The sequence below is a fragment of the Cupriavidus sp. 2SB genome (genome assembly GCF_005503625.1).
Classification (GTDB): Bacteria; Pseudomonadota; Gammaproteobacteria; order Burkholderiales; family Burkholderiaceae; genus Cupriavidus.
The window spans coordinates 1-57671 of record NZ_SCMX01000036.1 but is presented as its reverse complement, the minus strand read 5'-3'; the positions used below and the strand labels follow the sequence as shown (position 1 = coordinate 57671).

Here is a 57671-nt window from a genome sequence, read left to right as displayed (position 1 = left end):
CCTGCGCCACCTGTTCGGTGAAGCGCGTGCCCACGCGTTCCAGCAGGTCGGCGGTGGTGGTGACGAGTCCGTCAACAACGGTGCGTTGTTCGGTGGAAGCGTGGTTCACGGCGTCGAGCAGGGTGCCGAGAGTCTCCAGCAGGCGACCACGTTCCTCCAGCATGACGTTGTCACGCGCCATGCCGTCAGTGAGTTTCTGGCGCAGTTCGGCGATGACATCGGCGGCGGCCTTCGGCGCCTCGGTGGCAATCTGCGCAAGACGCGCGACCTCGGCAATGGTGCCGCTGGCTTGCTGCTGCGTGTGCGTGGCAATATCGGCGGCGGTCTGGGTGAGGGCGTCGCGGATCTCGCGCTGGTGATCGGCCGATTGCGTGCTGGCCTGCTGCCATTGCTCGCGCATCGTGGCGGCCATGGCAGCGAGCGTTTCGTGCCAGGCGGTGAGGCGTTGTTCGTCGCGCGTGGCGAGGGCCGTCTGGCGTGCAGTTTCCTGCGCGGCCAGTTGCGATTGCAGATTCGCGTGCCCTTGGCTGACCGTATCGGCGATACCTGCCGTGTGTTGCGCGAAGACCGTGGAGGCTTCGGTCATGGCCTCGCGGTTGGCGCTGGCGAGTGCTTCGCCCGTCTGTTCGAGGCGCGACAGGGCGGTGTCCCACGTCTGCGCTGCACGTGTGGTTGCCGCATCAAGACGTGTGCCGATGCCATCGACCAGTGCTGCCGAGCGCTGCGCGAAGGTCTCGGTGTAGCCGTCGAGCGACGTGCGCAGGTCGGAGGTCAGCGCAATGTTCGCTTGCTGTTGATCGGCTAGTGCGCTGCGCAAGGTCTCGGCAACGGTGGTTGTGGTGGTGTCGAAACGCGTGGAGACACCGTCGAGATGCTGCTGAACGGTTTGCATCAACGTCACCTGAATCGACTCATGCAGCGTATCGCGCACGGTGTCGCGCAGTGCGGTGGCTTCGCGCGCAAGGCCCGCCATCGTCGTGTCCACGGCTGGCTGGATCGCTGCGCTGGCCGCACGGGCACTGTCGGCAATGCCTTCCTTCAACGATTGCCCCACGGTATCGGCGAGCTGCGCATAGGCGATGTCGGTACGCGCATGGAAGGCGTCCTGGCTGGCCGACAGGCGCTCGCCGAGTGCTTCGCTCTGTCGGGTCATCGTCGCGGCCATGGTATCGAGCCGATCCACAAGTGCGGGCATCAGTTCGGCCTGTCGTTGCAGCAGCGCGAAGACCGTCTCGTTCTGGTGATGGCGGGAATGCACGCGCAGCGTGGTGGCGATGCGCGCGTCCAGCCGCTGGGCTGCCTGCATGCGTTCGCGGCGGGCAAGTGTCGAGAGCAAGCCCAGCATGGCCGAGGTGGCCACGCCTGCCACCGATGTGCCGAACGCAAAGCCAAGGCTCTTTACCGGTGCCGCCAGCGAGGCGCGGATGGCCTGCAGGTCGGCGGCACTCTCCAGCGCCACGCCGGTGGTGCGCAGCGTGCCCACCATGCCCAGGAAGGTGCCGAGCATGCCCAGCAGCACCAGCAGCCCTACGATATAGGGCGTCATCGACGGCCCGGGCAGCGCAACGCGCTCGCCTTCCACGCGCAGACGCACGGCATTGCGCAGGCTCGGATGCAGACGATCCAGCCACGCGCCAAGGTTGGCCGGTGGCGTAGTGAGATCGGCCAGTGCAGCGGTCAGCGTGGGCGTGGCCTTCCGATAGCGGTGCAGTTCCAGCGCGCCGCCGACGTAGAAGCCGCCGATCAACAGCGTGACGGCCAGCGCCAGCGCATTCGTCCCGGCATAACCGAAGCCGACCCAACCCACGACGGCCAGGCCTGCCAGAAAGACTACGGGTGCGACGAGTGGTGTGAGTTGTCTGTTCATATCTTTCCAATCGTCAATCGATCAGTTCTCGCGCAAGGCAGCGAGCAGTGCATCCACGGGCTGGAAGCGGATCTCCAGCTCGGCCAGCAGCACGCTCTGCATATCCGTGCGAAACACGTTCAGCCACGCGCCTTCCGCGCCGCGCAGCCTGGTGAAATGCGGTTCCAACATGCCGGGCACGGCGGCCAGCACGGCCTGTTCGCGTGCGCCGAGCACCTGTTCCATGACCGAATCCAGCATCGCCAGCCTTGCAGCCTGCGGCGATTTCGATGCCAGCGCCGTGCGCAGTCGCGCGCGCAGGCCAGCAATCTCGCGCTCCATCTGCATTTGCAGCGTGACGTAGCGCTGGCGATGGACGGCGAAATCCACGTCGACCGGATCGGGCGCAATCTGACGCGCCGGCATGCGGCGACGGCTGTCTGACGAGGCGCCTTGTCCGGTAATCGCCACGGTCAGCATGTTGCGCACGTGTGTGCCGGCGGCGTCCAGGTTCACGCTGGCATTTCCGCGCACCGGTGCGCGGGACGGCACATCGGCCGAATGGCTGCCCGGCGGGGTCGACAGGGCGGTTGACAGCGCAATGGCGTCGGTCCAGCCCAGCCACCGGCTCATCACGGCGGACAGCGATGGCGCGGCGCCGGAGGTTCCGGCGTCGGTCAGGCGCGCCAGCAGGCGGAGCAGTTTCGGGCCGCTGAAACCCGTGCGCTGTGGCACTTGCGTCATGTCGGCAGGATGAAAAAAGGGGGGAGTTTACACGGTCGCGGACGCGGGGCACAGCAATGAAAAAAGGGGGGAGCGCGATGCTCTCCCCTTCAGGACTACAGGTGATGCGGGTGAATGCCGGTATTTACGGCTGGAAGAACGACACCGGCGTCATCAACTTGTTCTCCTGGCTGATCAGGTAGCCCGCTTCGGCGCTCATCTTCAGGTAAGTTGCCCAGGCCGGGTCCTTCTGCAGCGCCTGGCGCTTGGCTTCGCGATCGGCGGCGCTGTCATAGACCCAGATGTGCATGTAGCTGTTGACGTTGCCGGTCTCGGTCTGCAGGTAAGCCAGCGGCTTGCCAAGGTGCTGGCTCTGGACCGCGAACCCATGTTCGGCGTACAGCGCCAGGTGTTTCTTGATCGTGCCGGGATGGCAGGTGTAGGTGCGGACGTCGAACAGCATGGGTTACCTCGGATTAAAAGTCATTCAGTAAATTCAGTCGACGGTGGCGCCGGACTGTTTGACAAGCACGGCCCAGCGCGTCACTTCCTGGTTCACGTACTTCTGGAATGCTGCCTGGTCGTCGCCCACGGGGTCGGCGCCAAGACCTTTGAGTCGATCCTTGACGGCGGGGTCCGCCACGCTCTGGACGATGGCGTGGGAGAGTTTCTCCACGGCCGCCGGTGGCGTGCCAGCCGGTGCGAACAGGCCGAACCACGAGCGCGCGGTCATGTTGGGGAACGGCGTCTCCGAGAAGGCTGGTACGTCCGGCAGCGCGGCGTGGCGCTTGTTGCCGGTCACGGCCAGTGCCTTGAGCTTGCCGCCCTGCACCTGCGAGAGCACCTCGGGCAGGTTGGCGAACATGACCTGGACCTGACCGCCCATCACGTCATTGAGCGCCTGCGAGCCGCCCTTGTAGGCGACGTGTGTCATCTTGGCGCCCGCCAGCGTGCTGAACTGCTCGCCGGCCAGGTGGGATGCGGTGCCGGTGCCGCCCGATGCATAGTTGACGCTGCCTGCATTCTTCTTCGCATAGGCGGCGAGTTCGCTGGCGGACTTGACCGGTACCGAGGGGTTGACCACCAGCAGCAGCGGGACCGAGGCCAGGTTGGACAGGCCCACGAAGTCCTTCGTGAGACTGTAGTTGAGCTTTTGATAGAGCGAGGCGTTGATGGCGTGGCTCGACGTGGCCATCAGCAGCGTATAGCCATCGGCATCCGAACGCGCAGCCGCAACGGCGCCGATATTACCGTTGGCGCCGGCCTTGTTTTCCACCACGACTGACTGGCCGAGCCGGGCGGACATGGCCTGTGCCACGGTGCGCGCGATCACATCGGTGGCGCCGCCAGCGGCGAACGGCACGATGATGCGCAAGGGGCGATCCGGATAGTCCGCCATGGCGTTGAAGGTCGTGATCGCCAATGCGGCGGCCACGGCAAGGCCCCGCAACCGGGCGGTTGCTTTGAACATGTCTGTCTCCTGTGCCTCTGGTTTTCTTATGACATGCCGATGCGGGAGTGATCCCCGGCGTTCGGCTGCACCATGAGCACAGACTGTACGCAATCGCGTGGCAGCGGCGTTAGGACGGATCAGACGTTGTATTGGACTTTTTTGCGCGTCAGTCCAGATCACTCCAGCGGGCGGCAATATTTCTTGCGGAAATCGCCCGGTGTCAGGCCGGTCTGCTTCTTGAAGAAGCGGGCGAAATAGGCGGGGTCCTCGATATTCAGGCGGAAGGCAATCTCGGCGATGCCCGTTTCGGTATTGCTGAGCCAGCGCTTGGCTTCCAGCACCACGCGCTCCTGCACCACCTGGCTGGCCGTGCGCGCCACGGTTCGCTTGACCGCATCGTTCAATTGGCGCTCGCTCACGCTGAGCGCCTCGGCGTACTGGCCGATGGTATCGAAGCGCAGGTAGTGCGTTTCCACCAGCACGGTGAAGCGCCGCGTCAATGCCTGGTGCGGTCCGATATCGGTGGCGTGATCGTCGTCGGGAATCAGGCGGCGCAGGCGTGTGAGCAGAATCAGCAGGCAGGCCTGCACCACATCGGTAAAGCCAGCGTGCCGATCGCGCGCCTCGCGGTCCATCTCGTCGAGCAGTGGCAACATGCTGTCATGCTCGGCCTGCGAGAGATACAGGGCGCTATTGCCGCGCGTGGGATGGAAGAACGGAAAGCGGGCCACGTCGTCGGCACGCGGGAACATGCGGGCGAAGAAGTCCGTGCTGAAGTTCAGCACGTAGCCGTAAGGCTTTACCGATGACATCCACGCATGGACCTGCCCCGGGGACAGAAAGAAGACCGAGTGGTCGCGCACATCAAAATGCGCGAAGTCCAGCATGTGCGTACCGCTGGCCCGGGTCATCCAGAGCAGGTGGTAGTAGTTGTGCCGGTGCAGGAAGCCGCGCGGAATATCGTCCCGATCCTCCAGTTTCACGAGATCGAAATAGAACGATCCGTCGCCCGCGAAATCGGAGGTCTCGAAGGTGGGAAACTCGCCGGTGGGGCTGGAGGGTTTGGTGCCCGCCGGAAGCAGCGGCTCGACGGACGGGCGTCGTTGCCCCGCTGTCACGCCGATGTGGACGGTTTGTCGAACGCCGCCGACACGCGGGCCTGGACGCGGTCCATGACTTCCAGCATCGCCGCGTCTGCCTCACCGCTCGCCGTCACGCCGGTGGCGTCCTTCGGCTTGGCGCCAACGGGATGAAACACGAAAGTCGCGCCGAACTCCTTGCCAGCTTCCTCGCGCAGGCTCTGGTTCAGTGCTTTCAGGTACTTCTTCTTGGTGGCCTTTCTCATCGCCTGGTTTCCTGTGATGGGTAATCACCTCGTGGTTGAGGTATCAACGTTGTTGGCAGGAGCCGGATCTGACCCGCGAAGAGATAGTAAACGCCGGTTTGCCCGGGCGGCAACCCGACGTGTAGCTGGTACGCCCAAAGCCCTAGAACTTGTAGTTCACCGACACCTCGAAGCGCCGGCCCGTGCCTTGCAGCCATTGCGTTGGGTTGTAGTAAGCCGTGGTGGCGTACTGGCGGTCGAAGATGTTGAAGCCGCGCAGTGACAGCGTGGTGTCGCGGCGGGGGCGCCATTGCAGCAGCACGTCGGTGGTGGTGTAGCCCGGCATCTCCAGCGTGTTGGCGCGATCCGCGAAGCGGCGGCCCACGTAGCGGATACCGGTGCCGGCCGTCCAGCCCGGCAGGAAGCGCCAGGTCAGCCAGACATTGGCCAGGCGTTCCGGCACGTCGGTAGGCACGTTGCCCGCGCGCGAGACGGGGGTGCCGCCCACCGATTCCGTGAAGTCGTCATAGCGCGCCTGCAGCAGCGCCGCGTTGGCATCGACACGCCAGCCCGGCAGGAATTCCACGCCCACCGTGGCCTCGATGCCCTTGGTGGACTGCTCGCCCACCTGCACGCTGAGCGAGGGGTTCAGCACGTCGCGCGTGACCAGGTTCTTCTTGACGATGTGGTACGCGGCGAACGTCCACTCGCCCTTGTTGTCGAGGAAGTTCTGCTTGACCCCGGCCTCGACCTGCCGGCCCGTGGCCAGCCCGAAGTTGCTGTTGGCCGGCGAGAGCATCAGCAGTGCGCTGACCGGATCGGCCGCTTCGGAATACTGTGCATAGATCGCGAGGTTGCGCGTCAGGTTGTAGACCGTGCCAGCACGCCAGCCTACGTTGGAGAAGCTCTTGTCGTATGCCTGCTGGTTCGTCACCAGGTCATGGCGCCGGATATCGGCATGGTCGTAGCGCAGGCCGGCCAGCACCGACCATTTCGGCGTGATCTCCAGCCGGTCTTCGGCGAAGAACGCATATTGCGTGGCCTCGTTGTTGTACTTCGGCGCCGTGCCCGCCACGTTGATGAACGTGCCGCGGTCGAACGCATAGGGGTCTACCGTGGACGTGCCCGAGTAGGGCGAGTTGTTGGTGTGGCGGAACGATGCGCGGTTGACGTCGAAGCCGGCCGAGATCGTGTTCTTCATGCCGCCCACGTCGTGGCGGTACGTGGCGCTGGTGGTGTTGCCCACCTGCCACTGGTCGTGCAGGATTTCGGTATAGCTGGAGCGCTCGATCAATCCGCTGGCGGGCAGGTAGTTGTAGTACTCGGCGTTGCGCCAGTGTCGTTTGCTGTCGATGTAGTAGAGCCGCGACTGCACGGTGAGGTTGGCGCTGGGCGTCCACTTGGCCGCGAGCTCCGTCCACTGGTCGTCGAACTTGATCTGGCTGTCGGCCACGTTGTAGTTCTTGCGACGCAGGCTGTCGTCCTGCTGGCCGTTGACGAGCGGCACGCCGAAGTACCGCTCGGGTTCCTGCCATCCCTTGGCGTAACTGAGTTTCAGGCTCAGCTCGGGCGTGGGATCCCATTGCAGCGCGCCCGAGAGCGTGAGGTCGCGCGAGTTGCCGAAATCGACCCAGCCGTCCGAGCGGTTGCCGCTGACGTCCAGCCGGTACGACCATTTTTCGTTGATCGCGCCGCCGCTGCCGATGCCCAGCCGCTGCGTGTTGTTGCTGCCCACCGTCGCCTGGATCTCGTTCTCGATGGGGCCGCGCGTAGGCTTCTTCGGCACCACGTTGACCACGCCGCCGATGGCGCCTTCGCCATAGATGACCGAGGCCGGGCCGCGTAGCACTTCAATGCGTTCCACGGACCAGGTATCGAACGGAAAGGTCACGCCGATGCCGCCGTACTGGCGCGTGCCGTCGTACAGGCGCATCACCGACGACGCATCGGTGAAGCCGCGCGCCGAGAGCGCGGAGCCGCCGTTGCCCGGGTGGCCGAGGTTCGACAGGCCGGGCGCGCGGCTGACAGCATCGACCACCGATGCGTCCCCGCGCTCCTCGATCTGTTCGCGCGTGATGACATCCACGCTGGCCGGCGTCTGCATCGGCGTGAGACCGAGGTTGGAGCCGACCGAGGCAGGTTCCTGCAGCACGGTGGGCGCTGTGGCGGCGGTCACCGTGACGGGCGTCAGCTCATGCACCGGGGCTTCCGTGCCTTGAGCATAGGCGGGACTGAAAGCGGGAACGCCGAGCATCGCCACGGCGGCGGCGATAGCAGTTTTTCGGATAACGATCATTGGCCTGCGGCATTGCGTGCCGCGCGTGGTGCGGGCACGTTCATGAGAGAGCAGGCATTGTATGAATGCGCTGACAGGCGGCCTATGTGACACGACGCCGCACTGTGGAACGCGGCGCGCCGCGCATGGTCTTTCAGCGGCGCAGTCTGCGCCAGCCCACCACGACACCGCTGACCGACATCACAAGGCCCACGATCGACAGCAGCCACACCACGATGTCCCATGCCGGACGGTGCTGCGTCAGCGAGACGAAATCCCAGCTATGCGCCGCGTGATGCCACGCGCAGGACCGGAAACTTGCGTGTCTGGTGATGGCTGTTCCGCACGATCGGTGTCGCGCATGATCTCGCCGGGGCGCGGCACGTTGCCGCATGGCCCCCGGCGGCCACTGGCAAATCAGAACAGCACTTCGGCGACGTCGATCGACTCACGCGGGAAGATGTTCTGCCACACGCCGTTCTTCTTTTCGGCGGTCAGCGGCAGGGCGCCTTGCCACGCTTGCGTCAACGGGGCGTTCTCATAGCCCACGCGCAGCTTGTCGATGGCTTCGCGGTATTGCGCGGTGTTCCAGCTGCTCTTCGAGGCGCGCTGCAGGAAACCCGAGATCTTCTCCGGCGGGCTTACCACCTTGCAGTCGAACGCCACGCTGACGGCCAGCATGTTCTTCGGTACGTCTTGGGTGATCGGCTCGGACTTGCCGACCGTGCATACCGAACGCTTCTGCGCATCGCGCACGCTTTGCATCAGCTTTTCCACTGCCGGCACGAGCGCAGCCTTGTCTTTGTCGGAGAGCTTCACCTGCTCCAGCATCACCGGCGCCAGATCCTTGGCGTAGTCCTTGTCGGCCTGCACCGTGTCCGGGATGTTGATGAAGTCGCCATCGGCCTTGTTGGCCTTGCGCACCGGGCGCGTGTAGTCGTTAAGCGACTGCATGGCTGCCGTGTCCGAAAGAACCAGGGTTCGGAGGAACAGGTCCGTGACGGCCTCGGGCGTGGGCTTGGTGGCGGCGTGCGCGGTGCTGGCCACGGCCAGCGCGGCCACGGCGAGGGTGCGGAGGGACTTCGCTTTCATTGCTGCTTCCTGATGTGATGGCGCCTTGTGACGCCTTTGCTACGAGCGGACGGCGGGCCGTCCGGGCAGGGCGTCACGCATTGGCTGGCAACGCACCATGCGTGTGCATCATAGTTATCTTTATGCGCCACGTCTACGCTACAATATGGCGAAAACGCCATATTTATCACGGCTCTTCGGCGCTTTGGTTTTGGCGAATCAGCGTTAGGCTGCGGGGCTTTCCGTGGGCCGGGGCGATTCGCTCGGGCGCCAGGCCGTCTCCTCCGTTATGCCAATCAAGACCTTCACGCTTCCTCTCATTGCCGCCACATTCGCCGTGGCAGCCACGTTCGGCAATGCCGCACCGGCGCAGGCCAACCCGGCCACAGCCGCAGCAGCGGAGTATCTGCCCGCCAAGGCCGATTTCATCGGCAAGTGGAAAATCTACGGCGCAACGGTGCGTCCGCCATCCGATCTCGGTGCTCCCGCCACGCCGGAGCAGACGGCCGCCGCGTACACCGGGCAGCGGATGCTATTGAGTTTCTATCGGGCCTTCGACTACCTGGAGATCGACGCGGATGGCCGTTTCAACTTCCATCAGCCCGGAGACCAGACAGGGGACCGTTGCGTGTGGTGCGGCACGTGGTCGTTCCACAACGATTCGCTGTGGCTGGACCTGCCGAACGCGCCGCGCCTCGATATCTATGCGAAGGGCGGCAAGATGCAGATGACCTATACCTCGGAAATCGGCGAATCGTCGCGGTTCAAGTGGCAGGTCGTGGGCTGGGAGAAGGTCGGTCAGTAATGTTCAGACGCCTTGATAACGCGTATGCACCGCGAGCCGGTTGCTGATGGCCTGCAACCGCTCGCGCAGCGCCGCGTGCAGGTAGCGCACGGCGGGCGAGAACTGCCGCCGGTGCGGGCAGATCAGGTTTAGCGGCACCGGCTCTCCGGGCTGGTCCGGCAGCAGGAGTTCCAGCCGGCCCTGTTCCACGTCGTCGCAGACATCGATCCACGATTTGTAGGCGACGCCCCGTCCATCGATGGCCCAGCGGCGCGCAATTTCCGCGTCGTCGCATAGCAGCACACCTTTGACCGTGATCTGCCGGCGCATGCCGGCGGCCGGAAACGTCCATCGGTCGTAGACGCGGCCACCCAGCACGAATGGCAGGCACTGGTGCATCAGCAAGTCGTCCAGCGCGGCCGGCCGGCCATGCCGCTGCAGGTAGTCGGGCGAGGCCACCAGCACGCGCCGGTTGTGCTCGGCCAGCGGCAGGGCCACATAGGTCGCTCCCTCGTTCACGCCGTAGCGGATGGCGATGTCCACGGGATCGCGGAACACGTCGGTCACCTGGTCGGAGACCGACAACCGCAGCACCAGCTTAGGATGCGCCTCGCGGAACGCCGTGAGCATCGGCAACAGGACATTGCGGCCAAGGTCAGAGGGCGCGGCGATCTTGAGCGTGCCCTGCAGCGCCTTCTGCTCGCCATGCAGGCGGTCGCGGCCTTCTCTCAGCGTGGATAGCACTTCATCGGCATAAGGCAGGTACTGCTCGCCCTCGGCAGTCAGCCGCAGGCTGCGCGTGGAGCGCGCGAACAGCCGGATATCGAGTTCCTTCTCCAGCCGCTGGATGGCTGCACTGACCTGCCCAGGCAGCAGATCAGCCTCGCGCGCCGCATTGGAAAAACTGCCCAGCGCGGCGGTGCGCACGAAAAGCTGCAAGTCTTCGAGTCGGATCATTTTCACGCCAGAAGAGAAAGTCCTGCCCGATTCTCCCAGTTTTTAAATAACTCCGCAGTGGCGAAGATGCTGTCCATGCCTCGCATCCCATCTACCCGGCCCGGAGAATTTCAATGAAAGCCATTGTCTACAGCCAGCACGGCCTGCCCATTGCAGATCCCAAATCGCTTTACGAAGCCGAGATTGCCCGGCCCGAGCCCGGTTTGCGCGACTTGCTCGTGAAGATCCAGGCCATTTCCGTGAACCCGGTGGACACCAAGGTTCGTGCCGGTTCTCCCACCGATACCCCGCGCATCCTCGGCTGGGATGCCGTGGGTATCGTGGAAGCCATCGGTCCGGATGTCACACTGTTCCAGCCCGGCGACACCGTCTACTACGCCGGTTCGATCACGCGCCCCGGAGCCTATGCCGAGTATGGGCTGGTCGATGAGCGGATCGCCGGACGTAAACCGACGACGCTGTCGGATGCCGATGCCGCCGCGCTGCCGCTGACATCGCTTACCGCCTGGGAGCTGTTGTTCGATCGCCTCGGCGTGCCGGAAGGCGGCGGCGAGGGGGCTTCGCTGCTGATCGTCGGTGCGGCCGGTGGCGTGGGATCGATCCTGACGCAGCTTGCGCGCAAGCTGACCAAGTTGCGCGTGATCGGCACGGCCTCGCGTCCGGAGACCGAAGCATGGATCCGCGAACTCGGCGCGCATGACGTGATCGACCACACCCGGCCATTGCTCGAAGGGCTGCGTGCAATGGGCGCGCCGCAAGTGGAATACGTGGCCAGCCTGACCCATACCGACGACCACTATCCCCAGATCGTCGAGGCGCTGGCGCCGCAAGGCCGGCTTGGCGTGATCGATGACCCGAAGACGCTCGATGTGGTGCCGCTCAAGCGCAAGGCCGCCTCGCTGCATTGGGAACTGATGTTCACGCGCTCGCTGTTCGAGACGCCCGACATGGTGCGCCAGCACGAGATCCTGAATCGCGTGGCTGCGCTGGTGGACGAGGGCGTGCTGCGCACCACCATCGGCGAGCACTTCGGCACGATCAACGCCGAGAACCTGCGACGCGCCCATGCGTTGATCGAAAGCAGCCGCGCTCGCGGCAAGATCGTGCTCGAAGGCTTCTGAGCCGCCGCGCCAATCCGGTAATCTCCCGCTTTTTTAGTTTCCATCCAGACAGGACGATCCATGGACTTCAACGACGCCGTACTTTCCCGCCATACCGTCAAGGCTTACGAAGGTGGCCGCAGCCTGCCGCAGGAGCAGGTGGACAAACTGCTGAACTGGCTGCATTTCAGCCCGTCCTCGGTGAATTCGCAGCCGTGGCATTTCGTGGTGGCATCGACGCCGGAAGGCCGCGAGCAGATCGCGAAGGCCACGACGGGTGGCTTTGCCTACAACCATCCGAAGGTCACCGATGCCTCGCACGTGATTGCGCTGTGCATGCGTGCCGACCTCGATGAAGCGCACCTGAATGCGGTACTGGCGCAAGAGGCCGCTGATGGCCGCTTCAAGGACGACGCCGCGCGTGCCGGCCAGGACAAGAGCCGCCGCGGCTATGTGGACCTGCACCGCTACGCGCTGCGCGACGTACCGCAGTGGATGGAGAAGCAGGTCTACCTTGCACTGGGCGGGTTGCTGCTGGGCGCGGGCATGCTCGGCATCGATGCCACGCCGATGGAAGGCTTCGATGCTGCCGCGCTCGACGAGTCGCTGAAGCTGCGCGAACGCGGCCTCACCAGCGTGGTGCTGGTCTCGCTGGGCTATCGCAGCGAGAAGGACTTCAACGCCGGACTGCCGAAATCGCGCCTGCCGAAGGAAGCGGTCTTCACGCATATCTGAGGCGCCAGCCAAAGACGCTTCCCGCACAGAACTTGTGCGGGGCACGCCTCTTGGTAAGCCCACCCTATCCGAAAGGATAGGGGTGGATACGCAGGCGGTTGGGGTGGCTCTTCCTCATGTACAGCAGTCAGGAAGCGGCGCGGCGGATACGATGTTTCCCTGTTGTCGGGGCCGTCTTCGGGCGGTTTCAAGCCCGACTGAAACGTCCATCGATTCCTCGTGAGGAGCAGGCATGAGTCTCTGCGCAACGACCAAGTCCACATTCCTGGAAACCAGCCGCCGCTATCTGCTGACCGGCGCGATTGCCGGCACCATCGGCGGTGCCTTGACCGGCGCCCTGATGCTTGCCACGCCGCTCGGCGATGTGCTGCCTGGCAATATGGTTCAGGACGTGGCGTCGCGCGCCATCGATGCGATGTCCGGAGGCATTCTCGCCCGGCTATGATGGCGGTCTCCCACCCAGGCCGACCAGGAAACCATCGTGGCAAACCGCGAACATCACTACCGTGTCAACGTGCAGTGGACCGGCAACACCGGCTCGGGCACCTCTTCATACCGCAGCTATCGTCGTGACTATGTGATCCGGGCTGGTGCCAAGCCGCCGATCGACGGTTCGTCCGATCCCGCTTTCCTTGGCGATCCCGCGCGCTGGAACCCCGAAGACCTGCTGGTGGCCTCCGCATCGGCCTGCCACAAGCTCTGGTATCTGCATCTCTGCGCGGAAGCCGGCATCGTCGTGCTGTCCTACGAGGACGAGGCGCACGGCACCATGCGCGAAGGCGAACGCGGCGCGTTCACCGGCATCGTGCTTCACCCGCGCGTGGTGATCCGTGCAGGCGACGACGTGGCACTGGCGACGCGCCTGCATCATGATGCGCACGACAAGTGCTACATCGCCAATTCGTTCAACTTCCCGGTCGACTGCGAGCCGACCATCGAGACGGCCTGACGTTCGTAGCCTGCCGCAGGGCGGCCCCGACACGTGCATCGTGCCGGGGCCGCCCTTGCCGTCGCCACGCCGGATCAGCAGCGATAGTCGCCGCCATCCCGGTCCAGCAGCCGCAGCAACGCTGTCCATTCGCGGTCCAGGTGGACCGTGTCGAGATAGGCGTAGTCATCGTGCTGCTTTGCCGCGTGCTCGCAGACTTCGGGTGAAGGGATCGTGACCTTCTGGCCCATGGACAGCGTCTGCACCTGGATCTCGCAGGCACGGTTCAGGTAGAACATGCGCGTGAACGCCTCGGCTACCGAGCGTCCCGTGGTCAGCAGGCCATGGTTGCGCAGGATCAGGTAGTTGGCATCGCGCATCGACGCCACGATGCGCGAGCGCTCGTCGAGATCCAGTGAAATCCCCTCGTAATCGTGATAGTTCACGCGGTTGTAGAACTGCATGCTGATCTGGTTCAGCGGCAGCAGTCCGCATTCCAGCGCGGCAACGGCCATGCCCGCATCGGTGTGCAGGTGGACCACGCACTCCACATCGTGACGGCTCTGGTGCAGGGCGCTATGGATCGTGAAGCCCGCGGCGTTGACCTCGAAGCGGTTGTCGCCGATGGGCCGGCCTTCCGTGTCGATCTTGACCAGGGCCGAGGCCGTGATCTCGTCGAAGAACCAGCCGTGGGGGTTGATCAGGAACTGGTCGGTCGTGCCCGGCACGCGCACCGAGATGTGCGTGTAGATCAGGTCCGTCAACTTGAACTTGGCGGCCAGCCGGTACGCGGCGGCCAGTTGCACGCGTACCGCCCATTCCTCGTCGCCGATATTGAGCGGCTTGCGGTTGCGATGCGGATCGGTCGTGGAAATCATGATTTGGGTCCCTTCGTTATGCCAGCAGGGCAGTGATGACGATCTCGACGCGGTAGGCGGGGTCGGCCAGTTCCACCTTGCCGCAGCAGCGCGTGGGCGTTTCGCCAGGAGCCACCCAGGCGTCCCAGACCGCATTGAATCCGTCGAAATCGGCCATGTCGGCCAGCCAGATCTGCGCAGTCAGCGCGTGGCGTTTGGCCGTACCTGCCTCGGCCAGCAGGGCGTCCACCTTGGCCAGCGCCTGGCGCGCCTGCACGGCGATGTCGCCAGTCTTGTCGTCGGCTACCTGACCGGCCAGGAAGACCATGCCGTTGGCGATCACGGCGCGGCTGCGGCGATGGTTCTGGTCCAGGCGCGTGATGGGTGCGGTCGATGCGGAAGTATGGGTCATGGCGGGTTCAGGCTTGCGTCTTGACGATGCGGCGGCAGTGGTCCAGCGCGGCGCCGATCAGGTTGTTGTTGGCTTCGGGCGTCCGGAATGCCGAATGGGCGGACAGCGTGACATTGGGCAGGGTGGTCAGGACGTGGCCGGCGGGCATCGGTTCCACCGTGAAGACGTCGAGCCCGGCATGGGCAAGCTTGCCGCTTTCCAGCGCCGCGATCATGGCGGCCTCATCCACCAGCGCACCGCGCGCCGTGTTGACGAGGATGGCGCCATCGCGCATCGACGCGATCCGCTCCGCGGTGATCAGGCCACGCGTTTCGTCCGTCAGCAGCAGGTGCAGCGAGACCACATCGCTCTGCGCCAGCAGGGAATCCAGCTCGACAAACTCCACGCCGTCGTGGGTCTTCGGCGTGCGGTTCCATGCGATGACACGCATGCCGATGCCGCGCGCCAGCCGCGCCAGTTCCTGCGCGATACCCCCGAAGCCCACCAGACCCAGCGTCTTGCCCGTCAGTTGCAGGGCGTCCGAGCGCAACCAGTTGCCGGCGCGCATCTCGCGATCCATGCGCCCGAAATTTCGCGCCGCAGCCCACATCAGCCCGAACGCGCACTCGGCCACGGCCGTGTCGCCATAGCCCTTGATCGTATGCACGGTGATGCCGATGTCCGCGAGCTCCTCGGGGTTCATGTAGCTGCGCGGGCCGGTGCCCAGGAACACCACGTGCTTCAGTCCCTCGCACTGCCGGGCAATGTCGGTGGGCAGGTGCGTGTGATCGACGATGGCGATGGGCGCGCCGGCCAGCGCTGCGGGCAGCTCGGCAGGGGTGATGTTGGGCTGGCGGTTGATGGTCAGCGGCAGATCATCGGCCCGGTGCAGGCGTGAAGACACTTCCGCCAGTGTGGGATTGGCGTCGACGAATACGGCGCGCCATGCACCAGTATCGGTCGAGGGATTTTCGGAAACAGTGCGGGAAGCGACGGCGGAAAGGGTGGAAGTCATTGTTTCTGCTCGGCAATGAATGGTTGGCAGGGCGGCGATATCCGGGTGTACCCGGGGTGTGCGATTTTTGCGCTGATTCGGTGCCGATGACCCAGAACAGGGATTCATTCTCGGTGCAACGGTGAAGCGCAGCATAACGCTTTACAGAATACAGATCAATAATTAAAGTCTGTATACAGGACGGAGTGCAGGGCCGGAGCGATTGCCCCGGTCTCCACCGTGCCCCCCACCACCTGCCTTGGAGCGTTACCATGACGTTGCACCGACTTGCCTCGATTCCCGCCTCCCTGCTTGCTTTCCCGCTCATTTTTCCGCTCGGATTGCCACTGATGCTCGGGTCTGCCGCTGCTTCCGCGCAAGACACCGCTGCGTGGCCGCAGAGCACCATCGCCATCGTCAGCGGCTTCCCTGGCGGTGCCGCCACAGACATCTACGCGCGCAAGCTGGGTGCCGAACTGACCCGGGAGTACAACGTGCCGGTGATTTCGGATAATCGACCGGGTGCCGGAGGGAATATCGCCTCCAGCCTGGTCGCGCAAGCAAAGCCGGATGGTTATACCTTCCTGTTGGGAACGGCCGGCACGCACGCCATTAATCCAGCCCTATATTCGAAGTTGCAATTCGATGTGGTGAATGATTTTTCGCGGATTGCATTATTGGGAACGCTGCCCAATATCCTGTTGGTGAATCCGGAAAAGCATCCCGAGATCAAGACCTGCCAGGATCTGCTCAATGCGGCGCGCAAGGAGCCGGGCAAGCTGAACTACGCGTCTACCGGCAACGGCGCTTCGGGCCATCTGGCCGGCACCCAGTTCGCCACAGCCTCCAAGACCAGCTACATGCACATTCCGTACAAGGGGCAGGGGCCGGCGATGACAGCGCTGCTGTCCGGCGAGGTCGATTTCTTCTTCAACCAGAGTTCGCCCAGCCTGGGCGCGATCCAGTCGGGCAAGGTCCGGGCGCTGGCGGTGACGTCGGCCCAGCGCGTCAGCGTGCTGCCGAATGTGCCGACTGTGGCGGAAGCCTGCAACCTGCCGGGCTTCGAGAGCACCACGTGGTACGGGCTGCTGGGGCCGGCCAAACTGCCTGCCGATATCCAGAGCCGCATGTCCAAGTCCGTGTTGCGGATCATCAACGAGGATAGCTTCCGGCAATGGCTGGTCAGCCAGGCAATCCAGCCGATTGCGGACGGCGGCCCCGTCAATTTCAAGCGCGTGCAGGTGGCCGATATGAAATCGTGGGCCCGCATCGTCAAGGATTCCGGCGCCCATGTCGATTAATGGTTGTTGCACCGGCACGATTTGTATTCAGGCCGGTGCACAGCTGCGGATGCAGGGGCGGGATTCAGGTATATTCCAGCCTTTCTCCGGCCGCCCGACGGGCGCCGGAGCGCTGGAAAACCAGATACAGGAATCGATAACGTGGCAACCGTGGCAACCGACAGCATCGTCGAGCAGGTGTATGACAAGCTCAAGCTGATGAGCGTGGGCTATGAGTTCAAGCCCGGCGAGCGCCTCAACGAAGGCGTGCTGGCCAGTGCCCTGGGCGTCAGCCGCACGCCGCTGCGCGAGGCGCTGACCCGCCTGACCATGGAAGGACTGCTGCGGTTCTCGCCCGGCAAGGGGTTCTTCTGCCGCGACCTCGACGCGCAGGAAGTGTTCTCGCTCTACGAGATGCGCAAGATCGTGGAGACCGAGGCGCTCCGGCTGGCCATCGAGCGTGCAAAGGACGAGGAAATCGATGCGCTGCTGGCCTTCCTTGAAAGCACCGGCCCGGAGCCGGGGGATCGCAGCGTGGAAGAACTCGTCAGGCTCGACGAGACCTTCCACGAGGGGCTGATGGCGATGTCAGGCAACCAGGAGATGCTCCGGGTGCTCAAGAATATCAACGCTCGCATCCGCTTCGTGCGTTGGATCGACATGGAACGCTGCGACCGGCGCGTGAGCCAGAACGACCACCGCGACATCCTGCTCGGTCTCAAGGCTCGCGACCCCGAGCGCTGCATCCCGATCCTCACGCGCCATATCAGCCGGCGCTATGACGAAATCTCCGCTGCGCTCAAGGAAGGGCTGGCACAGATCTACATGGGCTGATCTGGCCGGGCGGCTGACGCTTACCCCTGCCGCAGCAGGTCGGCAGCCCGCTCCGCGATCATGATGGTCGGCGCATTGGTGTTGCCGCCGATCAGCGTGGGCATCACCGATGCATCCACCACACGCAGTCCCGCCACGCCGTGCACGCGTAGTTGCGGATCGACCACTGCCATCGCATCGACCCCCATCTTGCAGGTGCCCACCGGGTGATAGATCGTGTCGGCATTCCCGCGCACGAAATCGCGAATCGCCTGGTCGTCGCCTTCTCCGGGGCCGAGCACTGCGTCAAGCGGATCGGCGCCTGATCGATCCCCCAGCGCGGCCTGCGCAAAGATGCGCCGCATCAGCTTCACGCCCGCCACCATGCCGTCGAGGTCCGATGGCGCGGAGAGGAATCGCGGATCGATCAGCGGGGTCTCGCGCATGTCCGCCGATTGCAGCCGCACCGTGCCCCGGCTCTCGGGGCGCAGCACGCAGGCATGGCACGAGTAGCCGTGACCCGGCCGGCCATTGCCCTTGCCGTTACGGAAGACTTCCGAATTGCCGAGCAGCGCTGGCGCGAAGTGAAGCTGCAGGTCGGGCGCGGCAAGCTCCGGACGCGTCTTGACGAACGCGCCAGCCTCTGCCACCGGCGAGGCCAGCATGCCCGTGCGGCGCCAGCGGTAGCGCATCACCTCTCCCGCCATGCGCGCCACGCCGCGCAGCGAATAGCCGTACAGGTGCCACGACGCCACGGGTTTTCCGATGATCACATCGAGGTGGTCCTGCAGGTTCTCGCCCACGCCGGGCAGGTCGTGCACCACGTCGATGCCGAGGCTGCGTAGGTGATCTCCCGGCCCGATGCCCGAGGCCATCAGCAACTGCGGCGAATGGAACGCACCGGCGCTCACGATGACCTCGCGCCGCGCCCGCAGCGTCTGCCGCAGGCCGTCACGCACGATCTCCACGCCCACCGCGCGCTTGCCCTCGAACACGATGCGCAGCGCCTGGGTATCCACCATCACGTCGAGATTCGCGCGCCCCGCGTTGTAGCCGGCGTCGGCACGATTGCCACGATGCAGATAGGCGCGCGCCGCATTCCATCGCTCGCCGTTGTATTGCGTGGCCTGATACAGCCCCACGCCTTCCTGTTCGGCGCCATTGAAATCGTTGTTGAGCGGCAGCCCGGCCTGCGCGGCAGCCTGCACGAAGCGGCGCGAAAATGGATTCGGCGTGCGCAAGTCGCTCACGTGCAGCGGTCCGCTGCCGCCGTGCCAGGCATCGTCGCGCCCCGCGTTGCGCTGGTTGCATTCGCTGCGGCGGAAGTAGGGCAGCACTGCGTCATAGCCCCAGCCTTCCGCCCCCAGTTCGGCCCAGCGGTCGTAGTCGCTGCGATGCCCACGCACGTAGAGCATCGCGTTGATCGAGGAACTACCGCCCAGCCCGCGCCCGCGCGGCTGGTACGAAGGCCGGCCGTTGAGTCCCGCCTGCGGCACGGTGCGCAGGCCATAGTTGCGCGGTCCGGCATTGGGAACGGTGCGGGCAATGGCCAGCGGCGTCCAGACACTGGGATGATGATCGTGCGGCCCGGTTTCGAGCAAGGCCACGGTCTGGCCGGGTTGGTCAGCCAACCGGCCCGCCAGCGCGCAGCCCGCCGAACCGGCGCCGATGACGATGTAGTCGAACGTTGTCTCGCGCATGAGTTCTGTCTCCTCCCGCTGTTCTTATTTCTGATAGCCGTGCGGCGTCACCAGGTTGAAGCTGCTGTCGAACGTGTCGAGCATGCCGAACAAGCCTGCCACGGCCTGCGGGTTGCCGTCGATCCGGATTGCGCCCGACTGGATGGCCTGCGGCAGCGTCAGTTGCTTCAGGCTGATCTGATCGAGCGTGACCTTGGTGAGCGTGACCGTGGCGGTAGGCTGCGTGTGCTGGGCTTCGGACACATAGGTCAGGGCGCTGTTGCGCAGCGTCATCGCATAGCGCTGGCCCAGATCCGTGAATTGCCAGTTCAGCGTCATCGTCTTGCCGGGGGCCTTGTCTGCATTGAGCCGGACGGCGAGGAAATCGAAGAAGTTCTGCACCGTCAGTGCGCGCACCAGATCGGACGAACTTGTGGCACCTTGCGTGGACTTGCGCACGCCGTCGCGCAGTTCCTGCGCGCCGCTCAGATAGATGTTGCGCCACGTGGCGTTCTCGCTCTGGTAGCCGAGCTGTTCGAGCGCATCGGCCTGCAGCGCGCGCGCGGCCTCGTTCGATGGATCGGCAAACACAAGTTCGTTGCCGATCTGCGCCACCCAGCGGTACTCGCCGCGCGCGAAGGCATCGCGCAGCTTGCCCAGCACGGCATCGGCACCGCCCATCCACTCGATGGTCTTCTTCGCGGCGGATTCGGGCGGCAGCGGGTTCAGGTGCGCCGGGTTGCCATCGTAGAAGCCCAGGTAGCGCTGGTACACGGCGCGGACGTTGTGGCTCACCGAGCCGTAGTAGTCCCGCGCATACCACTTGCTGGCGAGCGGCTGCGGCAGGGTCTTCAGTTGATCCGCGATCTCAAGGGGCGAGTAGCCGAGATTCATCAACCGCAATGTCTGATCGTTCAGATACGCGTACATGTCGCGCTGGTCGGACAGCAACTCGACGATATTTGCACGGCCCCAGGTTGGCCAATGGTGCTGGCCGATCAGCACATCGGTGCGGTCGCCGTAGCGCAGCAGCGACTGCGCCAGGAAGTACGACCAGCCCTTGGCGTCGCGCACCTGTGCGCCACGCAGCGTCAGCAGGTTGTGCTGGGTGCGCACGGCGTTCTCGGCGATGCACAGGGTGCGGAACTGCGGCAGGTAGATGTTCATCTCTGCCGGCGCCTCGGTGCCCGGTGTCAGCTGAAACTCGATGTCCACGCCGTCGATGCGGCGCGTCTCGATCGGTTTCTCCACCAGCGACGTGGGCGCCAGCAGCGTCATGGTGCCGCGCGCCAGCGCCTTCCCCAGACCGGTATCCACCTGGCCGGTGGCACGCTTTGGCAGGTTGGTGCCGTACATGTACTGCGCGCGGCGGCTCATGGCCGTACCGGCCAGCACGTTCTCGCTGACCGCTTCATCCATGAAGCCGTGCGGCGCAATGATCGCAACCTTGCCAGATTTGACATCGGCATCGCTGACGATGCCGCGCACGCCGCCGAAGTGATCGGCGTGGCTGTGGGTGTAGATCACCGCGACGATGGGCTTGCGCGGGCGGTGCGCATAGTAGAGATCAAGCGCGGCGCGGGCCGTCTCGGCGGTCAGCAGCGTGTCGATGACGATCAGTCCCGTGTCGCCTTCGATGATGTTCATGTTGGCCAGGTCGTTGCCACGGATCTGATAAACGCGATCGGTGACTTTGAACAGGCCCGCTTCATTGTTCAGTTGTGCCAGTCGCCAGAGGCTGGGATTGACCGTGTCTGGTGCATCGGCGGCGGACTCGAAGGCATAGGCGTCGAAATCCCATGCGACGCTGCCATCTGCGGCCTTGATCGTGCGTTCGGGAAAGCGCGCCACCAGCCCGCGCCTGGCATCTTCATAGTCGGCCCGGTCCGAGAACGGCAGCTTGCGCAGCCATTCGGCATTCGACTGTGCGGTCAGGGGAGTGGCCGGCTTGGGCGCGGCGGAGACACTCATCGCGGTAAGCAAGGCGGTAACCAGCAGGGCGGGGCGAGCGAAGCGCATGGAAAATCAGTCTCGGATTGGACGAAGCGTCTATTGGAAGCGTGTCACACCTATAATTCAATTGCAAAGTTTGTATTGCAGTGATGCATGGAGTGCATACGTGAATCTGAAGAGGCTCGAACATCTGGTGGCGGTGGCCGAGGAGGGCTCACTCGCGGCGGCAGCGCGGCGCGTGCATCTGAGCCAGCCGGCGCTCACCCGCAGCATCCAGGCACTGGAGGAGGAGGCTGGCGCCGTGCTGCTCGACCGCGGCGCGCGCGGGGTCACGCTGACCACGGTGGGACGTATGGTGACCGAACGCGCGCGGCGCATCCTGTTTGAATCGGGCTGCCTGGCCCGTGACCTTGCTTTGGTGCGCCAGCACGAGATCGGCAGCGTGCAAATCGGCCTGGGCGCCTTCCCAGCCGCCATTCTGTTGCCCGAACTGCTCGGTGCCCTGCATCGGCAATGGCCGAAACTGCGTATCGCCACCGAGGTCAGCCACCCGCGTGCGTTGCTGGATGCGCTCTACGCGGAGCAGGTCGATTTCGTCGTGATCGAGCACAGCACGATCCCGACCGCCGCCGAGCTGGAAGTGGTGCGCCTGCCAGCCGGCCCCGGCGGCGTCTTCGTCCGCGCCGGCCATCCGCTGGCCAGCGCGCCTGTGGATCTTGCGACGGTACGCGCCTCGGCGCTCGTCTCCGTCGTCTTTCCGCCGGAAACCCATGAACGCCTGCGCAAGCTACTGCGCTGCAAGCCCGGCGAAGACCTCCCGTTCCAGGTGGAAAGCAACGACTTCCGCGCGCTGACCCACCTCGTGCGCGATGCCGACGCGCTGCTGCTCGCCCCCGCCCGCGCGGTACGTGAAGAACTGGAGGCAGGGCGCCTCGTGCCGCTCGATATTGCCGAACTCCGTGACATCCCGATGCAGTTCGCTGTCGTCTGGCTGACCCAGCGGACGCTGTCGCCAGCGGCGGAAAGGGCGGTGGGGGTGATTTTGGAGGTGGCGGGGGATGGTGTTTCGCAGTGAACGGGTTGACGAGTTCCCAATCTATATTCGGGGTCAACTACTAACCGGAGCCGATTGTGCCCGCAGAGCTAGACCCTGACAGCGACTGGCAAACGTCCTCATTGCTGAGGATTCTCGCCCTTGGACAACTGCAGATCAATCGGCGCCAGTTTTCCGAAATTCAGGACGTGTTCGCAGAATTGGATGAATTGGATCGCCGGGACAAGTCCAATAGTTTGTCGAATACACATCCTGCCAAATGAAGAAGCGCCCAAACGGGGCGCTTCTTCATTCGGCAAACAAACTACCAAACCGCTTACTCTTCCACCGCCGTACCGACGATGTTGTAGCCGCCATCGACATACGTGATCTCGCCGGTCACGCCGCTGGCCAGGTCCGACAGCAGGAAGGCGGCCACGTTGCCGACTTCCTCGATCGTGACGTTACGGCGCATCGGGGCCACGTCTTCGAAGTGCTTCAGCAGCTTGCCGAAATCCTTGATGCCCGAGGCGGCCAGCGTCTTGATCGGGCCGGCCGAGATGCCGTTGGCGCGCATGCCCTTGGGACCCACGGCCGATGCCAGGTAGCGGACGCTGGCTTCCAGCGATGCCTTGGCCAGGCCCATCGTGTTGTAGTTGGGAACCACGCGCTCGGCGCCGAGGTACGTCAGCGTGAGCAGCGATGCCTTGTCGTTCAGCAGCGGCATGGCGGCCTTGGCCATGGCCGGGAAGCTGTAGGCCGAGATGTCATGGGCGATGCGGAAGCCTTCGCGCGACAGGCCGTCGAGGAAGTCGCCGGCGATGGCTTCGCGCGGCGCGAAGCCGATCGAATGCACCAAACCGTCGAATTTATCCCAGCGTTGCCCCAATGCGGCGAACGTGGCGGCGATCTGCTCGTCGCTGCCGACGTCGCAGTCATAGATCATGTCGGAACCGAATTCCTTGGCGAAGTCCGTGATGCGGTCCTTGAACCGTTCGCCCACGTACGTGAAGGCCAGTTCGGCGCCTTCGCGCTTGCATGCCGAGGCGATGCCGTAGGCAATCGAACGGTTGGAAAGCAAGCCCGTGATCAGGATCCGCTTACCTGCCAGAAATCCCATAGAAACTCCATGATTGGTTGTGTGGACGGGCATGTTTTGTGCACCGGGCCGTGGCCTGGTGCATCGGCGGGAATCATTGCCCGCATTTTGTTGCGCCGCGTAGAGGGAATGTCCGGATGGCTGGTCGCCAACCGAACGCATGTAAAATTGTCGCACAACTTCGCCCGGCCACAAGCCGTCGGGCTGTCTCGGGCACTGTGGAGGTCTGCAACCGGATGCTGATTCATGCACGTTGGCCGCGTTGGGCGGCAGGGCGGTGCTTCCGTCGACGCGCGGCGATGCAGTGGGGTCTGGCGCTTTCGATCATGGCTACGGGTTTTCCCGTATCGGTTCATGCCGGTCATGGCTTCGCGCTGCATGGCGACCTCAAGTATCAAGCCGATTTCTCGCATTTCGACTACGTCAACCCGACGGCGCCCCAGGGCGGCACGCTGACGCTTGCCAATCCGGACCGCCGCACCAGTTTCGACAAGTTCAACCCGTTTACACTCAAGGGCACTGCCGCGCCGGGCCTGACCTCGCTGATGTTCGAAACGCTGCTGATCAGCAGCGCGGATGAATCGGCCAGCGCCTATGGCCTGCTGGCCAACGACGTGACGGTGGCGCCAGACCAGCTTTCGGTCACGTTCCAGATCCGTCCCGAGGCGCGCTTCAATAATGGCGATCCCGTGCTGGCCGCCGACGTCAAGTATTCCTACGACATGCTGATGAGCAAGTCCGCCAGCCCGGGCTACCGCAGCATGTGCTCGGACGTGAAAGCCGTGGTGGTAACCGGCGAGCGTTCCGTACGGTTTGACTTCAAGCAGCGGAATGCCGAGTTGCCGCTGATCGTGGGGCAATTGCCGATCTTCTCGAAGAAATGGACGGCCAAGGTACCGTTCGAGAAGGTCACGTTCGAAGAGCCTGTGGCCAGCGGCCCGTACCGGATCGAGCGATTCGACGCCGGGCGCGGCATCATTTTCCAGCGCAATCCGGCCTATTGGGGCGCAAAGCTGGCCGTGCGCAAAGGCACGTTCAACTTCAATCGCGTGGTCTACCGGCTCTACAAGGACGAGACCGCCCGGCTCGAGGCATTCAAGGCCGGCGAGTTCGATGCGATCGTCGAATATCGCTCCAAGAACTGGGCCAAGAGCTATGTCGGCAAGCGGTTCCGTGACGGCAGCCTGATCAAGACCGAGTTTCCGCACCGGAACGGCGCCGGGATGCAGGGCTTCGTCATGAATATGCGCAAGCCGATTTTCCAGGACGTGAACGTACGCCGGGCGCTGATCCTCGCGCTCGACTTCGAATGGCTGAACCGCCAGTTGTTCTATGGCGCCTATCGGCGGCTCGACAGCTGGTTCTCCAACAGCGACCTGGCCGCGAGCATCACGTTCGACGGCAAGCCGGGCCCCGGCGAGCTGAAGCTGCTGGAACCACTGCGTCACGAACTGCCGCCGGAAGTGTTTGGCGTGGATGTGGTGCAGCCCACCACCAACCCGCCACGCTCGTTGCGTGACAACCTTCGCGACGCCCGGCGTCTGCTGGCGCAGGCCGGCTGGACCTACGCCGACGGCGCGCTGCGCAACGCCAAGGGCGAACCACTCGTCTTCGAATTCCTTGACGATGGCGGCGCGATGAGCCGCGTGATTACCGCCTACGTGCGGAACCTGGAAAAGCTCGGCATCCAGGTGCATCAGCGCACCACGGACTTCGCGCTGTACCAGAAGCGGCTGGAAGATTTCGATTTCGACATGGTGTCGATTCGCTTCCCGGACTCCCAAAGCCCGGGCAACGAACTGCGCGACCGCTTTACGGCCGAGGCGGCCGGCACGCCGGGCTCGGACAACCTGTTCGGGCTCAAGTCCCCGGCGGTGGACAAGCTGGTGGACGCCGTGCTGCACGCCGAATCGCGCGATGACCTGATCGTGGCGGGCCGGGCACTCGACCGTGTGCTGATGCATGGGTACTACATCGTGCCGAACTGGTACAGTGCGTCCCACCGTGTGTCGTACCGCAAGGAGCTGTCGTACCCGACGCGCCTGCCGTATTTCTACACCGCGGAGGGCTGGATTCTCTCCAACTGGTGGCGCAGCGACCTCGCGCCCAAGACGCAGTAAGGATACCGAAGGCCAATGCTTGCCTATCTGCTGAAGCGAATCCTGCTGATGATCCCCACGCTGGTAGGGGTCATCACGCTGACGTTCATCGTGATCCAGTTCGTGCCGGGCGGTCCGGTCGAACAGATGATGATGGAGATGAAGGGCCGTGGCGGCGCCGCGGAAGCCAGCGGCGGCGGGGCGGAGTACCGCGGCCGGCGTGGCGTGGACCCCGAGAAGATCAAGGAAATCCAGGCGCTCTACGGCTTCGACAAGCCGCCGCTCGAACGTTATTTCATGATGCTCAAGCGCTTTGCCCAGTTCGACCTGGGCCAGAGCTATTTCCAGCACCGCAGCGTCTGGGAACTGGTGAAGTCGAAAATGCCGGTATCCATCAGCCTGGGGCTGTGGACTTTTTTCCTGACCTACCTGATATCGGTGCCGCTCGGCATCTCGAAAGCGATCCGGGCGGGCACGCGCTTCGATGTCATCAGTACGATGATCGTGCTGGTGGGCTACGCGATTCCCGGCTTCGTGCTGGGTGTGCTGCTGCTGGTGCTGTTCGGTGGCGGCACGTTCCTGCAATGGTTCCCGTTGCGCGGCCTGACCTCGGACAACTGGGAACAGCTTTCGCTGATGGGCAAGGTCATGGACTACCTGTGGCACCTGGTCATGCCGATCACGGCGTCGGTGGTCGGCAGCTTCGCGGTGGTGACGATGCTGACCAAGAACGCGTTTCTCGAGGAAATCCGCAAGCAGTACGTGCTGACGGCACGGGCCAAGGGCCTGTCCGAACGGCGCGTACTGTGGAAGCACGTGTTCCGCAATGCACTGATTCCGCTGGTCACCGGATTTCCTGCGGCGTTCATTGGCGCCTTTTTCACGGGTTCGCTGCTGATCGAGACGCTGTTCTCGCTCGATGGCCTGGGCCTGCTCTCCTATGAAGCCGTGCTGCGCCGCGATTATCCGGTGGTACTCGGCACGTTGTACCTGTTCACGCTGATCGGCCTGGTGACGCGCCTGATTTCCGATGTCTGCTACGTGATGGTGGACCCCCGCATTCATTTCGAGGGGATGCACCGATGAGATTCCGCGCCAAAGCCGCGGCAGGTGTCCCGAACCTGCCGCACTCGCTCTCGCCACGCCAGCGCGCCTGGCAGCGGTTTCGCCGTAACCGGCTGGGGTACTGGAGTTTGGTGCTATTCGTGATCCTGTTCGTTCTGAGCATGGGCGCCGAACTGCTGTCGAGCGATCGTCCGCTGATGGTTCGCTACAAGGGCGAGTACTACTTTCCGATCGTCAAGGTCTACTCCGAAACCACGTTCGACGGTGACTTTCCCACGCCCGCCGACTACCTCGATCCGTTCATCCGCGACCGGATCACGAGCAACGGCAACTTCGCGATCTTCCCGCCGAACCGGTATTCCTACGACTCGCTGAACTACTTCGCCAAGGAGCCAAACCCGGCGCCCCCGTCGGCAGAGAACTGGCTCGGCACCGACGACCGGGGCCGGGACGTGCTGGCCCGGCTGCTGTATGGCTTCCGCGTCTCGGTACTGTTCGGGCTGGCATTGACGGTCATCGGCGTGCTGGTCGGCACGCTCACGGGCGCCTTGATGGGTTTCTTCGGGGGCCGCTTCGACCTGGTTTCCCAGCGTGCCATCGAGATCTGGAGCTCCATGCCGGAGCTCTACCTGCTGATCATCTTCGCCTCGATTTTCGAACCAAGCCTGGCGCTGCTGGTCATCCTGCTTTCGCTGTTCGGATGGATGGGCCTGTCGGATTACGTGCGTGCCGAGTTCTACCGCAACCGCTCGCTGGACTACGTCAAGGCGGCCCGCGCGCTGGGACTCTCCAACGTACAGATCATGTGGCGCCATATCCTGCCCAACAGCCTGACGCCCGTGATCACGTTCCTGCCGTTCCGCATGAGCGCGGCCATCCTGGCGCTGACCAGTCTCGACTTCCTCGGCCTGGGCGTGCCGCCAACCACGCCGAGCCTGGGCGAACTCCTGGCGCAGGGCAAGGCCAATCTCGATGCGTGGTGGATCTCGCTGTCGACCTTCGCAGTGCTGGTCGTGACGCTGCTGCTGCTGACCTTCATGGGAGATGCCCTGCGCGATGCGTTCGACACCCGCCTGGGCCTGGCGCAATTGCGGGGTCGCGTGGATCCCAAGGTGCCGGCCGGCAGTCCCGCTGCGGAGGCCACGCCATGAGTGCCGTGACGCCGCTGTTCGATGAATCCGTGGCGCCCCCGGCGCCCGGTACGCAACTGATGTGCGTGGATCGCCTGTCCGTGACGTTCGGCGAAGGTGAGCACGCCACGCGCGCCGTGCGCGAGGTGAGTTTCGATCTGCGCGCCGGCGAGCGCTATGCACTGGTTGGCGAATCGGGCTCGGGCAAGACCGTGACCGCGCTGGCCATGCTGCGGCTGGTTGGCGATGCGCAGTACCACGGAGCGATCCGCTTCGAAGGCAAGGACCTGCTCCAGGTGTCCGATCGCGAGATGCGCGGCATCCGTGGGTCGGAAATCGCGATGATCTTCCAGGAGCCGATGACGGCGCTAAACCCGCTCTATACGATCGGCAACCAGATCGTGGAAACGCTGGCGCTGCATGAGGGGCTGGACCGGCGTGCTGCGCGTGCCCGGGCCATCGCGTTGCTGGAGCGCACAGGCATCAGCGACGCTGCGAATCGCTTCAACAGTTTTCCGCACCAGCTTTCGGGCGGGCAGCGGCAGCGCGCGATGATTGCCATGGCACTGGCCTGCCGCCCCAAGCTGCTGCTGGCCGATGAGCCGACGACCGCGCTCGACGTGACCATCCGCGCCCAGATCCTCGACCTGCTGCGCAGCCTGCAGGCGGAGTTCGGCATGGCCGTGATGTTGATCACCCATGACCTCAACATGGTGCGGGCATTTGCCCAGCGCGTGGGCGTGATGGAGAAAGGCGTGCTTGTGGAAACTGGCGAAACCGCCGAGGTCTTCGCCAATCCACGCCATCCGTACACACGCAAGCTGATCGATAGCCGGCCGAAGCGCGAAGTCTTGCCGCTCGTGCCGCTCGCTCCCGTGCTGCTGGAAACCGACGCGCTGTGTGTCAACTACCAGAAGAAGAAGCCCGGATTTGCCGGCTGGTTCGGCAAGGAAGCCTTTGCGGCGGTCAAAGACGTCACGCTGCAACTGCGTGAAGGCGAGACTGTGGGCATCGTCGGCGAATCGGGTTCGGGAAAGACCACGCTGGCCCATGCGGTGCTGGCGTTGCAGCGCAAGAGCGGCGGGGCGATCCAGTTTCTGGGGCGCAGCTTCGACGCCTGCTCCACGAAGGAGCGCAGCGCGTTGCGTTCGCGCATGCAGGTGGTCTTTCAAGATCCGTTCGGATCGCTCTCGCCGCGCATGACGATCGAGCAGATCGTGGGCGAGGGCCTGGCCCTGCATCAGCCGGGACTGTCGCCGGAAGCCACGCGAGAACGTGTGATCGAAGCGTTGCGCGAAGTCGGTCTCGACCGAACGGCGCTGGGACGCTACCCGCATGAGTTCTCGGGCGGCCAGCGCCAGCGCATCGCCATCGCACGTGTGCTGATTCTGAAACCGCAGGTTCTGGTGCTCGATGAGCCGACTTCGGCACTGGACGTATCGATCCAGCAGCAGGTGCTGGCGCTGCTTTCTCAACTCCAGCACAAGTACAACCTCAGCTATCTGTTCATCAGCCACGACCTGGCCGTGATTCGTGCGATGGCGCACCGAGTCATCGTGATGAAAAACGGTGAAGTGGTGGAATCCGGTGAAACGGATACGGTGCTTGGTGCGCCGCAGCATCCGTATACGCGCAAGCTGATGGCTGCAGCACAACTTGGCGCACCGGGATGATGTGATCGCAGGGTCTTGTTTAACGGTCGTGTCACATGGATTCTTTATAGCGAATCCGAGAAACAAGATGACTTTTTTGCGCTAGTTCGTTGATTTGCTAGTCTTTTGCGGGGAATTTGTAACCAACTTTGACACGTCAAGGTGGGTACTTTAGTATCCTGCGATAAGTTTTGTCGGGGGTGGTTCGTCCGCCGCATGCAGGCCTTGGGGAAGGCCGGAGTTGCACGCGGCTGGTGCAGTCCAGTTGGCGTACTTCTTGCGTACGTTCCGCCCTGATGTTTTCACGCTGTCCGGCTATGTCTGACAAGCCGGTCAGATTTGTCCGATCATCAGGAGAGCCAATGCAAACGGTACTTCATTCGCTGGCGCGTGCCGCTATCGGAATTGCCATTGCCTGCGGCGCGACTGTGTCGAATGGAGTGCTGGCGGATACGGTCTTCAAGGACCCCGACTCCCGGATCGAAGCGCGTGCCGACCAGGCCGCCGATCATCCGGAACACAAGCGTGGCTTGTTGTCGTCGGTCATGAATTCCACCAGCAACGTTGCCAGCAAGGCTGGCGACCTGGTTGTGAACGCGCTGGGCCTGATTGGTGTGCGTTACCGCTTCGGCGGCAACAGCCCCGAATCGGGCCTGGATTGCAGCGGCTTCGTCCGCTACGTGTTCAACGACACCTTCGGCTTCATGTTGCCGCGCCGATCCGTTGAAATGAGCCAGGTGGGCACCACCGTGGTGGCCAACGAACTGCGTCCGGGCGATCTCGTGTTCTTCAACACGATGCGCCACACCTTCTCGCACGTCGGCATCTATATTGGCGACAACAAGTTCGTGCATGCGCCGTCCACCGGCAGCAAGATCCGCGTGGATGACATGCGGGCCTCGTACTGGGTGACGCGTTACAACGGCGCCCGCCGCATCGACGATTCGGCACGTGGCTCGGTGGACAACACGGGCAGCATGATCGAGACGCTCAAACGTTTCGATCCAAATGCCCAGGGCCGCTCGATGCTTGTGGGTGGCTGACCGGATCCCCGATCTGGTTCCAACAAAAAGGACTGCCTTGGCAGTCCTTTTTGTTTGTCGCGCTAACTGCTGCCCGCCGCTACCGTCAGGAGGGTGACACTGGCTGTCGGCTCGGTTGACGCTTTTTGTCGGCGTTGTGGTCGAGGTGACAACAATCGCGAGACGTCCCAGGCAGTCAGGGGGCGGCGCCGATTGTCGCCACGGGGCGGTTGCGCGCCTGTGCGAGCTTGTCTTTCAGCGTGGCCAGCACTGCTGCCGTGGCCTGTTCGCCAGCAAGGATCGCCCGGTTGCGCGATGCAAAGTCGCTGCCACCCATATCGGGCAGGTCGGGGCGGATCACCACGTCAGCGCGTGCCAAAGACATCTTGTTGATCGAGTTGCCCATGATGGCGGTGGTCTGCAGCAGCACGCCGCTCTGACCATTGTTCTTCTGGCTCGACGGATCGGCCGAGATGTTGACGGCGATAATGAAGTCAGCGCCCATCTCGCGGGCCGAATCTACCGGCACGGGCTCCACCAGGCCGCCATCGACATAGTCCTGACCACCAATGGAAACCGGCTGGAATACACCGGGGACGCTGCTCGATGCGCGCACGGCCTGCCCGGTATTGCCGCGCCGGAACAGGATGCGCTCGCCGGTCTTGAGGTTGGTTGCCACGATGCCCAGCGGCAACTTCATCGACTCGATCGGCCGATTCTTGACCAGCCGGTTGACGTAGTTCTGCAGCGCCTCTCCCTTGAGCCAGCCGCCGAACTTGGTGCCAAACGGCAGCGCCCAGTCGGCAATCGCCGCCTCGTCCATCGTCAGCGCCAGCTTGTTGAGTTCGAAGCCATTCATGCCCGTGGCATACAGGGCGGCGACCACGGACCCGGCACTCGTGCCCGTGACGATCTCGGGATGGATGCCCTGGGCCTCCAGCGCCTTGATGACACCGATATGGGCAAAGCCGCGCGCGGCGCCGCCGCCCAGTGCCAGGCCGATGCGAATCGGGCGCGGCGGGGCGACGGGCGGTACTGTTGCGATAGGCGGGACCGTCGGTGCGGGTTTGGGGCCGAACGAGCAGGCCGCCAGTAGCAAGGCCGCCGAGGCGCCCAGGAAGTTTCGTCGTTGCATCTGGAATGGGAGGCTGGGAAGTGACGCGTCGGGCATTGCGGATGCCGACGAGTCTGAGACCGGTGGCAGGATAAATGATTCCAGGGCCGATGGGTGGGTGCGCTGCGCGCGGATGGCGGTAGGGGAGGCGTATAATGCGGCATCCAGCGAAATCCGGCCTGCGCGCACCCGTGCGCGGGCCTTTTTGTTTCTCCCCGACCATGACACAACGCGTCCGCACCCGCTTTGCGCCGAGCCCGACCGGCTTCATCCACCTCGGCAATATCCGCTCCGCGCTCTATCCGTGGGCTTTCGCCCGCCGCATGAAAGGCGACTTCATCCTGCGCATCGAAGACACCGATGTGGAGCGCTCCTCCGAGGAAGCGGTTGACGTGATCCTGGAAGGCATGGCCTGGCTCGACCTCGATATCGATGAAGGCCCGTTCTACCAGATGCAGCGCATGGATCGGTACCGCGCCGTCGTGCAGCAGATGGTGGACAGCGACATGGCCTACCGCTGCTACATGAGTACCGAGGAACTCGACGCCCTGCGCGAAGCCCAGCGTGCCGCGGGCGAGAAGCCGCGCTACAACGGTTTCTGGCGTCCGGAACCAGGCAAGACGCTGCCCGAGCCGCCCGCCGGCGTGCAGCCCGTGATCCGCTTCAAGAACCCGATCGGTGGCAGCGTGGTGTGGGACGACGCCGTGAAGGGCCGCATCGAGATTTCGAACGACGAACTCGATGACCTGGTGATCGCGCGCCCGGATGGCACGCCCACCTACAACTTCTGTGTCGTCGTCGATGACCTCGATATGAAGATCACGCACGTGATCCGGGGCGACGACCACGTCAATAACACGCCGCGCCAGATCAACATCATCCGTGCGCTCGGCGGCGAGGTGCCCGTCTATGCCCACCTGCCTACGGTGCTGAACGAGCAGGGCGAGAAGATGAGCAAGCGTCATGGCGCGATGCCGGTGACCGGTTACCGTGATGAAGGGTTTTTGCCCGAGGCCGTGCTGAACTACCTGGCACGCTTGGGCTGGGCACACGGCGATGCCGAGATTTTCTCGCGCGAGCAATTCGTCGAGTGGTTCGACCTGGAGCATCTCGGCAAGTCGCCAGCGCAGTACAACCCGGAAAAGCTCGCCTGGTTGAACAACCACTACATCAAGACGGGCGACAACGCGCGTCTGGCGGACCTGACGCGCCCGTTTATCGAGGCCGAGGGTGGCAAGGTGGAAGGCGCCGATCTGGTCGGTGTGATCGCACTGGTCAAGGACCGCGCCAATACGCTCAAGGAGGTGGCTCAGGCCGCGATGCTGTTCTATCGTGGCGAGCCCCAACCCGACGCCGCTCTTAAGGCCGAGCACCTCGCAGACGAGATCCGGCCCGCGGTGCAGGCACTGGCGACGCAGTTGGGTGCGCTGACCGAGTGGAAGCGCGAGGCCATCAGCGCCACGTTCAAGGCCGTACTCGCGGAGTTCGGTCTCAAGATGCCCAAGCTTGCAATGCCTGTGCGTCTGCTGGTGGTGGGGCAGTTGCAGACCCCGGCCATTGATGCTGTGCTGGAACTGATCGGTCGCGATACGGTGCTGCGCCGGCTGGCCGCTGGATAAAAAGTGCGGAAAAGTCTCGGCGGGGGCTTGCGCTCAGGCCGGGACTTCAGCATAATCTCGTTCTCCCTGCTGCACGGCGCAAGTCAAGCAGCCCGGTTGAAAAACAGGAAAAAGGGACTTGCAAAATGCGGTGACTGATTTATAATCGCCGCTTCGCTGAAACGCAGTTAGTAAGTAACAAAGCGGTCGGCGGCAAGCAGTAGCAAGGCAGTAACTATTGGGGCTATAGCTCAGCTGGGAGAGCGCTTGCATGGCATGCAAGAGGTCAGCGGTTCGATCCCGCTTAGCTCCACCAAAGTTTCTGTCCCCTTCGTCTAGAGGCCTAGGACATCACCCTTTCACGGTGAGTACAGGGGTTCGAATCCCCTAGGGGACGCCAAACATTGGACGTAATCACTCGTCCAGTTGGCTGTCCGGAGCGAAGCTCCAGATAGCAACCAACAACGGAGCGGTAGTTCAGTTGGTTAGAATACCGGCCTGTCACGCCGGGGGTCGCGGGTTCGAGCCCCGTCCGCTCCGCCAGACTGAGCCCGCTTGGGTGAAACCAAGCGGGTTTTTATTTGGGTGAGAAGTGAGTATTTGATAATCACTTTTCGATTTACCCTGGACTGGTTTTGAAGTCCTGAAAAATCAAAAACATAATCATGACGTTCGCAAGAAATCGTGATTATGTATTCCAGCAGTATATGGGGCTATAGCTCAGCTGGGAGAGCGCTTGCATGGCATGCAAGAGGTCAGCGGTTCGATCCCGCTTAGCTCCACCAGGATTAAACAGGCGCTGAAGTAGTAAAAAAAGTTGCCTGAAATTGTGAAAGTTCTGCTAGAATAGCGGACTTCGCAGCAGTAGACGGAAACGTTGCTTGCAATCGATTTCTGTCCCCTTCGTCTAGAGGCCTAGGACATCACCCTTTCACGGTGAGTACAGGGGTTCGAATCCCCTAGGGGACGCCAAACATTGGACGTAATCATTCGTCCAGTTGGCTGTCCGGAGCGAAGCTCCAGATAGCAACCAACAACGGAGCGGTAGTTCAGTTGGTTAGAATACCGGCCTGTCACGCCGGGGGTCGCGGGTTCGAGCCCCGTCCGCTCCGCCAACTTTTAAAAAAGCCTGCGCAAGCAGGCTTTTTTTTCGTCTGTAGGAAATACAAGCAAGCCCCGACGGTCTGCGCCCCTCTCCGGGAGAGGGGCGGGGGAGAGGGGAACTGAAACGGTAGGGGTCCCTCAACCCACTCGACTCACCCTCATGAAATACCTCACCAACAACGTTCCTGCGATTGCCAGGCTCACGCTGTTGGCAATCCAGAATCCGGACGCGCCGCGCGTGAAGGCTGGCATCCAGTCGATCAGACCGAATCCCAGGACGTAGCCGCCGCCGAGACCGACGCCCCATAGTGAGCCGGCGTAGATCAGCGTGGGAATCAACGCAATCTTGTAGGCACGCAGGATGAAGCCGGTCATGACCTGCACGGCATCGAACGCCTGGTAGAACGCCACGAACAGCACCAGCGGCAGAGCCTTCGCAATCACGGCAGGGTCTTTCACGTAAGCGTGTAGCAGTGGTTCGCGCAGCAGCCAGAGCAGAACCCCGACGACAACGGCCATGCCTGCGCCAAAGCGGATGCCTCGCCAGCCCAGGCGACGCGCACCGGCCATGTCGCGAGCGCCGATGAGCTGAGCCACCAACGTGGAAGTGGCAATCGATAGCGACAGCGGCATCATGTACGCCACGGCGCCAAGATTGGCGATGATCTGGTGACCGGCCAGCGTCTCGGTACCAAGCCGCGTGATGAAGATCGACATCAGCGTGAACGACGTAATCTCTATCAGATAGGTCAGGCCCATTGGCACGCCCAGCCGTAAAAGCGGCATGATCCGGTCCCGACGTGGCCATTCCCATCGTGTGAAAATACCCAGCGGATGGTAGGCGCTGCCGAGCCGCAGGATGCACAGGCCCACGATGCACCAGACCCAGCTGATGATCGTCGATGCCAGGGCGCAGCCCGGGCCGCCCATGGCCTCGATGCCATAGCCGCCGTGGATGAACCACGCGTTGAGAGGCACTTTCAGAACCAGCCCGCCGATCTGCAGCACGGTGACCATGATCGGCCGGGACAGCGCATTGTTGAGCGCCATGTAGATACGAAAGCCCAGTGCAGCCGGCAGCCCGAAAGCAACGATGTGGAGGTATCGTGCCGCCTTGTCGACAAGTTCGGGGGGTGCCTTGGCGAAGGCCAGTAGCGGCTCCGGAAACAGCAGCACCAGCATGCCCGGAACGGCCAGGGCCACGCCGAGCCATGCCGCTTGTCGGACTTCGACGCCGATTTCTGCAGTGCGTCCCGCGCCGTAGAGCTGCCCGGCAATCGGCGAGAGGGCCTGCAATACGCCCATCAGGCTGATATAGACGGTGACATAGATCGAGCCACCCAGGCCAACGGCTGCGAGGTCGGCCGCGGAAGCGCGACCGGCCATGATGGTATCGATGACACCGAAAGCGATCACGGCGAGCTGGCCGACCAGTACCGGCGCGGCCAGATGGATGATGCGACGAAGGTCCTGCAGCGCGCTGCTCATTGTTATTGTCGATTGGAGGATGTCAACGCGTGATGCCTGCACGGCCAGGAAGACCATGCAGGTTGCGTCAGGGGCGCCGAACTGCCGCCTACCGCATTACTGCGGTGGGAGGCGTCGCTGCGACGAGGGGCGGGCCGGCTTGACGGTCGACAGATCGACCAGTCGATACATGCGGAACCGCTCATCGCGGTCGGCGGGGCGTCGGCCTTCCCAGATCAGGCGCCATTCAAAATGCGAGAGGTTGCCCGGGGCGCCATAGTCGACGGCATCGTGCCGCAACAGGATGTCACAACCGTCCTCGGGACCGCCGAAGCGGATATGCCCGAAGTAGGCGAACGAGGCCAGTTGCGCATTGCCCATCCGGATCGGCTGCACGCAGCGGTAGGTCGACGGCAGCGCCAGGGAAGCGGCCTGGGCCACATCCCGATACGTCTTGCCGTAGTTGATCGAAGGGAGCCACAGCGTCATGGCGATCACCCACATCAGCGTGGTGCCAGCGGCCGAAATGACCACGGGGCGCCAGATCTGCTTGGGTGCGCGCGACAGGCGCCAGCGCACGACCAATACCCACGCGAGCGTGACAATCAACGCGATAACCACGGCCGTGGCCGTGAACGTGTGCTGGAAACCGGGAATCTGGCGGAACACGTTGGCCGCAATCTTGGGTGGCCAGCCAGTGGTCTTGGCGATCCACATGAACCAGACGGTGCCGCCGAAGATCGTGAAGAAGAGCAGGGCGAACCAGTCGATCGCATTGATTGCCGCGCGCGGTAACGTGGGCAGTGCGAACGCCGCCAGGATGGCCATGGGCGGCAGCAGAAGAATGAACTGTACGTCGCCGGGGCTGCGCTGCAGCACGAGCAGCAGGAACAGCATCGCCAGTACCGTCAGCGGTAGCGCCACGTGAGCGGCCCGGCGCATGCCGCGCCATGACAGCCACGCGAAGGCCGTGATCGGCCAGACCGGCCAGGTGTAGAGGAAGAAATTCCGGGCGATAAAGCCGCCGGTTTGCCAACTGGGCGCGCCGTATGTACGGCGGTCGTAGCGTGCCCATTCGCGGATAAAGGTTACGGCGTCATCGGTGACCGTGGCGCCGAAATAGGTCGCGGCCATCCACGCCAGCACCATCGCCAGCGCTATGCCCACGCCGATAGGCAGCAGACGTCGCAGCGGCAACGGCTGACACACCACGCCCGCAATGATTGTGGCCGCCAGCAGCGAAGTCGCCAGCAACGGTCCGCTGGCCAGGCAGAGCGCGCCCAGGCCCACGCCGAACCAAAGGCTGCCCTGGATCGGCATGTCGAGGCTGCGCACCATGCCATACAGCATGAACGCGATAAAGCAGACCTGACCGACCTGCGCCGTGGTTTCATGGCCGCGCATGGCCAGGCCCACGCAGGCCAGGAAGATCAGCAACGCACCGTCGGCCAGCGCCCGGCCGTAAGAGCGGGCATCGGGCTGGCCACCGAACGCGAACGCGAACGGCTGCACTTCGTCGCGCCGGCCCAGTAGATAGGTGGAATACCAGATGAAAGCGCAGGTGCCGAAATAGAACAGCGCCGTGGACAGGCGCGCGGCATCGGGCGCACCAAGCCAGCCGCCGAACAGCCGGATCATCAGGCCGCCGATCCAGAACACCAGCGGGCCATCCTCACTGTAGGGACGCCCGACGATGTTCGGCATCAGCCAGTCCTGCAGGCCGCCCGTGCCCAGTTGCCACATCACGCCGAAGCCAGCTGCGTCCTCGTTCTTCCATGGATCGCGACCGAACAGGCCGGTCAATCCATAGATGATGCAGATCGCCAGCAGCAGGTAGCGCGGCAGGGCCCCTGTGGCGGCGGCGGTCAGATGGACGGGAGTGGTCTTGGCTTGAGACATCGGCAGAGGTTCGTGGCGGCTACCCACAGCTATGCACAAGCCGCTATTGTGGGCCACAAATGCAAAGAGGCAGCTGATGCTGCCTCTTTGTCAGGTCGCGCGCTGCAGGAGCATCTGTCCCGGCAGGCGCGGCATTCGCTCGGTAGAGCGGCGCGCTTACTTCTTGGCGGCCAGCTTCGAACCGAACTTCTGGCGGAACTTCTCGACGCGGCCAGCCGTGTCCATGATCTTCTGTTGACCGGTGTAGAACGGATGCGATTCCGACGACACTTCGATCTTGGCCAGCGGGTAGGTCTTGCCTTCGAACTCGATCGTGTCCTTGGTCTGGATCGTCGAACGGGTCACGAACTTGAAGTCGCAGGACATGTCCTGGAACACGACTTCGCGATAATTCGGGTGAATGCCTTCTTTCATGGTGCTTCCTTTCTGGTTGGGTAGCCAGCCCGCTCTACGATGCACAACCTGTTGGGTTGCGCGAGCGAACCACTTGCCTGTAACGGGCAAACCGGGATTATGGCAGAAAAACAAGCACTTGGGCAATCTCCTTGGACATTGGCAACACGACTATGGGGTCGGTGCTAAAGCGCCTCAAGCCGCATATTTTGCGGGATCTTGTCGATAGAACCTTGCCAGCGTGTCGTAAAGGACTGGCCAATGCTTCTGCAATCCGCCTGGCTCGACAAAAAATGTCTCTGACGCCACCGCGAAAAACTCGCTGGCAGCCTCGCATCCGTAGGGGTCGATGACGAGGAGTGCTGGTGGGAGGCGTTCGGGGTGGTCCCAGTCGGCGTCGGGCACCTGTTCGCAGGCATCCGCAAAGCGATCGTACTCGGCGAGTAGCGATTCCGCCCACGCTTCGGCGTCGATGCCGGGGTGAAGCACGCGCGAAAAGGGCGGCACCCCGTCGGGTTCGCCGTCCAGCATGTCGAGTTTGTGGGCGAACTCGTGGATGACCACGTTGTAGGTGTCGGCAGGTAGCGCGTGGTCGCCGTCGAGTCCGGCGCCCGGCGAATGGACATCGGGCCATGACAGGATGACCGGGCCATGCTCCCAGGCCTCGCCGCTCGCTTCTTCCTCCACCCCATGCACGAGGCCGATGTCGTCCTCCACGGTCTTGCGGATCAGGAATTCCCCTGGATACAGCACGATCCCGTGCCAGCCGCGATACCACTCGATACCCAGCTTGAGGATGGGCACGCAGGCTTGCACGGCCACGCTGACCACCATCTCGTCGGTCAGTTCGAGTTCGTGCGTCGTCGAGTATTCCTTGCTGGCGATGAACAGCGTGGCCAGCTCGCGCAGCGCGGTCAGATCCTCTGCCACATAGCGTTGCACGAACGGTAGCGCCGCCACTGTCTGCGCCCAAAGTTCGTCGGGGATGGCATAGTGGGCGAGCTTGCGTTCGCGGGAGCGGGTCCGCAGAAAGCTGGACAGTTTGCCGAGCATCGTTTTCCGGAAGGGTTGGCGAGCGCCGAAAATGAAAAAGGCGCACCCGAAGGGTACGCCTTTCCGCATGCATCGCAAGGGACAGCTACGGCATCAGCCGCAATCAGCCGCCACGACGCATCATGTCGAAGAACTCTGCGTTGTTCTTCGTCGGCTTCATCTTGTCGAGGATGAATTCCATGGCCTGGACTTCGTCCATGTCCGAAATGAACTTGCGCAGGATCCAGATCTTCTGGAGGATTTCCGGCTTGATCAGCAGTTCCTCGCGGCGCGTGCCCGACTTGTTCAGGTTGATGGCCGGATAGACACGCTTTTCCGCCAGACGGCGTTCCAGGTGCACTTCCATGTTGCCCGTGCCCTTGAACTCTTCGTAGATCACGTCGTCCATGCGGCTGCCGGTTTCGATCAGCGCCGTGGCGATGATCGTCAGCGAACCGCCTTCTTCCAGGTTACGCGCGGCACCGAAGAAACGCTTCGGACGTTGCAGCGCGTTGGCGTCCACACCACCCGTCAGCACCTTGCCCGATGCCGGGACCACGGTGTTGTAGGCGCGGGCCAGACGCGTGATCGAGTCCAGCAGGATCACCACGTCGCGCTTCAGTTCCACCAGACGCTTGGCTTTCTCGATGACCATTTCTGCCACCTGTACGTGGCGGATGGCAGGTTCGTCGAAGGTCGACGCCACGACTTCGCCGCGCACCGAGCGCATCATCTCGGTCACTTCTTCCGGACGCTCGTCGATCAGCAGCACGAACAGATCCGCTTCGGGATGGTTGTTCGCGATCGCGTGGGCAATGTGCTGCAGCATCACGGTCTTGCCGGATTTCGGCGATGCCACCAGCAGGGCGCGCTGACCACGGCCGATCGGGGCGATCATGTCGACGATACGGCCGGTGATGTTTTCTTCGGCGCGGATATCGCGTTCGAGCTGGAGCGGCCGGTTCGGATGCAGCGGCGTCAGGTTCTCGAACATGATGCGGTTTTTCACCGCTTCGGGCGGCTGCCCGTTGACCTTGTCCACCTTGACCAGCGCGAAATATCGCTCGCCGTCCTTGGGCGTGCGCACTTCGCCTTCGATCGAATCGCCGGTATGCAGGTTGAAGCGGCGGATCTGGGAGGGACTGATGTAGATATCGTCCGTGCTCGCGAGGTACGAGGTTTCCGGCGAGCGCAGGAAACCGAAGCCATCGGGCAGTACTTCCAGCGTGCCGTCTCCGTAGATGGTTTCGCCCATCTTGGCGCGCTTCTTGAGGATCGCAAACATCAGTTCTTGTTTGCGCATCCGTTGTGCGTTGTCGATCTCGAGCGTAGCCGCCATTTCGAGAAGCGCAGACACGTGAAGCGATTTGAGTTCTGTCAGGTGCATAGACAAAGGGTACAGGGGGTACAGAAGGGCCCGAACGGGCAAGACCTTGGAGAAGGGGGAGGAATGAGCGAACGCTCGGGGAAGTTGTTGGGTGGCATCTTAGCACAATCCGGCCGGCGCGCCAGGGCAGGCGCACGCGAAGCCGGATCATGCATGGCGAGGGCGCGGACGCCCCGGCCGGTTTGTGGATTAGACCTGTGCGTCCAGGAACGCGGTCAGTTGCGACTTCGACAGTGCGCCAACCTTCTGGGCGGCCACTTCGCCGTTCTTGAACAGGATCAGCGTCGGGATGCCGCGGATGCCGAACTTGGCCGGCACCTGCTGGTTTTCATCGACATTGATCTTGGCGATCTGGACCTTGCCGGCGTAGTCGCGGGCGACTTCGTCCAGGATCGGGGCAATCATCTTGCAGGGGCCGCACCATTCCGCCCAGAAGTCGAGCAGGACGGGCTTGTCGGACTTGAGAACGTCGTCTTCGAACGATGCGTCGCTCACATACTTGATTTGATCGCTCATGGCGGGAAACCTCTGGGTTTGCTTTTACGCTGTATTGGTGATGGCGGAATTGCGCAAGACCTGACCGCTACCTTACACGACATCGGACTGCTCCGCCGGTGAGGCTCGGCGTGCATGCACGCGGCCCTTGGCGCCGATATGTTACCAGCTTGCCGGAATTCAAGCGCACTGCAGCGCTCCCTGCCGATAATAGTTTCAATGGGCCCGAGAGATGCACGCTATCGGCATCCCCTATTGGAGTTATTGTGTGCTGCGCAGCAGCAGGGCGGGTTCGCTGGCATGATCTAGAATGCACCTCAGGGGGCATTCCGGCACGCGTAGAATGACTGACGCGGACTTTCCACACACTCCGACCAAGGCCATCATCATGACGCCCGAACCCAGCAAGCCCGAAACACCAGACACCCAGGCCAGCCCGCAGCAGGCTCCGGACGCTGATCAGTTGAGCGACGCGCTGGCGCATCTTTCCACCGCCGTCGAATCCGACAGCATCGCCACCGGCGCCGCCAAGGGGCTGGTCTACAGCGTAATGGAAACGCTCGGCACGCTGATCGGCGACCCCGACCTGCCCGAACATGCCCGCTCGGGCTACGAGGGGTTGTTGGAGACCGCTCGCGAGCTCCGTGCCCGCCTGGAGCACGGCGGAGACGACAACTAATATTCGCTGCATGGCCGTGGGGCGCCGGGTCGCCCCGCGGTCGCGCAGCCGCGCCCCCTTCATCCATGACCCGGCTTTCGTTTCCCCCCGGCCCTTCGTTCCTGGAACAGGCCGCCACGGCTGCGTGGTATTTCCTTGACCGCTGCGGGCCGTCCGCGGCGGATGGGCACGTGGTCGTACCCACCGCCGCCCAGATTCCCGGCGTGCGCCAGGCCCTGGACGCCGCCGCGCGCGCCGCCGGGCAGCCCCGGCTGCTACCGCGCGTGCTGACGCTTGGCCATTGGCTCCTCGACCTGCCTCCCGATCTCGAAAGCGAACCGGTGCCGGCACGCAGCCACGCAGCCAGGCTGCTGGCCGTGCAGCAGGCCATCCGCGCGCAAGATTGGTTGCGCGAAGCGTTCGGCGCGCAGACCGAGGGTGCGGCCTGGGGGTTGGCGCAGACGCTGCTGTCGATCAGCGACGAATTGAGCGCACGCTGGCTGGAGGACGCCGCGATTCGCGAGGATGACGATATCGACGGCGATGACCGTGCAGCTCTGCTGCAAGGCGCGCTGCAACGTACCTACGCGCACCTGACCGAGCGGTTTCTCGGCCAGGAAGCACAGATCGTGCTGGCGTTCTGGCAGATGCTGTCCGGTCCGGAGGATCCACTGCCTGCACGCCGTCGCGCGCTGCAGCGTCTTGCGATGATGGTGCCCGGGCCGGTACTGTGGATCGGTCCGACGCCACCGGAGCCTATCGAAGCCGCGTTCCTGCGTCAGGCGGGCGAACTCGTGCCGACCATCGAGATCGGCTATGACTGGACCGGTGCGGCGACTGAGGTCGACGACCCGGATAGCGAAGACGATGGGGCCTGGTATCGCACGCTGCTGGCGCTGTGGCCCGAGGCATGCCGCACGCTTGATTCCCACGAGGATAGGGAGGCCGACGAGGAGGCCAGCGCCGCGCCGCCCCCCGTCTTGCCGCAAAGCCTGCCTGCGAAGCGACCGCGCGTGCGCGTCATCGGCAGCGCACGGTTCGAGGACGAGGCGGCGGCGGCGGCCGACCAGCTCGTTCAATGGCTCAACGAAGGCCGCAAGCACGTGGCGCTGGTGGCGCACGACCGGGTCGTGGCGCGGCGCACGCGCGCGCTGCTGACGCGTGCCGGCGCGCCTGTGCGCGACGAGACCGGCTGGAAACTCTCGACCACGCGTGCGGCGGCTGCGCTGATGCGCTGGTTCGACGTGCTTGTACGCGATGGCGACACGGCCGCGCTGCTCGATCTGCTCAAAAGCCCGTTTTGCCTGCCGGATGCTGCCCACCGTGGCGCCGCTATCGCGCTGCTGGAGCGCCAGATTCGCCGGGATGTGATCACTGGCGGCTGGTCACGTCTGCGGCATCTGTTTGCGGAGCGCCAGCGCACCGAGGAGTCCGGTTCCCAGACCGTTGTCGATATCGAGACCATGGAGGCCAGCGACGCCATGCTCGACATTCGCGCCGCCGCCAGAGCGCTGATCGCCACGCTGGCGGACGAAGCCTCGCAGTGGCCGAGCGGCCACGCCCAGCAGCCGTTGTCGGTCTGGCTGGAACGGCTCGATGCGATGCTCGACACGCTCGGCATGCGTGCGGCCTTGTCCGCCGATGATGCGGGGCAGCAGTTGCTCGACGCGCTGGCCCGGCTCGGTGAACTGGGAGAGGACGAGACCAGCGGCCACGCTACCCTGAACCAGCAGGAGTTCCGCGCGATGCTGTCGGCGCTGCTCGAATCGGTGGCCTACAAGGAGCCCGGCGCGCAGAGCCAGGCGCGCATCACGATCCTGCCGCTGAACGGCGCACGTATGCGGCGCTTCGAGGGCGTGGTAGTGGTGGGCTGCGACGATGCGCAACTGCCCTCGCGTGCCGCCGAGCTGATGTTCTTTTCGAACCAGATGCGTCGCGAACTCGGCCTGGAAGACCGCGAGGCGCGCTTCGCGCAGCAGGCGCGGGATCTGGCCGAGGTGCTGCTCAACAACGATGACGTGGTGCTGACGTGGCAGCGTTTCGGCGGCCGGGGCGAGCCGCACCACGTTTCGGGCTGGATCGAGCGGTTGTCGGCCTGCTGTGCGCGGGCCGGGGCGCCGATCGAAGCCAGTGCCGTGCCGCAGTGGCTCGACACCTTCGCGCAGCCGGGCTACATGCCAGCGCCATCGGCCCCCGAGCGCGTGCCTGCACGCTGGAGCGCGGCCGCGTACAACATGCTGCGGCGCTGTCCGTACCAGTTCTTCGCCGGCCGCATGCTGGGGCTGGCTGGGCTGGACACGCTCAATGATGATCTTGAGAAGCGCGACATCGGCAACCTGTTGCACCGCGTGCTGCTGCAGTACCACGAGGAAGTCCACGCCAGCGGTGAACGCGACGATGCGCGCCGGCTGACGCGGTTGCGCGAGATCTCGGATACCGTGTTCGGCAAGCAAATGGCCGAGGACGGCAACGCCATCAGCTATTACCGTCGCTGGTGCGAGGTGCTGCCTTCCTATGTCGCGTGGCAGTCTGCTCGCGAGGAAATGGGCTGGTACTGGCGCGCTGGCGAACTCGATGCCGGCGTGGACATGGCGATGCCCGATGGCATGCCGCTGCGGCTCGGCGGACGGATCGACCGTGTGGACAAGGGGCCGGACGGCGCCCATGCCGTGCTCGACTACAAGACACAGCCGGCCAGCCGCCTGCGGCGCAAGGTGGGCGATGCCGAGGAAGACTGCCAGCTCGCGTTCTATGGGCTGTTGCGTGCGGATGCCGTGGCCGGCAGTTGGGTGTCGCTCGAAGGCGTGAAGCAGGGCGGTAGGGATAGCACGCCGGGCGCGCAACGCGAAATCGACCTGCCCGAGTTCCAGGCCGCCGTGACCTGGCTCGAACGCCAGTTGCGGCAGGACGTGGGCCGTCTGCGGCAGGGCGCCAAACTACCCGCCTTCGGCGATGCCGCCGCCTGTACGCATTGCGAAGCCCGCGGCCTGTGCCGCAAGGGCTTCTGGGAATCCACCGCCTTGCCGGACCTGCAGTCATGACCGCCAGCCCATCGATCCATGCCTATCTGCGCGACGGTGAACCCGTTGGCGAGGCCGATTTCACGCGCGCGGCCTGCGATCCGGCGCGATCCGTCGTGGTCGAAGCCTGCGCGGGCAGCGGCAAGACCTGGCTGCTGGTGGCGCGACTCGTGCGCCTGCTGCTGGCCGGCGCCGCGCCGCACGAGATCCTGGCGATCACGTTCACGCGCAAGGCTGCCGAGGAAATGCGTGAGCGTCTGCTGGAGGTGCTGTCGCAACTCGCCAGCGGCACCGACGAGGCTGTGCTGGGCCAACTTGAAATGCGGGGACTGACCGCCGACGCCGCGCGTGCTGCCTTGCCACGCGCGCGTCAACTGCATGCGCAGGTGCTGGCATCGCCGGGCCGCATGGCCATTGACACGTTCCACGGATGGTTTGGCACGCTGCTGCGTGGCGCGCCGCTCTCGTCGGGCATCGTGCCCGGAGCGTCGCTGCGCGAGGATGCGCTGCGCATGAAGCGCGAGGCGTGGGCGCCGTTCTGGCGCGCGCTGGCGCATCCGCAGCATGCCGAACTGCGCGAAGCGTACGAGCAACTGGTCGATGCCATCGGCGATTTCCAGGCGCGTGGGCTGCTCGACCGCATGTTCCACGCCCGCAACGAGTGGATGGCGTTCCGCGAGGCTGGCGATCCCGCACGGCTTCTGGCGGACGATCTGGGTGAGGATGCCACGTCCGATGTCCTGGTCGAGGCATTGGCCGACGACGAATGGCTCGACGAATGTGCGCAGTTGGCGCAGACGCTGGGGCGGGGCGGCAAAACCGAGCAGGGCCATGCCGGCCGGCTCGCGGAGGGCATTGCAGCCATCCGCGCGTGGCGCGAGGCAGGCGCCGGAGCCGGTGACGCGGCCACGCAAGCCTTCAACGTGCTGCGCAGCGCCTTTTTCACCGATGCCGGCAAGCCGCGTTCGATGAAACGTACGAGTGCGCTGGTCAAGGCGTGCGGCAGCGAGGGCAGCGCCGATGAACTGGTGGCCTGCATGACGGTGCACTGCGAGCGGCTCGAGGAGATCGCGGCGCGACGCTGCGAGGCGGCAGTGCTCGCCATCAACCTCGCGTTGTACCGGCTTGGCGACGCGCTGCTGGATCGCTACCAGCGCTATAAGGGCGAGCAGCGGGCGATGGATTTCGCGGACCTCGAATGGCTGGCCGCAAAGCTGATGGCCAGCGAGGAAACCGCCACCTATCTGCAGGTGCGGCTCGATGCGCGCTATCGGCACCTGTTGCTCGACGAATTCCAGGACACCAATCCGCTGCAGTGGCGCATCCTGCAGGGGTGGCTGGTGGGCTATCAGGGACTGGGCGACAAGCCGACCGTGTTTCTCGTCGGCGATCCCAAGCAGTCGATCTATCGCTTCCGTCGTGCCGACGCGCGCCTGTTCGACGCGGCGCGCGACATGCTGCAAGCGGAGTTTCACGCGGGCGTGCTGCGCACGAACCGTACGCGCCGCAATCGGCCCGAGGTGCTGGATTGGGTCAACGCCGTGTTCGACCACGCCCGCAACGAGGGCCGCTATCCGCTCTACGAGACGCAGACCACGGCGCTGACGCAGCCGGGCGGACCGGTGTGGCTGTTGCCATTGGTCGAGGCTGGTGACGCTGCGGAAGACGATGCTGACAAGGAAGATGCTGCCGAAGACGGCCATCGCGATACGCTGACGCAGCCGCGTCGCCAGCAGGGGGATTCGCTGCGTCTGGAGGAAGGCCGCCGCGTGGCTGCGTGGCTGCATTACCTGCGTGATCAAGTGCCCGTGCGCGAGGGCGACAAGGAGCGTCGCGCCGGCTGGTGTGACATGCATCTGCTGGTGCGCCGCAAGACCTATCTGCCCGACTATGAAAGGGCGCTGCGCGAGGCCGGCATCCCGTGCCTGAGCCCTCGGCGCGGCGGGCTGCTGACCACGCTGGAAGCGCTCGACATCTCGGCCTTGCTGGCATTCCTGATGACGCCGGAGTCAGATCTCGATCTCGCTCACGTGCTCAAGAGTCCGATTGTCGGCGCTACCGACGACGACCTGATGATGCTGGCCGCGCAGGAAGGCGAGGGCGGCTGGTGGGCGCGCATCGAGGCGCTGGGGCTGCCCGCGTTGGTGTCGGATGCACTGCGCGATGGGGTAGAGCGGTTGCGCGCCTGGCTAGCGCTGGCGCCGCACAAGCCGGTCCATGACCTGATCGACCGGATCTATCACCAGGGCGAGGTGCGCCGCCGCTATGCGGAAGCCGCGCCGTCGGCCATCCGCGAGCAGGTGCTGGCCAATCTCGACGCGTTCCTGAAGCTGTCGCTCGACCTCGACGGCGGCCGATATCCGAGCCTGCCGAAGTTCATCGACGAATTGCAGGAAATTCGCCGGGGAGAGGAAGACGAGAGCCCCGACGAGGGCGGGATGGGCGAAGGCACCGAAGACACCGACGCCGAACCCGACGATAGCGGGGACAGCCAGCTCGATGCCGTGCATATCCTCACCGTCCACGCGGCCAAGGGGCTCGAAGCGCCGTTCGTGGTGCTGCTCGACGCCAATCACAGTAATCCGGCCGCGGATCGGGGCGGCATCCTCGTCGACTGGCCGCCAGCCTCGGCCGTGCCCCAGCATTTTTCGGCCTACGGCAAGCGCAGCGAACGCGGGCTGGCGCGCGCGCCGATGTTCGAAGCGGAAGCCGCATTGGCCGAGCGCGAGAACTGGAATTTGCTCTACGTGGCGATGACTCGCGCGCAACAGGGGCTGCTGGTCAGCGGCGTGAAAGGGCGCGTGAGCAAGGCTGCACAGGAGGAGGCGGGCGCCGAAATCGCGGGCAGTTGGTATGTGCGGCTCGCGGCGGCAGGGGTGGGCGCTGAGGTGGGCGCCTGGCCCGAGGCCGATATCGCTGCCGTGGATACACTCGCCCCGGTCAGCGAACGCATTCGCTATGCGGACTTCCGGCTGCGGTATCGCGGTGCGGGAGAGGAGGTTCTCGACGATGCCCTCGAGGAGGATGCCGAAGAGACCGTATTCGATGCCGCTGCCGCAGCGCATGGCGAACTCGTCCACGCTTTGCTGGAGCGCCTGACGCGCTATCCGGACGCCCACGCGGCAGTGCCTGATGTAGAAACGATCATGCGCTGGTTCCCGCTGGCCGGTGCCGGTGCGCCGAAGGCGCGCGAGCGCTGGCAGCAACAGGCAGAGGCGGCGCTGGCGGACCTGCGCACGATGCTGGCGGCGCCGGGCTTGCGGCCGTTGCTGTTCCCGAGTGACGCGGTGTCGGCGCGCAACGAAGTGGAGCTGTACGACGGCCGTGGCCGCTTGCTGCGTATCGACCGGCTCGTGGAATTCAACGACCGCGTAGTGATCATCGACTACAAGCTGCGGCTCTTGCCCCAGGAGCACGCTGCCTACGGCGCCCAGTTGGCCCGCTACGTGGCCGCTGTGCAGCCAATGTTCCCGGACAGGCGGATCGAGGCAGGCGTGGCAACCGCTGCCGGCGAGTGGATCGATGCCGGGCAACTACGCATGGCACCGCGTTCTCCGGCCCCGATTTCCACGTCGCAGCAAGGGAGTTTGTTCTGAGGGGGATTGGGCGCAGAATAGGTTCAACTGTCCTGCTGCTGGTTTTCTCCCCTCTCCCGCGAGCGGGAGAGGGGCTGGGGGAGAGGGCCAGCAGTTCAAATTGCGACAAGTTGGCAAGCAGAACCGCATTGCCCTCTCCCCCGACCCCTCTCCCACGTAGTGGGAGAGGGGAGCAAACAGCGGGAGAAAAGAAGGGCTCGCGCTTCATCAATGCGATGGCGCGAAGATTCTGAATGAGCAGGAAGGCGCGGAGAAGTCCGCAAGAACAACAAGAAAAACAAGAAGGGGGACGAGCCTGACCCTCGGCACTGGTGGAAAACGGCTGTGGCTGCTTCGTTCCCGACCTGACCAGGTTGACCGCGCCACCATGCGAGGAGGCCCGTCCGACCGGCATTCTAACTCAATCTGAAGCGGCGGTCTGAATTTCGTTGTTATGCGATGTTTTCTTGAGCGGCTTTTGATCTGACACCGGGGTGGTGTGTGGCCATGCTGGCAGCATGGCGGACGGCGAATTTCAGCCGGTACATTCTCATCGACACAGGTTGGGCATGAACGCAAACGACCAGATCCTCCGCGGCGCACTCGTGCCGCAAGAAATCTCCATCGAAGTGCTGCAGGAAAAGTACGCCAAGGGCGAGGAGCGGACGATCGACGATGTCCGTCGACGCGTGGCGCGGGCGCTGGCCGAGGTGGAACCTGCCGATCGCCGCGAAGCGTGGGCAGCGCGATTCCTTTGGGCGCAAGACAACGGCTTCGTACCTGCGGGGCGAATCAACTCGGCGGCCGGCACCGGCATTCAGGCCACGCTGATCAACTGCTTTGTACAGCCCGTGGGCGATTCGGTTTCCGAATCCAGGGGCGGCAAGCCCAGCATCTATACGGCCGTGGCCCAGGCGGCCGAGACAATGCGACGCGGAGGCGGTGTCGGTTATGACTTCTCCTCGATCCGGCCGGGTGGCGCGCTGGTGCGTGCCACGCATTCGCGTGCATCGGGTCCGGTCTCGTTCATGAAAGTCTTTGACGCGTCTTGCGCCACGGTGGAGTCCGCCGGCGCGCGGCGCGGTGCACAGATGGGCGTGCTGCGCTGCGACCACCCGGACATCGAGAGCTTCATCCATGCCAAGGACCGTGGGGACCTGAGCAACTTCAATATCTCGATTGGTGTGACGGACGCATTCATGCAGGCGGTGGAAGCCGACGCGGAAGTGGAGCTCGTGCATGAAGCCGAACCAGGCATGGACGCCATCGACGCCGGCGCATACCGGCGCGACGATGGCATGTGGGTGTATCGTCGCGTGCCGGCCCGCCGGCTGTGGGATCAGGTCATGCAGGCCACCTACGATCATGCCGAGCCGGGCATCTTGTTTCTGTCGCGCATCAATGCCGACAACAACCTCTATTACTGCGAACAGATCGAGGCCACCAATCCGTGCGCCGAACAGCCGCTGCCGTCGTATGGCTGCTGCTGTCTGGGATCGATCAATCTGACGCGCTTCGTTCGCCAGCCGCTCACGGGCGAAGCACATTTCGATTTCGAGGCGTTTGCCGAGGTGGTGCGGGTATCGACGCGCATGCTCGACAACGTGCTCGACATCACGTACTGGCCGTTGGCCGAGCAAGAGGCGGAGGCGCAGGCCAAACGCCGCATCGGGCTCGGTTTCCTGGGGCTGGGCAGCGCCCTGGTCATGCTGGGCCTGCGCTACGACACCAATGCCGCGCGCGACATGGCAGGGCGGATCTCGGAGACGATGCGCGACAACGCCTACCTTGCCTCGGCGGAACTGGCCGACGAGAAGGGGCGATTCCCCCTGTTCGATGCAAACCAGTACCTGCGCGGAGGCTTCGTCAGCCGGTTGCCCGAAGCGGTGCGCGATGCCATCGGTGAACACGGGTTGCGCAACTCGCATCTGTTGTCGATTGCGCCGACGGGCACGATCACGCTGGCGTTCGCGGACAACGCGTCGAATGGCATCGAACCGGCGTTTTCGTGGACCTACAACCGCCGCAAGCGCATGCCCGATGACAGCTTCCGGACGTTCGAAGTGGCCGATCACGCATGGCGGCTGTATCGGCACATGGGCGGCGATGTCGAGCAACTGCCGGAGAGCTTCGTCACAGCGCTGCAGATGTCGGCACTCGATCATATGCGTATGCTGGAGGCCGTGCAGCCTTATATCGATACGAGTATCAGCAAGACGGTGAACGTGCCGGAAGACTATCCCTACGAGGCTTTCCGCAATCTGTACCTCGAAGCATGGAAGGCAGGTCTCAAGGGGCTGGCCACGTACCGGCCGAACCAGGTGCTGGGTGCCGTGCTCTCGGTGACGCCCGTTGCGCCGGTCACGCCAGCCGCTCCGGCCACGGACGATGACCCGCTGTTGCGGCCGTTCGGCAGTCGTCCGCTGGGTGACCTTGAAGGCGTGACATCCAAGGTCGAATACCTCACATACGAAGGGCACAAGACCGTCTATCTGACTGTGAACTTCATGCGCGTCGCGGGCATCGTCGATGGACAGGCCGTGACGATCGAGCGGCCGATCGAGTTCTTCATGCCGGCGGGACAGCGGTCCGAAGGCCAGCAGTGGATTACCTCGACGATGCGCCTGCTCTCGATGGTAGCCCGTTCGGGTGGCCCGATTGCCAAGGCATTGGCCGATATGCGAAACGTGGTGTGGGACAAGGGCACGGTTCGCTACGGGTCGCTTGTGCGCCAGGACGGCACCGAGGTGCCGCGCTTCCACGATTCCGAAGTGGCTGCCTTGAGCTACGCGCTGCAGCGCATCCTGATCAAGCGTGGATTCCTGGACGATGAAGGCGGTCAGGTGCCGGCTCAGGCGCTGGCCGCAAGGCTGGCGCGGCGTGACGGTGGGGAGACTGCCGTGACCTTGGCGCGGCCAACGCAATCATCTCCCGCCACATCCGCTACGGGACTGGGTACCGGCAAGCGTTGCCCGGAGTGTGGTGCGCATGCATTGCACAAGGTGGATGGCTGCGCGAAGTGCGCGAATTGTGGGTATGTGGGGGAGTGTGGGTAAGCGGAGCCGCGTAACTTCGCCGTCGCTTTTCTCCCCTCTCCCGCTCGCGGAAGAGGGGAGCAAGCAGCATCCTTCCGCGCCTCGAACACCCGTTTGAAGGAGTACCCTCCCGCGATGGTTGTAAGGAGGTACTTAAGCCTGCTCCCAGCAAAAACCCTGATCCCTGAATCCGATTCATCACTTTGGTGACTGAATTTAGGGATCGTTGCCGGGAACCTCGTACTTACAATCTCCTTTCTGTTGTCTGCGTGCGGCGTTTGCGTCGCCTGCAGGGCAGTATCGGCCGCCAAGCCCGTCAGAGGCGTATGGCCGTTTCAACCAGAGGAGGATTCAATCGTGTGGAGTCAAGTCTACGACCCGCTCGGCAGTATGGCGCTGTCCACTATTGCCGCGGGTGTGCCGGTTGCTGTGTTGCTTGCAGCGCTGGCGTTTTTCCATATGCAGGCGCACCTGGCGGCCGGGCTGGCGCTGGTGGTCGGCGTCGTGGTCGCGTCGTTCGTGTTCGGCATGCCGGCCGCGATGGCGGGCAAGGCGGCCGGGTTCGGCATCGTGTCCGGTCTGTTCCCCATCGGTTGGATCGTTCTCAATATTATTTTCCTGCACCGGCTGACCACGTTGAACGGGTCATTCAAGGTCTTGCAGAACTCGATCTCCGGTGTGACCGAGGATCGCCGCCTGCAACTGCTGCTGGTGGCGTTCAGCTTCGGCGCGTTCTTCGAGGGCGCGGCGGGCTTCGGTACGCCGGTGGCCGTGACCGGTGCCATCCTGATCGGCCTCGGCTTCTCGCCGCTGGCGGCGTCGGGTCTGGCGCTGATCGCCAATACGGCGCCCGTGGCCTTTGGCGCGCTGGGTGCGCCGATCATCGGGCTGTCGTCGGTGACCGGTATCGATCAGGTGCAGTTGTCCGCAATGATCGGTCGCCAACTGCCGTTCTTCTCCGTGCTGGTGCCGTTCTGGCTGATCTGGGCGTTCGCGGGCTTCCGCGGCATGCTCGCGATCTGGCCCGCGATTCTCGTGGCGGGCGTCAGCTTCGCAGTGCCGCAGTTCCTGGTGTCGAACTTCCACGGCCCGTGGCTGGTGGACGTCATCTCGGCGCTGATCTCGATGGGCTGCCTGACGATGTTCCTGAAGGTATGGCGCCCGAAGGAAATCTGGACCTCGACGCGGATCCTGGGTCGCCATGACGACTCCAAGATCGACCATCCCGAAGCGCTCGAAGCGGACGCCAAGGCCAACGCGGCATCGGCCAGCATCTCGGTGGTCAAGGCATGGGTGCCGTGGGTAATTCTGACGGTCTTCGTGTTTGTCTGGGGCGTGCCGGAATTCAAGAAGCTGATGGATGGGATCTGGCTCTGGAAGTATCCGATTCCGGGTCTGGACAAGGCCATTCTCAAGGGCCCGCCCGTGGTGCCGAAGGAAATCGCCGAAGGTGCGGTCTTCAACTTCAATGTGCTGTCGATGGCTGGCACCGGCATTCTGGTGTCGGCGGTGGTTGGCGGGCTGCTGATGGGCTATTCCATCCCTCGCCTGTTCAAGGAGTATTGGGAGACCATCAAGCTGGTGCGTTACTCGCTGCTGACGATCTGCGCGATGTTCGGTATCGGCTACCTGACCCGCTATTCGGGCCTGGACGCCACGTTGGGGCTGGCGTTTGCACAGACCGGCGTGTTCTATCCGCTATTCGGTACGATGCTGGGCTGGCTGGGTGTGGCGCTGACAGGTTCCGACACGGCGTCGAACGTGCTGTTCGGCGGATTGCAGAAGACCACAGCCGAGCAATTGGGCCTGTCTCCCACGCTGATGGCAGCGGCCAACAGTTCGGGTGGCGTGATGGGCAAGATGATCGATGCGCAGTCCATCGTGGTGGCATCCACCGCGACCAAGTGGTACGGGCACGAGGGCGAGATCCTGCGCTACGTGTTCTTCCACTCGGTTGTGCTGGCGATCATGGTGGGCCTGTTCGTGACGCTGCAGGCGTATGTGTATCCGTTCACGCTGATGGTGATCCACTGATCGCCGGATCGCTGCAGCAGCCTGAAGCCCCGCCCGTATGGCGGGGCTTTTTCGTTGGGGCGCGCCCGGTCGCCCGGGTCTGCGTTTTGCTACAATCGCCGCCATGAGTTATCAAGTTCTAGCGCGCAAATGGCGCCCACGGGATTTCACCACGCTGGTCGGCCAGGAGCACGTGGTCCGCGCGCTCACGCACGCGCTGGAACAGCAACGGCTGCATCACGCCTACCTGTTTACCGGTACGCGCGGGGTGGGCAAGACCACTTTGTCCCGGATTCTGGCCAAGGCGCTCAACTGTACCGGCCCTGACGGCAACGGCGGCATCACCGCCCAGCCGTGCGGCCAGTGCCAGGCGTGTACGGAAATCGACAGCGGGCGGTTCGTCGATTACATCGAGATGGACGCGGCTTCGAACCGCGGCGTCGATGAAATGGCGCAACTGCTGGACAAGGCGGTCTATGCGCCGTCGGTCGGCCGTTTCAAGGTCTACATGATCGACGAAGTCCACATGCTGACCAACCACGCCTTCAACGCCATGCTGAAGACGCTGGAAGAGCCGCCCGGACACGTCAAGTTCATCCTGGCCACGACCGATCCGCAGAAGATCCCGGTTACCGTTCTGTCGCGCTGCCTGCAGTTCAACCTCAAGCAGATGCCGCCAGGGCATATCGTCTCGCACCTCGACCACATCCTGGGGCAGGAAGGCATCCAGCACGATGGCAGCGCACTGCGGCTGCTGGCGCAGGCTGCCCATGGTTCGATGCGCGATGCATTGTCGCTGACCGATCAGGCCATCGCCTACAGTGCCGGCCAGGTATCCGAGGATGCCGTGCGTGGCATGCTCGGCGCCATCGACCAGAGCTACCTCGTGCAACTGCTCGATGCGCTGGCCGCAGAGGATGGCGCCGCGATGATCGGAATTGCCGATGCGATGGCGGATCGCAGTCTGTCGTTTGCCGGCGCGCTGCAGGACCTGGGTTCGCTGCTGCACAAGATCGCGCTGGCGCAGGCGGTGCCGGCATCGGTACAGGACGAATGGCCCGAGGCCGAGGACGTGCGTCGGCTGGCTGGTCAGTTCGACTCACAGGAAATCCAGCTTTTCTATCAGATTGCCAACCTGGGCCGAAGCGAGCTTGCGCTGGCGCCGGACGAATACGCCGGCTTCACGATGACGCTGTTGCGCATGCTGGCATTCCGTCCCTCGGCTGCGCCGGCCACGCCGGCAGGCGGGCAGGGCGGCGGCCAGCAGGTGGCGCGTCCGCGTCCGGCCAGCGCGCCGGGCGGTGCTGCGCCGCGTGCGATGGCGGTGGCGCCGGTTGCTGCAGTGGCAGCGCCAATGCCATCGGCCCCGCCGAAGATCGAAGCTGCCCCGGTGCGAGCCGTGCCACCGCAGCCGATGGTGCAGGAAGCCCGGCCGGTGGCGGCACCGGCTGCTGCTGTCCCGCCAGCCCCTGCCGCCCCGAACACGGCATCCGCGCCTGCTGCGCCATCCGCCAGCCGCGCGCCGATGTCTCCGGCCCGTGCAGCACTCGACGCGGCGCGTCAGGCATCGGCAGGCAAGGGTGGTGCGCGTCCGGCAGGGATGGGCGCACCGCCGATGGCGGGTGCGACGGCCGCCGCCGCGCAGCGCCAGTCCGCCCAGCCGCTGCGTCCGCCTTCGGCTTCGCGTCCGGCCACCGCTGCTACGGCGGCGCCTGACGCGCCCGTCGCGCCAGCGCCTTCCGTTGCACCGGCTGTGCGTCCTGCAGTAATGCCTGAATCCGCTGCACGGCCCGCCCCGGCGGCACCCGCTGCGCGGACCAGCGACGTGCCGCCGTGGGAAGAGATGCCGCCCGACTTGCCGATGATCGGCCCGTACGACGCTGACCCCGGTGTGTCGCAGGATTACGATCCGGGCTTCGATCCGAACTTCGGCGGTTTCGACAACGGTTTCGAAGCGGAAACCGTAGACCGCGCGCCGCGCGGCCATCGTGCCCCGACCTCCCCATCCGCCCCGCCGATGCAGGCCAGCAAGCCGGCACCCGAGCCGGAACCCGCTGTGGCGCTGGCACCGGCCGTGCCGCCGGTGGCCCCAAGTGCTGCCGACGATGGCACGCCGCCCGTGCTCACCAGCGACTGGCCGGAACTTGCCGCTCGTCTGCCGCTCAAGGGTCTGGCACAGCAACTGGCGTTGCAGAGCGAGATGCACCGTGTGGTGGGCCGCGCGCTGCATCTGCGCGTCCCCGTGGCGGCGCTGGCGGAAGCGAATGTTGCCGAACGCCTTCAGGCCGCCCTGAGCGAAGAATTCGGCGTGGAAGTGCGGCTGCAATGCGAGGTTGGCGCGGTCACGCACACCGCAGCGGCGGTGGATGCCGCTGCGCGCGCCGAACGGCAGCGCGAAGCCGAGGCCGAGATCGACCGCGATCCGTTTGTGCAGGGTTTGCTGCGCGAGTTTGGCGGACAGATCGTGCCGGGCTCGGTGCAGCCGCGCGCCGCCTGATATTCCAGAGGCGGCCGCCTGGAGCCAGGGAGCGCCGCCCGTATATAACTACCTATTTCGCATATTTCCAAGGAGTGATCCCATGATGAAAGGTCAACTGGCGGGGCTGATGAAGCAAGCCCAGCAGATGCAGGAAAACATGAAGAAGATGCAGGACCAGTTGGCACAGATCGAGGTCGAGGGCCAGTCCGGCGCCGGTCTCGTCAAAGTGCTGATGACCTGCAAGAACGACGTGAAGCGCGTCACCATCGATCCGAGCCTGCTGGCTGATGACAAGGACCTGCTCGAAGACCTCGTGGCTGCCGCGTTCAACGACGCCGTGCGCAAGGCCGAGGCCACCACGCAGGAAAAGATGGGCTCGATGACGTCGGGCCTGCCGCTGCCCCCGGGCTTCAAGCTGCCGTTCTGATCGATATATCGATGCCAGTATTTCCGCAGGCGGCGCCGCGATGAAAGCGGCTCCGCCCACCTCGCTGCAGGCGCTGGTCGAGGCCCTGAAAGTGCTACCCGGCGTGGGGCCGAAATCGGCCCAGCGCATGGCGTATCACCTGCTCCAGCACGACCGCGACGGCGCGCGCAAGCTCGGTGACGCCTTGCGCGGTGCGGCCGACGGCATTCGCCATTGCGAGCGCTGCAATACGTTCACCGAGCAGGACATCTGCGAGACCTGCCGCGATGCGGAGCGCGACGCGTCGCTGCTGTGCGTGGTGGAGACACCAGCCGATCAGATCATGATCGAGCAGACGCTGACATACCGGGGCCAGTACTTCGTGCTGATGGGGCGGTTGTCGCCGCTCGATGGTATTGGCCCGAAGGAAATCCACCTTGACCGCTTGCTGGCGCGGGCCACGGACCCCGAGTTTGGCGGGCCGGCCACCGAGGTGATCGTGGCCACCAATTTCACGAGCGAGGGCGAGGCCACTGCGCACTACATCGGCGAGATGCTGAAGGCGCGTGGCCTCAAGGTGTCGCGGTTGGCCCGTGGCGTGCCCGTGGGCGGCGAACTCGAATACGTGGATGCGGGCACCATCGCCCGCGCCGTGATGGACCGGCGCACGCTGTAACGGCATGAATCTCGCGCGCTTCGATCTCGTCACGCTCGGTCTGTTCGTGGCCGTGGCCCGGCAGGGCAGTATCTCGGCCGGAGCGCGGCAATCGCACCTGGCCGTGGCGGCTGCCAGCAAGCGGATCTCGGATCTGGAGACCGCGGTTGGCGCACCGCTGTTCTTTCGACATGCTGCCGGCGTGCAACTGACCGAGGCCGGCCAGGCGTGCTTTCACCATGCGCTGACCATCCTGCAGGACGTGGAACGCATGGCCGGCGTGATGTCGGACTATGCGTCAGGCGTGCGCGGACAGGTGCGCGTCTGCGCCAATACCTCGGCGATCACGCAGTTCCTGCCCGACGATCTGGCGCAGTTCATGCGCCAGCATCCCACCATCCGCATCGAACTCGAGGAACACAACAGCAGCGACATCGTGGCCGCGCTGATGGAGAATCGTGCCGATGTCGGTATCTTTGCCGATCGCACACCCTGCACGGGGCTGGTGACGGTGGAGTACCGGCAGGACGAACTGGTCATCATCACGCCGCCGGGCCATCCGCTGGCTCAGCAGGGCGCCGTCCACTATGCCGATGCGCTCGAATACGATTTCGTCAGCCTGCCGCAGGTGACATCGCTGGCGGCACGCCTGCTCGAAGAGAGTAGCCGGCTGGAGCGCCAGTTCCGGTTGCGCATCCAGGTGCGCAGCTTTGACGCCATGTGCCGCATGGTCATGGCCGGACTGGGCGTTGGCGTGCTGCCAAGAATCGCGGCGGAACCGCACGTCAAGTCGATGGGCCTGGCGCTGGTGGGGCTGCAGGACGCGTGGGCGCGACGATCGCTACTGATTGGCATGCGCGACCCGGCGGGGCTGACGGTGTCGGCCAGGTTGTTGATTACGCATTTGTGCGGGGATCGGGCGCCGTTTTGAGGCTGTATCTGCCGTGGTTTGCTCCCCTCTCCCACTTGTATAGCCCGGACACATAGGTAACACCTGTTCGGAGACATGGGTAACACATCTAGACTGGCTGGCAGTGTCTTTTGGGAGACCTGCCATGCCGTGGAAGGAAGTGTCACT

Annotated in this window: 46 protein-coding genes, 6 tRNA genes and 1 other RNA gene (1 of these 53 running past the window's edge); 30 read left to right on the top strand and 23 right to left on the bottom strand. The window is 64.2% G+C overall.

Annotated features, from left to right (window positions below; translation table 11 throughout):
- The 7 genes from FFS21_RS17710 to FFS21_RS17680 all read right to left on the bottom strand — a co-directional run.
- A protein-coding gene (locus FFS21_RS17710) for a DUF802 domain-containing protein (RefSeq protein ID WP_137926083.1) crosses the window boundary here: on the bottom strand, positions 1–1867 show its 5' portion. The gene continues 302 nt to the left of window position 1, outside the view; only the first 1867 of its 2169 coding nucleotides appear in the window; it begins with the start codon at positions 1865–1867; its stop codon lies off the left edge, out of view.
- Between the two features lie 21 nt (positions 1868–1888).
- Positions 1889–2590, bottom strand: a complete 702-nt coding sequence (locus FFS21_RS17705; RefSeq protein ID WP_137926082.1) for a DUF3348 domain-containing protein — start codon at positions 2588–2590, stop codon at positions 1889–1891.
- A 124-nt stretch (positions 2591–2714) separates the two neighbouring features.
- Positions 2715–3032: an NIPSNAP family protein gene (locus FFS21_RS17700; RefSeq protein WP_137926081.1), complete on the bottom strand. Its 318-nt coding sequence runs from the start codon at positions 3030–3032 to the stop codon at positions 2715–2717.
- Between the two features lie 33 nt (positions 3033–3065).
- Positions 3066–4040, bottom strand: a complete 975-nt coding sequence (locus tag FFS21_RS17695) for a Bug family tripartite tricarboxylate transporter substrate binding protein (protein WP_137926080.1) — start codon at positions 4038–4040, stop codon at positions 3066–3068.
- Positions 4041–4198: 158 nt separating this feature from the next.
- A complete protein-coding gene (locus tag FFS21_RS17690; RefSeq protein WP_249359472.1) occupies positions 4199–5140 on the bottom strand; it encodes a helix-turn-helix domain-containing protein in 942 nt (313 codons plus the stop codon).
- Positions 5137–5367: a hypothetical protein gene (locus FFS21_RS17685; protein WP_137926079.1), complete on the bottom strand. Its 231-nt coding sequence runs from the start codon at positions 5365–5367 to the stop codon at positions 5137–5139. The genes FFS21_RS17690 and FFS21_RS17685 overlap by 4 nt, the downstream gene beginning before the upstream one ends.
- Before the next feature lie 142 nt (positions 5368–5509).
- Positions 5510–7642 (bottom strand): TonB-dependent receptor, encoded by a 2133-nt coding sequence (locus tag FFS21_RS17680; protein ID WP_249359470.1) that lies wholly within the window; start codon positions 7640–7642, stop codon positions 5510–5512.
- Between the two features lie 86 nt (positions 7643–7728).
- Between FFS21_RS17680 and FFS21_RS32050 the strand changes: the two genes are divergently transcribed.
- The gene (locus FFS21_RS32050) at positions 7729–7917 is read left to right on the top strand and encodes a hypothetical protein (protein ID WP_160472631.1); all 189 of its coding nucleotides are present in this window, start codon (positions 7729–7731) and stop codon (positions 7915–7917) included.
- Between the two features lie 121 nt (positions 7918–8038).
- Here FFS21_RS32050 and FFS21_RS17670 read toward each other — a convergent pair whose 3' ends face one another.
- On the bottom strand, positions 8039–8713 hold the full coding sequence (locus tag FFS21_RS17670) for a hypothetical protein (RefSeq protein ID WP_137926077.1): 675 nt from the start codon (positions 8711–8713) through the stop codon (positions 8039–8041).
- A 268-nt stretch (positions 8714–8981) separates the two neighbouring features.
- Between FFS21_RS17670 and FFS21_RS17665 the strand changes: the two genes are divergently transcribed.
- Positions 8982–9497, top strand: coding sequence for a hypothetical protein (locus FFS21_RS17665; RefSeq protein WP_137926076.1), 516 nt, complete (start codon positions 8982–8984; stop codon positions 9495–9497).
- Between the two features lie 3 nt (positions 9498–9500).
- On the opposite strand, the gene FFS21_RS17660 is transcribed toward FFS21_RS17665, so the two are convergent.
- Positions 9501–10433, bottom strand: coding sequence for a LysR family transcriptional regulator (locus FFS21_RS17660; RefSeq protein WP_137926075.1), 933 nt, complete (start codon positions 10431–10433; stop codon positions 9501–9503).
- A gap of 113 nt (positions 10434–10546) precedes the next feature.
- Between FFS21_RS17660 and FFS21_RS17655 the strand changes: the two genes are divergently transcribed.
- The 4 genes from FFS21_RS17655 to FFS21_RS17640 all read left to right on the top strand — a co-directional run bounded on the left by FFS21_RS17655 (position 10547) and on the right by FFS21_RS17640 (position 13217).
- Positions 10547–11554: a zinc-binding alcohol dehydrogenase family protein gene (locus FFS21_RS17655; protein ID WP_137926074.1), complete on the top strand. Its 1008-nt coding sequence runs from the start codon at positions 10547–10549 to the stop codon at positions 11552–11554.
- 60 nt (positions 11555–11614) lie between these two features.
- Positions 11615–12268, top strand: coding sequence for an oxygen-insensitive NAD(P)H nitroreductase (gene nfsB / locus FFS21_RS17650; protein WP_137926073.1), 654 nt, complete (start codon positions 11615–11617; stop codon positions 12266–12268).
- A 232-nt stretch (positions 12269–12500) separates the two neighbouring features.
- Positions 12501–12713 (top strand): hypothetical protein, encoded by a 213-nt coding sequence (locus tag FFS21_RS17645; RefSeq protein ID WP_137926072.1) that lies wholly within the window; start codon positions 12501–12503, stop codon positions 12711–12713.
- Positions 12714–12749: 36 nt separating this feature from the next.
- Entirely contained in the window at positions 12750–13217 is a 468-nt protein-coding gene (locus FFS21_RS17640) for an OsmC family protein (RefSeq protein WP_137926071.1), read from the top strand.
- A gap of 74 nt (positions 13218–13291) precedes the next feature.
- Here the strand turns inward: FFS21_RS17640 and FFS21_RS17635 are convergent, their stop codons facing one another.
- Genes FFS21_RS17635 through FFS21_RS17625 form a run of 3 tightly spaced genes read right to left on the bottom strand, consistent with a single transcriptional unit; the run spans position 13292 to position 15459 of the window.
- The gene (locus tag FFS21_RS17635; RefSeq protein ID WP_137926070.1) at positions 13292–14074 is read right to left on the bottom strand and encodes a class II aldolase/adducin family protein; all 783 of its coding nucleotides are present in this window, start codon (positions 14072–14074) and stop codon (positions 13292–13294) included.
- Between the two features lie 16 nt (positions 14075–14090).
- Positions 14091–14465, bottom strand: coding sequence for a RidA family protein (locus tag FFS21_RS17630; protein ID WP_137926069.1), 375 nt, complete (start codon positions 14463–14465; stop codon positions 14091–14093).
- A gap of 7 nt (positions 14466–14472) precedes the next feature.
- Complete coding sequence (locus FFS21_RS17625; protein WP_137926068.1) at positions 14473–15459, bottom strand: NAD(P)-dependent oxidoreductase; 987 nt, start codon at positions 15457–15459, stop codon at positions 14473–14475.
- Between the two features lie 251 nt (positions 15460–15710).
- On the opposite strand from FFS21_RS17625, the gene FFS21_RS17620 reads away from it, so the two are divergent.
- Positions 15711–16739 carry a Bug family tripartite tricarboxylate transporter substrate binding protein gene (locus FFS21_RS17620; protein WP_249359469.1) on the top strand — a complete coding sequence of 343 codons (1029 nt, stop codon included), beginning with the start codon at positions 15711–15713 and terminating at the stop codon, positions 16737–16739.
- 141 nt (positions 16740–16880) lie between these two features.
- Positions 16881–17552 carry a GntR family transcriptional regulator gene (locus FFS21_RS17615; protein ID WP_137926067.1) on the top strand — a complete coding sequence of 224 codons (672 nt, stop codon included), beginning with the start codon at positions 16881–16883 and terminating at the stop codon, positions 17550–17552.
- Positions 17553–17572: 20 nt separating this feature from the next.
- Here the strand turns inward: FFS21_RS17615 and FFS21_RS17610 are convergent, their stop codons facing one another.
- Both FFS21_RS17610 and FFS21_RS17605 read right to left on the bottom strand, forming a co-directional pair.
- Positions 17573–19231, bottom strand: a complete 1659-nt coding sequence (locus tag FFS21_RS17610) for a GMC family oxidoreductase (protein WP_137926066.1) — start codon at positions 19229–19231, stop codon at positions 17573–17575.
- A gap of 24 nt (positions 19232–19255) precedes the next feature.
- Entirely contained in the window at positions 19256–21229 is a 1974-nt protein-coding gene (locus FFS21_RS17605) for an alkyl/aryl-sulfatase (RefSeq protein ID WP_137926065.1), read from the bottom strand.
- 100 nt (positions 21230–21329) lie between these two features.
- On the opposite strand from FFS21_RS17605, the gene FFS21_RS17600 reads away from it, so the two are divergent.
- Positions 21330–22238 carry a LysR family transcriptional regulator gene (locus tag FFS21_RS17600; RefSeq protein ID WP_160472621.1) on the top strand — a complete coding sequence of 303 codons (909 nt, stop codon included), beginning with the start codon at positions 21330–21332 and terminating at the stop codon, positions 22236–22238.
- A gap of 295 nt (positions 22239–22533) precedes the next feature.
- On the opposite strand, the gene fabI is transcribed toward FFS21_RS17600, so the two are convergent.
- The gene (gene fabI, locus FFS21_RS17595) at positions 22534–23316 is read right to left on the bottom strand and encodes an enoyl-ACP reductase FabI (protein WP_137926063.1); all 783 of its coding nucleotides are present in this window, start codon (positions 23314–23316) and stop codon (positions 22534–22536) included.
- A gap of 215 nt (positions 23317–23531) precedes the next feature.
- Here fabI and FFS21_RS17590 point away from each other — a divergent pair, with 215 nt between their 5' ends.
- The 5 genes from FFS21_RS17590 to FFS21_RS17570 all read left to right on the top strand — a co-directional run bounded on the left by FFS21_RS17590 (position 23532) and on the right by FFS21_RS17570 (position 30284).
- Positions 23532–25415, top strand: a complete 1884-nt coding sequence (locus FFS21_RS17590; protein WP_137926062.1) for an extracellular solute-binding protein — start codon at positions 23532–23534, stop codon at positions 25413–25415.
- A 15-nt stretch (positions 25416–25430) separates the two neighbouring features.
- Positions 25431–26480, top strand: a complete 1050-nt coding sequence (locus FFS21_RS17585; RefSeq protein WP_137926061.1) for a microcin C ABC transporter permease YejB — start codon at positions 25431–25433, stop codon at positions 26478–26480.
- Positions 26477–27610, top strand: coding sequence for an ABC transporter permease (locus FFS21_RS17580; protein ID WP_137926060.1), 1134 nt, complete (start codon positions 26477–26479; stop codon positions 27608–27610). The genes FFS21_RS17585 and FFS21_RS17580 overlap by 4 nt, the downstream gene beginning before the upstream one ends.
- Positions 27607–29262 carry an ABC transporter ATP-binding protein gene (locus tag FFS21_RS17575; RefSeq protein ID WP_137926059.1) on the top strand — a complete coding sequence of 552 codons (1656 nt, stop codon included), beginning with the start codon at positions 27607–27609 and terminating at the stop codon, positions 29260–29262. The genes FFS21_RS17580 and FFS21_RS17575 overlap by 4 nt, the downstream gene beginning before the upstream one ends.
- Positions 29263–29603: 341 nt before the next feature.
- Entirely contained in the window at positions 29604–30284 is a 681-nt protein-coding gene (locus tag FFS21_RS17570) for a C40 family peptidase (protein WP_137926058.1), read from the top strand.
- Positions 30285–30459: 175 nt separating this feature from the next.
- Here FFS21_RS17570 and FFS21_RS17565 read toward each other — a convergent pair whose 3' ends face one another.
- Positions 30460–31398 carry a patatin-like phospholipase family protein gene (locus tag FFS21_RS17565; protein WP_137926057.1) on the bottom strand — a complete coding sequence of 313 codons (939 nt, stop codon included), beginning with the start codon at positions 31396–31398 and terminating at the stop codon, positions 30460–30462.
- A gap of 200 nt (positions 31399–31598) precedes the next feature.
- On the opposite strand from FFS21_RS17565, the gene gltX reads away from it, so the two are divergent.
- From gltX to FFS21_RS17530, 7 genes are all read left to right on the top strand, one after another.
- Positions 31599–32996 (top strand): glutamate--tRNA ligase, encoded by a 1398-nt coding sequence (gene gltX, locus FFS21_RS17560; RefSeq protein ID WP_137926056.1) that lies wholly within the window; start codon positions 31599–31601, stop codon positions 32994–32996.
- 219 nt (positions 32997–33215) lie between these two features.
- Positions 33216–33291 (top strand) — tRNA-Ala (locus FFS21_RS17555).
- An 8-nt stretch (positions 33292–33299) separates the two neighbouring features.
- Positions 33300–33375: transfer RNA gene (locus FFS21_RS17550), tRNA-Glu, on the top strand.
- A 66-nt stretch (positions 33376–33441) separates the two neighbouring features.
- Positions 33442–33518 (top strand) — tRNA-Asp (locus FFS21_RS17545).
- 166 nt (positions 33519–33684) lie between these two features.
- Positions 33685–33760 (top strand) — tRNA-Ala (locus FFS21_RS17540).
- A gap of 111 nt (positions 33761–33871) precedes the next feature.
- A tRNA-Glu gene (locus FFS21_RS17535) sits at positions 33872–33947 on the top strand.
- Between the two features lie 66 nt (positions 33948–34013).
- A tRNA-Asp gene (locus FFS21_RS17530) sits at positions 34014–34090 on the top strand.
- Between the two features lie 127 nt (positions 34091–34217).
- Here FFS21_RS17530 and FFS21_RS17525 read toward each other — a convergent pair.
- The 6 genes from FFS21_RS17525 to trxA form a co-directional block, all read right to left on the bottom strand.
- Positions 34218–35567 (bottom strand): MATE family efflux transporter, encoded by a 1350-nt coding sequence (locus tag FFS21_RS17525; protein WP_137926055.1) that lies wholly within the window; start codon positions 35565–35567, stop codon positions 34218–34220.
- 96 nt (positions 35568–35663) lie between these two features.
- Positions 35664–37445, bottom strand: coding sequence for an ArnT family glycosyltransferase (locus FFS21_RS17520; RefSeq protein WP_137926054.1), 1782 nt, complete (start codon positions 37443–37445; stop codon positions 35664–35666).
- Between the two features lie 156 nt (positions 37446–37601).
- Positions 37602–37859, bottom strand: coding sequence for a type B 50S ribosomal protein L31 (locus tag FFS21_RS17515; protein ID WP_137926053.1), 258 nt, complete (start codon positions 37857–37859; stop codon positions 37602–37604).
- A gap of 174 nt (positions 37860–38033) precedes the next feature.
- The gene (locus tag FFS21_RS17510; protein ID WP_137926052.1) at positions 38034–38891 is read right to left on the bottom strand and encodes a M90 family metallopeptidase; all 858 of its coding nucleotides are present in this window, start codon (positions 38889–38891) and stop codon (positions 38034–38036) included.
- 103 nt (positions 38892–38994) lie between these two features.
- The gene (gene rho, locus FFS21_RS17505; RefSeq protein WP_137926051.1) at positions 38995–40257 is read right to left on the bottom strand and encodes a transcription termination factor Rho; all 1263 of its coding nucleotides are present in this window, start codon (positions 40255–40257) and stop codon (positions 38995–38997) included.
- Between the two features lie 189 nt (positions 40258–40446).
- The gene (gene trxA / locus FFS21_RS17500; RefSeq protein ID WP_137926050.1) at positions 40447–40773 is read right to left on the bottom strand and encodes a thioredoxin TrxA; all 327 of its coding nucleotides are present in this window, start codon (positions 40771–40773) and stop codon (positions 40447–40449) included.
- 367 nt (positions 40774–41140) lie between these two features.
- Here trxA and FFS21_RS17495 point away from each other — a divergent pair, with 367 nt between their 5' ends.
- From FFS21_RS17495 to FFS21_RS17485, 3 genes are all read left to right on the top strand, one after another.
- On the top strand, positions 41141–41431 hold the full coding sequence (locus tag FFS21_RS17495; RefSeq protein ID WP_171020436.1) for a hypothetical protein: 291 nt from the start codon (positions 41141–41143) through the stop codon (positions 41429–41431).
- A 65-nt stretch (positions 41432–41496) separates the two neighbouring features.
- Complete coding sequence (locus FFS21_RS17490) at positions 41497–44451, top strand: PD-(D/E)XK nuclease family protein (protein ID WP_137926049.1); 2955 nt, start codon at positions 41497–41499, stop codon at positions 44449–44451.
- On the top strand, positions 44448–48026 hold the full coding sequence (locus FFS21_RS17485; RefSeq protein WP_137926048.1) for a UvrD-helicase domain-containing protein: 3579 nt from the start codon (positions 44448–44450) through the stop codon (positions 48024–48026). The genes FFS21_RS17490 and FFS21_RS17485 overlap by 4 nt, the downstream gene beginning before the upstream one ends.
- Positions 48027–48311: 285 nt before the next feature.
- Here FFS21_RS17485 and ffs read toward each other — a convergent pair.
- Positions 48312–48410: signal recognition particle sRNA small type (gene ffs, locus FFS21_RS17480), an RNA gene on the bottom strand.
- Positions 48411–48574: 164 nt separating this feature from the next.
- Between ffs and FFS21_RS17475 the strand changes: the two genes are divergently transcribed.
- From FFS21_RS17475 to FFS21_RS17450, 6 genes are all read left to right on the top strand, one after another.
- Complete coding sequence (locus tag FFS21_RS17475; RefSeq protein ID WP_137926047.1) at positions 48575–51061, top strand: adenosylcobalamin-dependent ribonucleoside-diphosphate reductase; 2487 nt, start codon at positions 48575–48577, stop codon at positions 51059–51061.
- Between the two features lie 336 nt (positions 51062–51397).
- Positions 51398–53074, top strand: a complete 1677-nt coding sequence (locus FFS21_RS17470; RefSeq protein WP_137926046.1) for an L-lactate permease — start codon at positions 51398–51400, stop codon at positions 53072–53074.
- A gap of 103 nt (positions 53075–53177) precedes the next feature.
- A complete protein-coding gene (locus tag FFS21_RS17465; RefSeq protein ID WP_137926045.1) occupies positions 53178–55550 on the top strand; it encodes a DNA polymerase III subunit gamma/tau in 2373 nt (790 codons plus the stop codon).
- 82 nt (positions 55551–55632) lie between these two features.
- Complete coding sequence (locus FFS21_RS17460; RefSeq protein WP_137926044.1) at positions 55633–55959, top strand: YbaB/EbfC family nucleoid-associated protein; 327 nt, start codon at positions 55633–55635, stop codon at positions 55957–55959.
- A gap of 40 nt (positions 55960–55999) precedes the next feature.
- On the top strand, positions 56000–56614 hold the full coding sequence (recR, locus tag FFS21_RS17455) for a recombination mediator RecR (protein WP_137926043.1): 615 nt from the start codon (positions 56000–56002) through the stop codon (positions 56612–56614).
- Between the two features lie 4 nt (positions 56615–56618).
- A complete protein-coding gene (locus tag FFS21_RS17450) occupies positions 56619–57524 on the top strand; it encodes a LysR family transcriptional regulator (protein ID WP_137926042.1) in 906 nt (301 codons plus the stop codon).
- Positions 57525–57671: the final 147 nt, after the last annotated feature.

Excerpts from the sequence above, each read along its gene's own strand:
- FFS21_RS17580 (WP_137926060.1), top strand. The coding sequence starts at position 26,477 with ATGAGATTCCGCGCCAAAGCCGCGGCAGGTGTCCCGAACCTGCCGCAC.
- nfsB (WP_137926073.1), top strand. The coding sequence starts at position 11,615 with ATGGACTTCAACGACGCCGTACTTTCCCGCCATACCGTCAAGGCTTAC.
- FFS21_RS17625 (WP_137926068.1), bottom strand. The coding sequence starts at position 15,459 with ATGACTTCCACCCTTTCCGCCGTCGCTTCCCGCACTGTTTCCGAAAAT.
- FFS21_RS17590 (WP_137926062.1), top strand. The coding sequence starts at position 23,532 with ATGCTGATTCATGCACGTTGGCCGCGTTGGGCGGCAGGGCGGTGCTTC.
- FFS21_RS17695 (WP_137926080.1), bottom strand. The coding sequence starts at position 4,040 with ATGTTCAAAGCAACCGCCCGGTTGCGGGGCCTTGCCGTGGCCGCCGCA.
- FFS21_RS17700 (WP_137926081.1), bottom strand. The coding sequence starts at position 3,032 with ATGCTGTTCGACGTCCGCACCTACACCTGCCATCCCGGCACGATCAAG.
- FFS21_RS17520 (WP_137926054.1), bottom strand. The coding sequence starts at position 37,445 with ATGTCTCAAGCCAAGACCACTCCCGTCCATCTGACCGCCGCCGCCACA.
- FFS21_RS17465 (WP_137926045.1), top strand. The coding sequence starts at position 53,178 with ATGAGTTATCAAGTTCTAGCGCGCAAATGGCGCCCACGGGATTTCACC.
- FFS21_RS17685 (WP_137926079.1), bottom strand. The coding sequence starts at position 5,367 with ATGAGAAAGGCCACCAAGAAGAAGTACCTGAAAGCACTGAACCAGAGC.
- FFS21_RS17670 (WP_137926077.1), bottom strand. The coding sequence starts at position 8,713 with ATGAAAGCGAAGTCCCTCCGCACCCTCGCCGTGGCCGCGCTGGCCGTG.
- FFS21_RS17680 (WP_249359470.1), bottom strand. The coding sequence starts at position 7,642 with ATGATCGTTATCCGAAAAACTGCTATCGCCGCCGCCGTGGCGATGCTC.
- FFS21_RS17515 (WP_137926053.1), bottom strand. The coding sequence starts at position 37,859 with ATGAAAGAAGGCATTCACCCGAATTATCGCGAAGTCGTGTTCCAGGAC.
- FFS21_RS17665 (WP_137926076.1), top strand. The coding sequence starts at position 8,982 with ATGCCAATCAAGACCTTCACGCTTCCTCTCATTGCCGCCACATTCGCC.
- recR (WP_137926043.1), top strand. The coding sequence starts at position 56,000 with ATGAAAGCGGCTCCGCCCACCTCGCTGCAGGCGCTGGTCGAGGCCCTG.
- FFS21_RS17575 (WP_137926059.1), top strand. The coding sequence starts at position 27,607 with ATGAGTGCCGTGACGCCGCTGTTCGATGAATCCGTGGCGCCCCCGGCG.
- FFS21_RS17610 (WP_137926066.1), bottom strand. The coding sequence starts at position 19,231 with ATGCGCGAGACAACGTTCGACTACATCGTCATCGGCGCCGGTTCGGCG.
- FFS21_RS17450 (WP_137926042.1), top strand. The coding sequence starts at position 56,619 with ATGAATCTCGCGCGCTTCGATCTCGTCACGCTCGGTCTGTTCGTGGCC.
- FFS21_RS17655 (WP_137926074.1), top strand. The coding sequence starts at position 10,547 with ATGAAAGCCATTGTCTACAGCCAGCACGGCCTGCCCATTGCAGATCCC.
- FFS21_RS17490 (WP_137926049.1), top strand. The coding sequence starts at position 41,497 with ATGACCCGGCTTTCGTTTCCCCCCGGCCCTTCGTTCCTGGAACAGGCC.
- FFS21_RS17495 (WP_171020436.1), top strand. The coding sequence starts at position 41,141 with ATGACGCCCGAACCCAGCAAGCCCGAAACACCAGACACCCAGGCCAGC.
- FFS21_RS17585 (WP_137926061.1), top strand. The coding sequence starts at position 25,431 with ATGCTTGCCTATCTGCTGAAGCGAATCCTGCTGATGATCCCCACGCTG.
- gltX (WP_137926056.1), top strand. The coding sequence starts at position 31,599 with ATGACACAACGCGTCCGCACCCGCTTTGCGCCGAGCCCGACCGGCTTC.
- FFS21_RS17485 (WP_137926048.1), top strand. The coding sequence starts at position 44,448 with ATGACCGCCAGCCCATCGATCCATGCCTATCTGCGCGACGGTGAACCC.
- FFS21_RS17630 (WP_137926069.1), bottom strand. The coding sequence starts at position 14,465 with ATGACCCATACTTCCGCATCGACCGCACCCATCACGCGCCTGGACCAG.
- FFS21_RS17460 (WP_137926044.1), top strand. The coding sequence starts at position 55,633 with ATGATGAAAGGTCAACTGGCGGGGCTGATGAAGCAAGCCCAGCAGATG.
- FFS21_RS17635 (WP_137926070.1), bottom strand. The coding sequence starts at position 14,074 with ATGATTTCCACGACCGATCCGCATCGCAACCGCAAGCCGCTCAATATC.
- FFS21_RS17605 (WP_137926065.1), bottom strand. The coding sequence starts at position 21,229 with ATGCGCTTCGCTCGCCCCGCCCTGCTGGTTACCGCCTTGCTTACCGCG.
- FFS21_RS17510 (WP_137926052.1), bottom strand. The coding sequence starts at position 38,891 with ATGCTCGGCAAACTGTCCAGCTTTCTGCGGACCCGCTCCCGCGAACGC.
- rho (WP_137926051.1), bottom strand. The coding sequence starts at position 40,257 with ATGCACCTGACAGAACTCAAATCGCTTCACGTGTCTGCGCTTCTCGAA.
- FFS21_RS17705 (WP_137926082.1), bottom strand. The coding sequence starts at position 2,590 with ATGACGCAAGTGCCACAGCGCACGGGTTTCAGCGGCCCGAAACTGCTC.
- FFS21_RS17565 (WP_137926057.1), bottom strand. The coding sequence starts at position 31,398 with ATGCAACGACGAAACTTCCTGGGCGCCTCGGCGGCCTTGCTACTGGCG.
- trxA (WP_137926050.1), bottom strand. The coding sequence starts at position 40,773 with ATGAGCGATCAAATCAAGTATGTGAGCGACGCATCGTTCGAAGACGAC.
- FFS21_RS17475 (WP_137926047.1), top strand. The coding sequence starts at position 48,575 with ATGAACGCAAACGACCAGATCCTCCGCGGCGCACTCGTGCCGCAAGAA.
- FFS21_RS17620 (WP_249359469.1), top strand. The coding sequence starts at position 15,711 with ATGACGTTGCACCGACTTGCCTCGATTCCCGCCTCCCTGCTTGCTTTC.
- FFS21_RS17570 (WP_137926058.1), top strand. The coding sequence starts at position 29,604 with ATGCAAACGGTACTTCATTCGCTGGCGCGTGCCGCTATCGGAATTGCC.
- FFS21_RS17525 (WP_137926055.1), bottom strand. The coding sequence starts at position 35,567 with ATGAGCAGCGCGCTGCAGGACCTTCGTCGCATCATCCATCTGGCCGCG.
- FFS21_RS17645 (WP_137926072.1), top strand. The coding sequence starts at position 12,501 with ATGAGTCTCTGCGCAACGACCAAGTCCACATTCCTGGAAACCAGCCGC.
- FFS21_RS17660 (WP_137926075.1), bottom strand. The coding sequence starts at position 10,433 with ATGATCCGACTCGAAGACTTGCAGCTTTTCGTGCGCACCGCCGCGCTG.
- fabI (WP_137926063.1), bottom strand. The coding sequence starts at position 23,316 with ATGGGATTTCTGGCAGGTAAGCGGATCCTGATCACGGGCTTGCTTTCC.